Genomic DNA, 56,590 nt, shown 5'->3' on the forward strand with positions numbered 1-56,590 from the left:
GGCCAGGTAGTCGGGGTGATCGACGGGGTTGTGCCAGCCGGCGAGGTCCGGGCCCTGGAAGCCGTAGTCGGCGGCGGTGCGCCGGACGCCGCCGTGCCACTTGCCCAGGAGGCCCAGGTTGTAGCCCTCGCTGCGGAGTTGCCCGGCGAAGGTGAACTGGCCGTCGGCCAGGTCCTCCAAGTACCCCACGTTGCGCTCGTAGTTGGCGAGCAGCTTGTGCCGGAAGGGTGCCGCGCCGGTCAGCAGGCTGGCCCGGGCCGGAGTGCAGATGGCGGTCGGCGTGTAGCAGCTGTCGAAGCGGGTGCCCTGCGCGGCGAGGCGGTCCAGATTGGGGGTGCGCACGTGCGGGTTGCCGTAGGCACCGAGGGTGTCGACGCGGTGCTGGTCGGTCATCAGGAAGAGCATGTTGTGGCGCACGGCGGTGCCTTTCGAGTCGTACGGGCGTATCGAATTGCCGGGCGAGCAGTAAGGGCGCCGTCCCGCAGGACGCTTTCCCTGCCTACTGGCCCTGCGCCTTCTCGTAGAGCTCGCCCGCGTAGTACTCACCCGGATCGGGGTTCTCGTCCAGCTGCTTGTTGCGTACGAAGAAGTCGCCAAGTGTCTTCAGCCACTTGTCCACTTCACCGCTCTTCGTCTTGGCGACCAGGTCTGCGGTGGAGAGGGTCTGGACGTGGGAGGCGTCGGCCTTCGTCTGGGCTTCGGAGACCTCCAGCAGCTTCGCGGTGAGCGCGATGGTCTCCTCCGGGTGTTCCTGGCGCCAGTCGTTCGCCTGCTGCAGCACCTTGACCACCTTGCTGTTCTTGTCTTCCGGCACCTTGTTGCCGGCGACGAACGCGGTGGGAAAGGAATCCCCGTTGTCCTTGGTGCTGGCGACCTCCACCAGGTCCGGCACCTTCTTCTTGATGGTGTCGATGGCCGGATCCATGACGAGCCCAAGCACTCCGATAGTGATCAGCGATACGAAGATCGCGTCCATGTCGAACCAGGTGGCCGCCTTCTGCATCCGGTAGCCCAATCCCTCCTGCGCTCCGATGAGTTCGGCGGCGACCACGGTGGCCCAGGACGCGCCGAGGCCGATCCGCATACCGACGAGGATGAACGGGGTGGACGCCGGCACGACCACCTTGGCGAAGATGACGCGGTCCGGGGCGCCCAGCACCCGGGCGGCGTTGATCAGAGTCCTGTCCACGTCGACGACGCCCTGAAAGGAGGCCACGGCACAGGCCATGAACGAGGCCAGAGCGATCACGGCGATCTTCGGCACCTCACCGATGCCGAGCAGCACCACGGCCAGCGGGATCAGTGCCAGCGGCGGGATGGTGCGGAAGAACTGGATGTACGGCTCGACCACGGCGCGCACCACCGGGTACCAGCCCATGAGGAAGCCGACCGGGACCGCCACGACCACGCCGAGGGCGTAGCCGATGAAGACCCGGCGCAGGCTGGCGAACGTATCGGACGCCAGCGTGCCGTCGGCGATCATGGTGCCCGCCTTGCGCACCACTGCCGCCGGCGTGGGCAGGTTCTCGACCAGTCCAAGCGCGGCCACGACGGCCCACACGGCGGCACCCGCCGAGAGCGCCAGGCCGCCCAGGACAAGTGGTCGGACGGTACGACGCGGTTGCTGCTGCTGCCGCTGCGCAGCGGCAGCAGCGGTCTTGTCGAGAGGGGTGATCACAGCCATGGGTTCCTCACTGGTGGCCTCATGCGTTCTCCTCGGAGACGGGCTGCGGGTAGTGGGTGAGCAGGGGGGTTTCATGGAGTACGAGGGCGATGCCGCCCAGGGCGCTGCCGACCTCGCCGAGCGTGGCGCGCCGTACGTCCACGTGATCGCGGGCCAGCGGCATCAGGTGCTGCCGCAAAGCCCGTTCAACCGGTTCGAGCAGGGCGGCGCCGGCCTGCGCCAGCTCGCCGCCGACGACGATGACTCCCGGGCCGACGGCGTGACAGATCGCGGCCAGTACGCCGCCGACCTCACTGCCGACGCGGCCAAGGACCTCAAGGGCGGGTGGGTCGGCCGCCGTTGCAGCGTCCAGGAACTGTGCGGGGCTGTCCGCCCTGCCGCCCGCCGCCCGGTAGCGGCGCAGTACCGCATCGAGTGAGGCGAGGGTCTCCAGGCAGCCGGTCTTGCCGCACTCGCACCGCTCACCGGCCGGGTCCACGGTGATGTGCCCGAACTCGGCGGACAGTCCGTGCCTGCCCCGGTGCAGCGCGCCGCCCACGACCAGGCCGCCGCCCACACCGTGCGACAGCCTCAGGTAGAGCACGTCGCTGCTGTCCGCCGCCGCGCCCCACACCGCTTCGGCGAGCGCGGCGAGGCGGGTGTTGTTGTCGAGCAGCACCGGCACCCCGAACCGCTTGCGCAGCAGGTCCGGCAGACCGTCGATGCCCTGCGCGTGGGCGCTCTCGCTGCCGGGGTCGGTGGTCGGACCGACCACACCGACGCCGATCGCACGGAGCGCGCCGAGGTGGACGGCCTGTGCCCGCCCCGAGCCGTCGGCCCCCGATTCCCCAGGCGCACCGGTCGTCAGCGAGTCGAGCAGTCGTACGGCGATGTCCACCCGCTCGGGCCAGGACAGGTCCGCCGCATGCCCCTCGCTGGCCGAACCGACCACTTCATGGGCGAGGTTGACCGCGGCGACATGCACGGCACGGCGCGCGAAGTCGAGGCCCACGGCCTCCCCGGAGGCCGGGTTGAGGCTGAGCTTCTCCACCGGGCGCCCCCGCTTGCGCGCCTCGACGTACGGCGTGCCGACGACCACCGCACCACTGGTCACCAGGCCGGCGACTATGTCGTAGAGCGTGGTGCGGGACAGCCCGCTGCGGGTGCCCAACTCGGCACGGCTCAGCGGACCGTACTTGCGGAGCAACTCGAGAACGGAGTGCTCATGGCTGCGCCGGAGCCGTGTCAGCGGACCGTCGTGTGGGTGCATGCCGGACAGCATGTGAGCGCCGAATATTTTCGTCAATGAGTCGGATGAAATAACGTCGCGGCCCTCACCCTCCAGGGATGGCCGACCTGAACCACCGTGACCTGGGATTACTTGAAGGATCTACGCCGCCGCTCGGGGTTATAACGCTTCGGTGACGCGCGACCTTTGGTGTCGCCCCGGCCGAAACCGCTCCCCGGAACACCCGATCCGGATTAATTTTCCGGGTAGTTGACGAAATCCAGCGGCCGTTCGCATCCTGTGCGTTGTGCCGTCCCCCGGGGCGGCCCGACGAGGGAGGACATGGCTGATGACCAACAGCACGAACCGGCCGCCCATCGGCCGGCGAGCCCTGCTGGCAGGTGCCGGCACCCTGGGAGTGGCCGCGGCGCTGCCCACGACCTCCGTACAGGCGGACCCGGCGACGCGACGCGTACAAGCCGCGGCATACCCGGCGAACTGGCCCGACCCCGAACCGTACGGCCTCGCCGACACCCGCCCCGACCTCTGGCCGCGCGACGACAACTCCTTCGTCCTCCCGCTCGAACTGCGCCCCCAGGACAAGGAGCGCGGCGTGGTCTGGATGCGGGACACCTACGTCAACTGCTTCGTCGTCGGGGGCAGTCCGCTCTACGTCGCCACGGGCACCACCCGGGCGCCGGGCCTCGACGCGGCCGCCCCGTGGAACGACGGCATCTTCGTGTGGGTGGCCCGGTCGCTGCCCGGACCGTGGCGGCTGGCCGACACGACCAAAATCCGCCCGGGCGCCGCCAAGGGCAAGGTGTGGTCGCCCGAGTTCGTGGGCGAGAACCGGCCCGGGCGCACGGTCGTCGCCCCCTGGCAGCAATACTGGCACGACGACGAGTTCGGCAAGCGCGGCGAGGTGTGGGCACCGGAGGTGCACCACGTCCGGGGCCGCTGGTACATCGTCGCGTGCATGGGTGACCACTCCCGCAAGGTCGGCTCGTTCCTGCTGGTGAGCGAGGGCGGGGTCGCGGGCCCGTACCGGCTCGCCGAGGGCAACCTCGACAAGCCGTTCGGTGAATCGCTCACCGGCGGGCCGCCGTTCATCGAGCCCGGCGCGTACCACCACATCGACGGCAGCATCTACGCCGAGGGCCACGACGCCTGGCTCGTGCTGCACAACAACCTGTACGCCAAGTTCCGTGACGACATGGAGGACATCGTCCCCACCACGGACCTCCCGGAGTTCCGGCAGTCGCCCTACTCTCCGGAGCCGTACCTCGAAGGCGCGTACGTCTTCAAGCACGGCGGCAAGTATTACCTCCTCCACGCCGCGTGGAACCGCTCGTCCGTCGCCTCGGACGGCAGCACGCGCCACGCCTACGACCGGCCGGGCACCGGCCGCACGCAATGCCAGTACGACGCGGTCGTCGCCGTCGCCGACCGCTTCGAGGGCCCGTACTCCCGGAGGTGGACCGCGGGCGTCGGCGCGGGCCACAACAACTTCTTCGCCGACCACGCGGGTGGCCTCTGGGCCACGTTCTTCCGCAACCCGGCCGCCGGGTACTGGTCAAATCCGTCCCGCATCGCGAACGCCGCCGTCCCGGGCGTCGTCCGCCTGGAGTGGACGGGACCGAAGGGCGATCGCCTCTACGTCCGGCGCAGGCAGAACCAACCGGCCGACGGCTGACCGTGCGGCTCAAGACCTATGAGAATGGGGTGACATACGTGCTGGAACGAGATGTGCAGAACACCGAGGGCCGGGCGGATCGTCCGAGCCCCAGCCGCCGGAGGCTTCTCGGCCTCGCCGGCGGTGGCGCTCTGCTGCTCGCGGGGTGCCGATCGGATGGAGCCGGAGCCGGACCCGGCGGCTCCGGAGGCAGCGATGCCGGCGGTTCGGGCAGCCGCGCCGGGCACCGGACGCGTCCTGCGGCCCCGGACGGCGTGCTCGGCGCGAACTTCAACGAGGAGCCGCGCGGCATGACCGCCTCGGTGCTGAACGACCTGCGCACCAGGTGGGTGCGTGGCTTCGTCGCGATGCCCGAACTGGACTGTGTGGAGGCACCCCGGCAACCTGCGATCAGGGCCCTGTTGTCGTTCGCCGGCTCCGGCCATGGCACCGTACTGTCACTGAAGTTCCCCCACCGGACCACGCCTCTCCCGCGGCCGGGCACCAGCGCGATGGACAAGGAACTCGCCCGCGTCGACATGGCGCTGGGCGCCGTGCTGGACAAGGCCGACATCCTGGTCATCGGCAACGAGCCGTTCCTCGAAACGCGTGACGAGGATCGCGCCACCCTCCTGAACCCCTTCTACCGGGCCGTTGCGGCGCACGTGATCGCCGAGCGGAAGAAGCGCTGTGCGTCCGGATGCCGCACCCGCCTGTACATGGGCGCCCTCAACCGCCTCGAGGACCCCGCCTGGCGCACCCCTGCCGTCGACGCTTGGCTGGCACACGTCAAGGCCACTCCCGAGCTCGAGGGTGTGGACATTCACCCGCATGTCGCGGCCATCGAACAGGCCAGGGCGTATACGCGCTACGTGCTGCCGCGGATCCGCCCTGAACAGCGTTTCCTGGCCACCGAGTTCTCCCTGGTCCACTGGTGGAAGCAGCATTGGAGCGACTCGGTACCCGCTGCCTACGCCGACTGCTACGGGGTGCCGACCGACACCATGGTGTGGGAGGCAGTACGAGATGCTGTCGCGAGCCCCGTCTCGCAGCAGCGGTGGCGCGATCTGCTGATGAACAGCCCGTGGTTCACATCCCGCAAGGACTACCTGACCAACCAGGTGCGGCAGTTCCGCGCCACGGAACGGCTGGCCGTGGCGACCTACGGCGCGCTCCAGCAGCCCGCCATGGTCAGCGACATCAGGCCGACGAAGGCGCCGTGGCTTCTGAACAGCCTGTACGCCAACCTCGTCGCCCAGCCTTCCGCGAACGGCGACCTGGCGCACAACCCGGCGTTCTTCGACGCGTTCCGCGCCCTCCAGGGCACTTCCAGCGGGGCCTGAACACCCGGGGCCGCGGGGCGGCCAGATACGACTTCTCCCGTGACCGGCTGCCCGTCACGACCAGCCACTCCTCGGCACAATCCACGACCTCGACCATGGCCTCCAGCAGGTCCATCCAGCAGGTCCATCCAGCGGGTGAGAACCTTCACGACAACCGCCGTTCCCGACAACGGGGTTGGGTGCGGGTGCGCGGTGAGGGCTGGGCACGCTCCTGGACAAGATCGTCGAGGAGGCGTGATGCAAAGGATCAGAGCGTTTCGGCCGTTCACGGGGGCCGGTTGTGCGCTGGCCGTGTCGGTGCGCTGGTGCCGGTGGCCGCGGGTGGTCCCGCCCGGGCGTCGGACACGGACGAGATCACCACGGTGTTGAGAGTGATCGATAGGCCCAGTCGCGGCCTGACGGACCTGCCAGAGAGCGGGCTGGTCACCATCCTGGTCCGGGGTGCGGGCGGGGCCGGTGGCAGCGGTGGCGGAGGAGGAGGCGGGGGCGGAGGTGCCCGCCACTGCCCCGGGATGGCCGGTGGCGGGGGAGGGGGCGGAGCAGCCGGGCAGGCTGGCCAGGACGGAAGGGCTGGCTCGTCCGGAAAGGACGTGACCGGCGCGAAGTACCGTCCCAGCACCGGCTGGCGGGGCGATGCCGGCCACGGCGGCACCGCCATGGCCGGCGGGGCCGGGTTCTTGGCGTCGTACGACAAGGATGACGGCCAGGAAGTCGCCAAGCAGGCACGACTGCTGCAGGCCAGTAGGCTGGGCCACCGCAAAGGCGACAGCCTGTACGAGGCTTACGTTCCCGACGGCACACGCTTCGGGGGGCAATCACTGCCACCGATCCGCGGCCTGAGCCCACAGGCGAGCCGCCTCGCGAACCTTCTCCTCGGCCGCGGCAGCGGCATGCGCGTCCAGCAGATCGGGGTTCAGCGCAGGCGGCAGATTCACCCGACCGAGGGCGCTCATGGCGGCGTCGGGCGGACCTGTCTGAGGCGGTCACCGGGGCGGTGTTCTGCCGAAGCGTTCCGTCGAGCGGGGCGCAGTGGGCGATGCGTTGATCGCGAGGGCGGCGGGGCGCGATGTCGCCTGTGCTCGTAAGAATGGCGGTCGTGCGGGTGGTGGGGATCAGTGGGCCTTGTCAGCCAGCCGGTGGGGTGAGGCTGGTGCGGTCGAACGGGCCACCGTGCACGGCGGCGTACGTGATGGCGTCGTTGACCGCCTCGAGGCCGAACGACCGGACTCGTTCGGGGGCGAGATCCAGGGTGCCCGAAGCGAGGAGCCGGATGATGCCGACGTTGGCTGAGCGCGGGTACATCCACTGCCCGCGCACGGTGATCGAGTTACGCATGATCCATGGGTACGGGAGTGCGAGGTCGTCGCCACCGAGCATGCCGACGCCGCCCATGAGGACGACGCGGCCGTACTCGCGGACGGTCATGGCCGCCGCGCGCGACGCCGAGCTGGGTGCGCTCGGCGGGAGCAAGTCGATCACCATGTCGATCGGACCGTCGGCCGCCGCGGACATCGCCGCGCGGTCGGTGGCCTCGTCTCCGGTAAGCGGGACCGGGCGCAGACGCGGACCGAACCGGTCGGCGAGGAGGTCGAGCGCGGCCTGATTGCGGCCCGGGGCGACCACGCGGCCCGCTCCCATCGCGAGCGCAACCGCGACCGCGCTGCTGCCGAGATTGCCGGTGGCCCCGCTGACGAGCAGCGTCTCGCCGGCTGCGAGCTCGCCTGCCAGCAGCCCGCCGTAGGAGATGGCGTGCACGGTGAGTGCGGCCCAGCGGGCCGGATCGTCCCCTGCCACGGTGGGCAGCGGGAAGACGTTCTCCGTCGGGACCCGCATGAGCTCGGCGAACGAACCGTCGTGCACGTACCGGGCAAGCCGCGCGCCGCCCTCGCCGCGCGAGCTCCAGCCCTGGAGCGTGATGTCGGGCGTCAGGGCGTCGTCCCGCGAGCGCACCGTCGAGTCGCACCACACCAGGTCGCCGACGCGCAGCCGGGTGGCGTCCGGGCCGACGTGGATGATCCGCCCCACGCCGCCGACACCGGGCACGACAGGAGGGACAAGGGGGTAGTTCCGCTTGCCGCCGAAGACCTCAGCCGCGTACGGCGCCACGCTGGCGGCGAGGACCTCGACCACCACCTCACCACCCCGGGCCTCGGGATCGGGCACCTCCCGCACCGTGAGCGGGGCGCCGAACTGCGTCAGAACTGCTGCTCGCACGTGATGACCTCCGTGTTCGTCCGTGTTCGTGGGATCGACACTAGGAGCCGGGTGGGCATGCGGGAAGCGATGATCTGGCATTCATGGTATGCGTATGTCGCATGGACATCTCCAGCACGGGACTGCGGGTCCTGCGCCAGATCGCCGAGTCCGGCAGCTTCACCGCGGCAGCTGCCCGACTCGGCTACACGCAGTCGGCCGTCTCACGCCAGGCCGCAGCCCTCGAACGCAGCGTGGGCACCACCCTGTTCGAACGCCGCCCGGACGGGGTACGGCTCACCCCCTCCGGCTTGACCCTGCTGCGGCACGCCCACACGGTCCTGGCCTCACTCGCAGAGGCCGAGCGTGAGCTCACTGGCACCGCCCCGCGCACCGAACCGGTGCGGCTCGGAGTGCTCCTGAGCGCGGGCGCGGCGCTCCTGCCCGCCGCACTCGCACACCTCGCGGCGGCCGACCCGCAGATCACGGTCACCACCAGCGAGGGCACCACGCCCACTCTGATCCGGGCGCTGCGCGCCGGCTCACTCGACCTCGCCGTGCTGACGTCCCGCCCACCCCACCGGCCCTTCGACGGCGACTCGCCGCGCCTGCACGTCGAGACCGTCGCGGACACCGAACTGGTCGTGGCGGTGCCGTCGACCGGAGAGTTCGCCGGACGCACCACGGTGCACGTCGACGATCTGGTCGACACCGCGTGGATCGCCACCCCGTCATCGAGCTCCGAGCCGCTGCTCGGCGTCTGGCCCGGCCTGCCCGGACGGCCGCGCATCATCCACTCCGCGCGCGACTGGCTGACGAAGCTCCATCTGGTCGCCGGCGGCTTCGGCGTGACGACGGTGCCGTCCCGGCTCTCACCGGTGCTGCCGCCCGGGGTGAGCCTGCTGCGCGTCGACGGCGCACCCCCCGAGATCCGCCGGGTGCTCGTGGCGCGCCTCCCCGGCCACCCCACCCCGGCGATCACAGCCATCACCCGAGCGATCACTTCGACCGCCTGAACCGCCGCCAAGGCCGCGCACGATCGCGCGCACCGCTTTCCCCCTCACGGGTGGGCACCGCGGTCACCATCGGCCTGTTCTTCACGGTGCCGGCGATCGGCTTCGCCGTCGTCACGGCCCTGCACGTACTCCTCGCGCGCCCCGCGGCCGCGCAGAACGGCCGCCGGCAGATCGAGAGCGGCCGGATCGTAGCGCGCGGCGCCCACGACGAGCTCCTGGCGGCCGATGGCCGCTACACCGAGCTGTACCGGACACAGTTCGAGCAGCGGGAGAGCGAGGCGCCGGGGCCCGTCGCGGCCGCGGGGGAGATCGTGGCGTAGGGGAGAGCGGTCGTTTCGGAAGGTCCTTGCTCGCGGGGCGGGCCCACCGGGGGCGGTGCGGCCCGTGCCGTGCAGTGACCGGACCTGGCCCACCCCCTACCCGGGTATCACCGCGTCTTGGCTCCCTGGTGTGACGCCCCGGCGCCCACCGCGTCTCTACCTTCTCGTCTTCCCACGGACGAGACAGAGGGAGACGGATGGATGCGCCGCTTCAGGACGTTGCCGCTCACCGCCGTAGTGACCACGCGTGCCGGCAGCACACGGCGAAGCTCGCCTCCGCCGCACCCCGAGAACGCCACCGCGCGACAAGCCCCACCGGACGCGGGCAGTGAGTTCACGCCGCTGCTGCGTGACGTCAAGGGGCAGGGGCTGCTCGACCGGCGCCCCGGCTGGTACGCGCGTACCATCGCGACCAACGCGCTGGGACTTGCCGCCATCGTCACCGGCATGGCGCTCATCGGCGGCTCCTGGTGGGTCGTCGCGCTGGCCTCCGTCCTCGCCGTCCTGTGTGCCCGCACGGCGTTCATCGGCCACGACGCGGGCCATGCCCAGATCAGCGGCAACCGCGCCACCAACCGCCGTATCGGGCTCATCCACGGCAACCTGCTGCTCGGCATGAGCTACGCCTGGTGGAACGACAAGCACAACCGCCACCACGCGAACCCCAACCACCGGGACAAGGACCCCGACGTCGCCGCCGACGTCCTCGTCTTCACCAGCGAGCAGGCCGCCACCCGCACGGGGTTCCGCGGCTGGCTCACCCGCCACCAGGCATGGCTCTTCTTCCCCCTGACCCTCCTCGAAGGGCTGGCCCTTAAGCTCCACGGCTTCCAGGACCTGCGCCGTCAGACCGGCCGCGAACGACTGGTGGAGGGCACGCTCCTCGTCGCCCACGTCGCCGGGTACGTCACCCTCCTCCTGACGACCATGCCGCTCACGCACGCACTCGTCTTCGCGGCGCTCCACCAGGCCCTGTTCGGGCTGCACCTGGGCATGGCCTTCGCGCCCAACCACAAGGGGATGGACATGCCCGACCCCGACGGCGAGAAGTGGGGACACCTGCGGCTCCAGGTCCTCACGTCCCGCAACGTCAGGGGCAGCTTCCTCACCGACTGGTTCCTCGGGGGCCTCAACTACCAGATCGAGCACCACCTGTTCCCCAGCATGCCCCGCCCGCACCTGAGGCTCGCCCAGTCCATGGTGAAGGCCCGCTGCCGCGACCTCGGCATCCCCTACGCGGAGACCGACCTCGTCGACTCCTACCGTCAGGCCCTGCGGCACATGTACGAAGTGGGAGAACCGCTGCGTGCCGACATATGAGGAGCCGACGCCTTGCGCCACTCCGGACGCCGTCGCGGCGCACATAGGCTGGTGCGCATGACCTCAGTGGAGGAGGAACGCCCGCGCGCACTGCTCGCGGGGGCTTCGCGGCGATGGGTGCGGCTGCTGCCGTGGGCCGTGGCGTTCGTGCTGTGCGTCGCCCTGCTGCCCACGACCATCGTGGTCCTCACCGCCGACTACGGCCTGACCGGAGGCGTCGCTGGCGGGTTGGCCGTCGCGCAGGCCGCGCCGCTGCTGCTCGCCGTCGTACGGCCGCTGCAGGCCTGGTACGTGGTCTTCGTCGCGGATGTCGCCGGGGCGCTCGCCCTGCTCACCGTCGACTTCCAGGAGCGGCTGCTGTGGCCGTTCCCGCCCATGGAGATCGTCGGGTACGTCGGCCTCTGCCTCGCACTGGGGCTGCGCGAGCGGCGCCGGACACTGCTGCTGGTGTGGCTGGCCACGGCCGCCGCGAACGTAGCCCTGGGGTTCGTCCCGCCCCATGGCTCCGGCGCCATGGGCCTGCTGTTCACCATCCTCGGGGGCGTCGCGCTCCTGCTGGGCGGTGCGCTGCGCGAGCGGTCCGAGGTGCAGCGCAGGCTGGTCGAGCAGGAGACGATCAGCGAGGCCGAACGCGGCCGGCGGACGCTGCTGGAGGAGCGCGCCCGGATCGCCCGCGAGCTGCACGACGTGGTGGCACACCACATGTCCGTCATCACGGTGCAGGCGGACACCGCGGAGTACCGCCTCGACAGGCTGCCGCCGGACGTGCGGGAGGAGTTCACGTCCATCGCGGCGACCGCGCGCGAGTCGCTCGGCGAAATGCGACGGCTCCTCGGCGTGCTGCGCAACGAGGAAGCGCACGGCGAGCTCGTGCCCCAGCCGGGCCTGGCGCAGATCGGGCAGCTGGTGGAAGTGACGGCGAGGGCCCGCGGGCCGGTGGAGTTCACCCCCTGCGACGTCGAGGTGCCCGAGGCGGTCGGCCTGTCCGCGTACCGGATCGTCCAGGAGGCTCTCTCGAACGTCGTGCGGCACGCGCCGGGTGCCCGCACGCAGGTGTCGCTGTCGGTGACGGAGTCCGATCCGCAGGACGGTGCGCGGCTCACCGTCCTGGTCGTCAACGGACCGCCGCCCCAGCCGCCCGACGGGCCGCTCGAGGTGGGCGGCACCGGGCACGGCCTCGTCGGCATGCGCGAGCGGGTGCGGCTCGTCGGCGGCAGCCTCGACACGGGGCCGCTGCCGGACTGCGGCTTCCGGGTCGCCGCCCAACTTCCCCTGAACTTCCTTGACTGAAAAGGACTTCACGTGACGACGCGCGTCATCATCGTCGACGACCAGGCCATGGTGCGGGCCGGCTTCGCCGCCCTGCTGGCCGCACAGAGCGACATCGACGTGGTGGGCGAGGCCCCCGACGGCGCGCAGGGCGTCGAGCTGAGCCGGCGTACCCACCCGGACGTCGTGCTGATGGACGTGCGGATGCCCGAGATGGACGGGCTGGAGGCCGCACGCCGCCTCCTGGAGCCGGCACCCGGTGTGACACACCGGCCGCGCGTCCTGATGCTCACCACCTTCGACGTCGACGACTACGTCTACGAGGCGCTCCGGGCGGGCGCGAGCGGCTTCCTCCTCAAGGATGCGCCGCCGGCCGACCTCATCGCGGCGGTCCGCGTCGTGGCCTCGGGCGACGCGCTGCTCGCCCCTTCCGTGACGCGCCGCCTCATCGCGGACTTCGCCAAGCAGCGTCCCGCCGTCCGGGGCAAGCCCGCGCTGCGGCTCAAAGGGCTGACGGAACGCGAGACCGAGGTCCTCACGCTGGTGGCCCGCGGGCAGTCGAACGGGGAGATCGCGCAGACGCTGGTGCTGGCTGAGCAGACGGTGAAGACGCACGTCAGCCGCGTCCTGACCAAGCTTGACCTGCGCGACCGCGCCCAGGCGGTGGTCTTCGCCTACGAGTCGGGGCTGGTCGCTCCGGGCGAGTAGGACCGCCCCCGCCCCTCCTCCACCCCCTACCGCGGTAGCACCCCCACATTGGCTCCCCGGTATGACGCCCGGCGCTCAGCCGTCCCCGCACTCTTCACCCGTCACAGAAAGTGCACGTGAGAGGAGACGGGACATGAGGCTACGCAGGGGCAAGCGGCAGAAGGCGGACAAGCGGCCCGAGGTCCCGGCCGCCACGCCCGGTCTCGCCGTCGAACTGCGCGACGTCCGGCGGCAGTACGGCCGCGGGCCGGGCACCGTGCACGCTCTCGCGGGCATCGACCTCGCCCTGCCGCGCGGCACGTTCACCGCGGTCATGGGCCCGTCCGGGTCCGGCAAGTCCACCTTCCTGCAGTGCGCTGCCGGGCTCGACCGGCCGACGGCGGGATCCGTGCGCCTCGGCGGCACGGAGATCACCGGCATGAGCGAGAACGAGCTCACCGAGCTGCGCCGCAGCCGCCTCGGCTTCGTCTTCCAGGCGTTCAACCTGCTGCCGTCGCTGACCGTGGGGCAGAACGTGCTGCTGCCCATGCGCCTGGCCGGGCAGCGCCAGGACCGGCGCCAGGCGCAGGCGGTGCTCGCCCAGGTCGGACTCGCCGACAAGGCGAAGCGCCGGCCCGGAGAGCTCTCCGGCGGTCAGCAGCAACGCGTGGCCGTCGCCCGCGCCCTGGTCACCAGCCCCGACGTGATCTTCGCGGACGAACCCACCGGCGCCCTCGACACCGGCACCGCCGCCGAGGTCCTCGGCCTGCTGCGCAACGCGGTGGACGCTCTGGGCGCCACCGTTGTCATGGTCACCCACGACCCGGCCGCGGCCGCCTGGGCCGACCGTGTGCTGTTCCTCGCTGACGGCGCCTTCGCCGACCACCTCGAGCGCGGTTCGGCGGAGCAGATCGCGGCACGGATGGCCGTGCTCACCTCGCGCGCCTCCCGCTCCGGTGCGATGGCGGGGGTGGCGGCATGAGGCGCCCCAACGGACTCGCCCGTGAGGCCGTCCGCTTCAAGCCCGCGTCCTTCGCGGGGACCTTCCTCGCGCTGCTGATGTCCGCACTGATCGTCTCGGCCTGCGGAATCCTGCTCGAGACCAGCCTGCGCGCCTCCGTGCCGCCGGAACGGTACGCGAACGCGCCGGTCGTCGCGGCGGCGGACCAGAACAAGTACGTCGTGACCGGCAGCGGCGAGGACCGCGAGAAGGAGGCGACGCCCCTGCCGGACACGGCACGGATGGACGCCGGGCTGGCTGCGAAGGCCGCCGGGGCGCCGGGTGCGGCCACCGCCGTCGCGGACTTCACCTTCCCGGTGCGCGCGACGGACGCCGGCGCCCGTGCACTGGCTGTTCCGGGAGGTGTGCTCTCCGCGCACGGATGGGGCTCGCACACCTTCACCGGCACCTCGCTGACCACCGGCTCCGCACCCCGCGAGGGGGAAGTCGTCCTCGACGAGGGAACGGCCCGCGCCGCGCACGCCGCGGTCGGTGACACCGTCGTACTGGAGACCGCCGCCGGCCGGCAGGACTTCCGCGTCGCTGGCGTCGCCGAGGCCGGCCCCGCGGAGACCGCCCGCGGCTCCGGCGACGCGGGTGCCCTGACCTGGTTCGCCGACACCCAGGCCCCCATGCTCGCCGGGCATCCCGGCAAGGCCGACGCCGTCGTCGTGCTGGCGGGGGACGGCACCGACGCCGACGCCCTCGCCGACGCCGTGAAGCAGGCCCTGGCCGGCTCCGGCGTCCAGGTCCACACCGGCGACGACCGCGGTGCCGTCGAGGACCCGGGGCTCGGGTACGCCAAGGTGACGCTCTTCGGAATCGGCGGCTCCTTCGGCGGCATCGCCGCCATCGTCGCGGTCTTCACGGCCGCCGGAACCGTCGCGCTCTCGGTCGGCCAGCGGGCCCGCGAGTTCGCCCTGCTGCGCGCCGTCGGCGCCACCCCGCGGCAGGTCCGCCGCGCGGTCGCCTCCGAAGCGCTGCTCGTCGCGCCGCTCGCCGGGATCATCGGCTGCCTGCCCGGCATCGGGCTCGCCCACTGGTGGTTCGGGCAGCTCCAGGACCGGGGCGCCATCCCGCGCGCCGTGGACCTGCACGTCTCCGGGCTTCCGCTGCTCGCCGCCGTCGTCATGGGGCTACTCAGCGCGCTCGGCGCAGGCTGGATGGCCGGGCGCCGGCCCGCGAAGATCAAGCCCGTACAGGCGCTGTCGGACGCGTCGGTGGAGCGGCTGCGGCCCGGTCTGGTCCGTACCCTCCTCGGCGTCGGCGCCCTCGTCGGAGGCACGATCCTCACCGGCGTGTCCGCCCGCTCCGCCGGGGACGACGCGGCCGGCGCCGCCCTCGGCGTCGTCATGCTCTTCATGCTCGCCGTCGGGCTGCTCGGCCCGCTGGTGGCACGGCTGTGCGCCGGCCTGTTCGGCCTCCCGCTGCGCGGCGCGGGCCCGTCCGCCGAGCTCGCGGCCGCCAACTCCCGTACTAACGCCCGCCGCCTCGCCTCCGCGATCACCCCGATCGTGCTCGCCGTGGCCTTCTCCTCGACCCTCGTGTTCATGCACACGAGCGAGACCCACGTCGCCGACAAGCAGCTGCGCGCGGGCATCACCGCGGACCACGTGGTGACGGACCCGGCCGGGCTCCCGGTAGACGCGGCGGCACGCGCCGCCCGCGCGCCGGGCGTGGAGGCGGCCGTCGGTCTGCTGAACACGCAGGTGCTGGTGCCGACCGGCTCCGGCGAGTTCAAGTCGCTCCAGGGCGCGGCCACCCAGGGCGTCACCGGCTCTGGCGCCGAGCTGGCGAAGGTGCAGGACCTGGACGTACGCGACGGCAGCCTCGACCAGCTCGGCGAGGAGCGTATCGCCATCGACAAGACCCTGGCGACCTCGGCGGACGCCGGTGTCGGCGACCGGCTCCCGCTCTACCTCCCCGACGGGACGGAGGTCAGCCCCGAGATCGTCGCGGTCTACGGCCGCGGCCTCGGCCTGGCTACGGTGACCATGGACCGGGCGTCCCTGGCCGGGCACGTCACCTCGGGCTTCGACAGCACGCTCCTGGTACGGGGCGGCTCGGAGAAGTCGCTCACCGCCCTGGGCGAGGTCACCGACGCCTCCGGCTACGCCACCGAGCAGAACCGCGACGCGAAGCTGGGCGCCTGGATGAACAACACCATGGCCGCGGTCCTCGGCGGGTTCGCCGCCGTCGCCGCGGTCAACACCCTGGTGATGACGGTCCTGGACCGCCGCCGCGAGCTGGGCATGCTGCGACTCGTCGGCTCCACCCGGCGTCAGGTGATGACGATGCTCCGCTGGGAGGGCCTGCTGGTCGCCGTGGTGGGCCTGGTCCTCGGCTCCGCGATCGCCGCGGCCACGCTGATCCCGATGATGAGCGGCGTGACCGGTGACATGCCGTACGTGCCCCCGCTGGTGTACGGATGCTTCGCGGTCGCCGTCGGCGGCCTGGCCCTGCTGGCGGTCACGCTGCCGGCCCGGGCCGCGCTGCGCCGCTGGTCCTAGCCCATCCGGGGCGGCAGCGCCACATGCCGTGCGCGCCCCCCGTTGCCCCCTTCCTCACCCGGCAATGACGGAAAGGACACTCATGACCACAACCCTGGCTCCCCCGGTCCCCATCGGGAAGGCCGCTGTCGGAGCCCTCGGTTTACTGGCACTGTCCACCGGCGCTCTGGAGTCGGTGGTGTCACCGACGATCCCGCTCCTGGAACGCGAACTGGACATGAGCCAGTCCGAAGGGGCGCTGCTCAGCATCGTGCTCCTCATCACCGGGGCACTCATCACGCCATTGGCAGGCAAGTTCGGCGACCGCTACGGCGGGAAACGGGTCCTGATCCGGCTGATGGCGGTCGTCGCGGTCGGCGGCACGGTGTCCGCCCTGGCCCCGAACCTGCCCGTGCTGCTGCTCGGGCAGGTGCTGCAAGGGGCGATGGTGGGCGCGCTTCCCCTGTCGTTCATCGTCGTGCGCAAAAACCTGCCCCCGGGAGAGTCGAAGGTCGCCATCGGGGTGGTCAGCGGACTCTTCGTCGGGGGAGGGATGGTCGGCATGCTGTCGGCCGGGCCGGTGGCGGAAGAGCTCTCCCGGCACTGGATGTTCGCGCTGCCCACGATCGCGGTCATCGGGGCCACCCTGCTTGTGAATAGGCTCATGCCGTCCGACCAGCCGGGCGGGTCGGACGGCGCCGGCATCGACTGGCCCGGCCTGCTGCTCCTGAGCGGGATGCTGGTCACGCTCATGCTCGTACTCGCGCTGGCGCCCGAAGCGGCCTCGCAACCACTCGTGCTCGGCGCCCTCGTCGTGTTTCTGGCCGTCTTCGTCACCGGTTGGGTGTCCGTCGAACGGCGTGCGGCCTCTCCGATGATCGATCTGCACATGCTGGCACGGCCCGCGATCTGGAAGGCGTGTGCGCTGACATTCGTGATCTGCCTCGGCACCTCGATGGCGGTCTATCTCGTTCCGCAGCTGCTCGACGAGCGCGGCGACGGGTACGGATTCAGCGCCAGCGCCACCGAGATCGGCTTCTTCCTGCTGCCCGGCGCCGTGGCCGCGACGCTGGCCGGGCCGCTCGGCGGGATCGGGGACCGGCGTTTCGGCTCGCGTGCCGTGGTCAACACCGGGGTCGTCATGATGGCCGTCTCCCTGGTCGTCCTGGCGTCCGTGCACACCGAGGTCTGGCACGTCGTCGTCGGCAAGGCGCTGATCGCGCTGGCCAACGGCCTGTGCGTCACGGCGATGATGACCAGCACCGCCACGGCCGTCGATGCCAAGGACACCGGCATCGCCACAAGCCTGATCCTGGTGAGCCGCGTACTCGGCTACGCCGTGGGCGGGCAGCTCGGTGGTGCGCTCCTCACCGCCGCAACCCCTTCGGGGTCGAAGGTCGCGGCCGAATCGGCCTACGGCACCGGCTTCGTCATAGCCGGAGTCGTCACGTCGCTGGCCCTGTTCGTCACTCGCACCATGCCCAAAGGAGTCAAGGAATGACCCTCACCGATCAGCTGACGGATGTCCGTAGCACGCCGAGGCACAAGGTCCTGATATCCGGGGCTGGCATCGCGGGGCCCGCCCTCGCGTTCTGGCTGAACCGCTACGGATACGCGGTCACGGTCGTGGACAAGGCGCCCACCCTGCGTGGGGGTGGCTATCCCATCGACGTGCGCGGCACCGCACTGGAAGTCGTCCGGAGGATGGGGATCGTGCCGCGGCTGCGGGACGCGCACATCGACCTGCGGCGGCTGACCTTCCTCGACTCGGACGGCAGCGAGGTGACCTCCCTGCACCCGCATGCCGTCACCGGCGGCGTCGCGGGACGGGACCTGGAGGTACGGCGCGGGGATCTGACGGAAGCGCTGTACACGGCGGTCCGTGACGACGTGGAGTTCCTGTTCAACGACTCCATCGACACCCTCGACCAGAGCGACCACGGGGTCGACGTCACCTTCCGCGGGGGCGGCAGCCGTACGTTCGACATGGTGTTCGGTGCGGACGGCATGCACTCGCGCACCCGGGAGATGCTGTTCGGCCCCGAAGAGCAGTTCCACCGCTACCTCGGCTACTGCTTCGCTGTGTTCACCATGCGCAACACCTTCGGGCTCTCCCACGAGACCGTGATGTGGAACGCCCCGGGCAGGGCCGCGGCACTCTACGCCGTGGGGGACGACGACGAGGTGCACGCCTTCCTGAACTTCGCCCGGCCGGAGCCGCCCATGGACGCGTTCCGGGACCCGCAGGCCCAACGCGACCTGGTCGCCAAGGTCTTCGCCGACGCGGGATGGGAGGTCCCGGGCATGCTGGCGGCCCTGCGCGAGGCGGAGGACCTGTTCTTCGACGGGGTCAGCCAGATCCGCATGCCCCGCTGGTCCAGCGGCAGGGTCGCGCTGGTCGGCGACGCCGCGTACGCGCCCTCGTTCCTCACCGGACAGGGCACCAGCCTCGCGCTCGTCGGCGCGTACATGCTCGCCGGCTGCCTCGCGGACCGGGGTCACGGCGCGGGCTTCGCCGCCTACGAACGCGACACCCGGCAGTTCGTGACCGCGAACCAGGGGCTGGTCGGCCAGGGCGGCGCCACCCTCTTCCCCACCACCGCCCAGGCCCTGGAGCAGCGCAACGAACGACTGCGCAGCCTCAGCGCCATGCCCCCGGCGGAGGGAAAACTGGCTCATTCGGCGCTCACTCTGCTTGAGCCCCTGCGCCCGGCATGACCGCCGAGCCGGGTCGGGCCCTGCTGGCTGATGGAACTCCATCTGGAACAAGCCGAGCCGTTCCGTCACCGACCCGTGTCATGTCGTCAGCGCGGGTCGACGCGCGGCCGTAGCGGGCGATCGTCTTGTTCAGCTGTTTCTCGTCGGCAGCCTCGACGAGCTCGTTCTCCAGCTTCGTGGCGAGCGTGTAGCGCACCCGGTAACTCCGGGCGGCCCCGCCGCTGTCGTTCTCGCACCGGCCGTCACCGGGGAAGCTGGGCGGTCTTCGCCGGATGGGCCACGCCGACGTAGTGCATGGCGGTCTTCTCCGTGATGCCGAACAGGCGCATCAGCTTCAGCGGATCGCCCATGTCGAACGCTTCGTTGAGGATCCGGTCCTGCCGGGACCGAGTGTCCGCGTACTCCTTGAAGTGGCCCTGGCCCGCCCGAGTCTCAGAGGAACACGTGGGATGCCGCACAGTCAGAGGATCCTCACAGCCGGTCAACAAGGAGCGCGAGAAGTGCCTCGCACTCGAATGGTTCACCGTCCACGACTTGCCCGACGACATCATCGAGCACGCCTATGCATCTCTGCTGATCGCCGCGGGGGAGTCCGTTAAGGTCGTGTCGGAGCGACTGGGGCACACCAACGCTGCGATGACCCTGAACGTCTACAGTCACCTCTTCCCTGAGTCGGAGGACCGAACCAGGGCAGCGGTGGACACGGCGTTCGGTGCCCTCGCTGGCGAATGTGCCCCGGATGTGCCCTCTCAGCCCGAGGACTGAGAGAACGCGCAGGTCAGAGCCGATGTCATGGGGGCGCAGTGCGATTGCGAGTGGAGTTCACGACCGAGCCCTTCGATCTCGACGAGGCGCCCGCGCACGCGGTGGTCGCCCGTCAGGTCATCGAGGCGGCCGAGCTCGACGCGGTGGACGTCGGCCCGTTCGGCAACACGGCTGAGGGCGGCTCCGACGCCGTGCTCACCGCCGTGGACGCCCTGCTCCGCAAGACGCTGGAGGCCGGTGCCACCCGGGTCTCGCTGCAGGTGAACGTCGTCGGCGCCGACGGAGAGGGCGACGAGTGACCGGCACCGGGGACGAGCCGTTCATCACGGCCGTGAAGCCGCTGGTCGACGCCATGGGCGGCGAGATGCTCCCGCCCGACGAGGCCGGCCCCGACGACGTCGTGCTCTCCTGGCAGGGCGTCGACGCGGTCGCCGTACGCCTGCCCCAGCTCGCGGACTCCCTGGATCACATCCTGGCCGCGATGGAGCGCAAGCAGGGCAAGCCCCTGGCCGAGCTGGACCGCAAGGCCAAGCAGGAGGTCGTACGGATACTTGAGGCGCGCGGCGCCTTCTCCGTGCGGCACGGCGTGGAGACCGTCGCGGGCGCGCTCGGCGTCAGCCGCTTCACGGTCTACAACTACCTGAACCGCGACAAGGAAGGCTGAGGCCTTCAGGGTTTGGCCCCCAAATTTTCAACAAAGTGTTGACGGAGTGTTGCCGGAAGGCGTTAGCTGTCCGCAGCCCGTTCAGCACGAAGGCCGCCCTTCGCGGCCACGGAGGCTTCCGTGACTTCGACTTCCACGCCCCGGGGCCTGACCCGGTTCAACGCACTGGAGGATGATGCGGCCCTCGCCGCCCTCCACGAGGCGTGTGCCTCCACCGCCTGGGCGACGCGGCTGCTCGCGGCCCGTCCCTATGCCACCGCCGAGGACCTCTTCGCCGCCAGCGACGCCGCCATGGCCGAGCTGACCGGTGCGGACCTGGCGGAGGCGATGGCCGGGCACCCGCCGATCGGCCGCCCCAAGCCGGGGGATCCCACCTCGGCGCGGGAGCAGCGCGGCATGGCCGGCGCCTCCGAGGAGCTCAGGTCGGAGATGCTCGAACTGAACCTGGCCTACCAGGACGTGTTCGGCCATGTCTTCCTCATCTGCGCCACCGGCAGGACCGGTGAGCAGATGCGGGACGCGGTCAAGGAGCGGATCGGGAACTCGCCGGAGCAGGAGAGGGAGATCGTCCGCGCCGAGCTGGGCAAGATCAACCGTATCCGGCTCGCCCTGCTCGTCGAAGACGACTGAAGAGGACTGCGCAGCATGAGCACCAGCACCACCGCCTCGGTGTCCACGCACATCCTGGACACCAGCATCGGCCGCCCCGCCGAGGGAGTCGCCGTCCAGCTCGCGGCCCGCGCAGGCCGCTCCGCCCCTTTCGGGCACGGAGGGGACTGGCAGGCGCTCGGCGGGTCCGCGACGGATGCCGACGGCCGGTGCAAGGACCTTCCGGACCTGCCGGAGGGCACCACCCACGTACGGCTCGACTTCGCCGTCGAGGCGTATTTCCTGAAGTCCGAGAACAAGCAAGCCGATGCGCAGCAGGACGCCCCCGCGAACCGGGACAGCGGTGCCGTGTTCTTCCCCGAGGTGGCGATCACCTTCGCCGTGAAGCCCGGGGAGCACTACCACGTACCGCTGCTGCTCAACCCGTTCGGCTACTCCGTTTACCGAGGGAGCTAGCAGACATGGCAGTCAATTCCCGCCCAGCCCACCCTGTGATCCTGGGACAGAACCAGTACGGCAAGGCCGAGAACCGAGTCGTCAAGATCACGCGGGACGGCGCCACCCACCACATCAAGGACCTGAACGTGTCCGTCGCGCTGAGCGGCGACATGGACGAGGTCCACTACTCCGGCTCGAACGCCAACGTCCTGCCGACCGACACCACCAAGAACACGGTGTTCGCGTTCGCCAAGGAGCACGGCATCGAGTCGGCCGAGCAGTTCGGCATCCACCTGGCCCGGCACTTCGTGACCAGCCAGGAGCCGATCAAGACCGCCCGGATCCGCATCGAGGAGTACACCTGGGAGCGGATCGCGGCGTCCGACGCCAACTCGCAGTTCATCGGCGCGGACGAGGTCAAGCACTCGTTCGTCAGGAAGGGCCAGGAGACCCGGCTGACGCAGGTCACCTACGACGGCTCGTCGTGGGAGGTCGTCTCCGGACTCAAGGACCTGACGGTGATGAACTCGACCAACTCCGAGTTCTGGGGCTACGTCAAGGACAAGTACACGACGCTGCAGGAGGCGTACGACCGCATCCTGGCCACGTCGGTCTCGGCCCGCTGGCGGTTCAACTGGACCGACGACGAGCAGAAGATGCCCAACTGGGAGAAGTCCTACGAGCAGAGCAGGAAGCACATGCTCCAGGCCTTCGCCGAGACGTACTCGCTCTCGCTGCAGCAGACCCTGTACCAAATGGGTTCGCGCATCATCAACAATCGCAGTGAGATCGACGAGGTCCGCTTCTCGCTGCCGAACAAGCACCACTTCCTCGTCGACCTGGAGCCCTTCGGGCTGAAGAACGCCACCGAAGACGGTGCCGTGTACTTCGCCGCCGACCGCCCCTACGGACTGATCGAGGGGACCGTCCTGCGGGACGGCTGCGAGCCGAAGATCCCGGTGGACCTCACCAACCTCTGACCATCCCTTCCGCGGCACCCTCGGCCGGGGAGCCCGCCTCCCCGGCCGCGGCACTCAAAACTCCCAGGGTCCTGCCGTGCCCTCTCCGCAAAGTCCATTGAGCGAAAAGGACGACATCATGGCAGCAGCCCAGCGCATCGTCATCGAGAACTGTTCGATCGCGACGGTCGACGCAGACGACACCGAGTACGCGAGCGGGTACGTCGTCATCGCCGGCAACCGCATCGAGTCCCTCGGCGCGGGCGCGGCCCCCGAGGGCCTGGAGAACGTCGTACGCCGCATCGACGCCTCCGGCCATCTGGTGACCCCCGGCCTGGTCAACACCCACCACCACTTCTACCAGTGGATCACCCGGGGCCTGGCCACCGACCACAACCTCTTCGACTGGCTCGTCGCGCTGTACCCGACCTGGGCGCGCATCGACGAGCCGATGGTCTACGCCGCGGCACAGGGCTCGCTGGGCATGATGGCCCGCGGTGGTGTCACGACCGCGATGGACCACCACTACGTCTTCCCGAAGGACTCCGGCGACCTGTCCGGCGCGATCATCCGGGCCGCCCGCGAGATGGGCGTCCGCTTCACCCTCGCCCGCGGGTCCATGGACCGCAGCGAGAAGGACGGCGGCCTGCCCCCGGACTTCGCCGTCGAGACCCTCGAAGGCGCCCTCGCCGCGACCGAGGCCACCGTCAACGAGCACCACGACGCCTCCTTCGACGCGATGATCCAGGTGGCCGTGGCCCCCTGCTCGCCGTTCTCCGTCTCCACCGAACTCATGCGTGAAGGCGCCGAGTTGGCCCGCCGCCTCGGTGTGCGCCTGCACACCCACGGCTCGGAGACCGTCGAGGAGGAGCAGTTCTGCAAGGAACTGTTCGGCATGGGCCCGACCGACTACTTCGAGTCCACCGGCTGGCTCGGCGAGGACGTGTGGATGGCGCACTGCGTCCACATGAACGACTCCGACATCGCCGCCTTCGCCCGTACGAGGACGGGCGTAGCCCACTGCCCGTCCTCCAACGCCCGGCTGGCCGCGGGGATCGCACGGGTCCCCGACATGCTGGCGGCCGGCGTCCCGGTCGGCCTCGGTGTCGACGGCACCGCCTCCAACGAGTCCGGCGAACTGCACACCGAACTGCGCAACGCCCTGCTCATCAACCGCCTCGGTGCGCACCGGGAAGCGGCGCTCAACGCCCGCCAGGCGCTGCGCCTCGGCACCTACGGCGGCGCCCAGGTCCTGGGCCGCTCCGCCGAGATCGGCTCCCTGGAGCCGGGCAAGCTGGCCGACCTGGTGCTGTGGAAGCTGGACACCCTCGCCCACGCCTCCATCGCCGACCCGGTCACCGCGCTCGTCTTCGGCGCCGCCGCCCCGGTCACCGCGTCCTTCGTGAACGGCCGCCAGATCGTCGGGGCCGGCCGTCTGCTGCACGTCGACGAGGACGCCGTCGCCCGCTCCACACGGCACGAGGCCCGGCGTCTGGCGCAGCTCGCCGCGCAGTAACGCCCTTCTCCGCAGCGGCACTTGGTCTCCGGCCGGGAGGGACGGCTCCCGGTCGGTAGCTGTGGACCCCAGCAAGGGTCCACGGCGGCCGTCTCCGGGGCGCGCACCGATGTGCGCACCCCGGAACGGTCACCGTTCCCCTCCCCGTGAACGGCCCGTCCGGGTCCCGCACGACCACACGCACCACCTCCATGAAACCCACGTCAGAGCCGACGTGTCACCCGCCCGGAGGAGCCGCCGTGTCCGTTACCCACCCGCTCGACGAGACCCATCCCGTCGACGAGAGACTCCCCGCCCTCAAGATGGCGACCACCGGGCTGCAGCATGTGGCCGCCATGTACGCGGGAGTCGTCGCCCCGCCGCTGATCGTCGGGGCCGCCATCGGCCTCTCCGCCACCGACCTCACCTTCCTCACCGGCGCCTGCCTCTTCACCGCGGGCCTCGCCACCTTCCTGCAGACCCTCGGCATCTGGAAGATCGGCGCCCGGCTGCCCTTCGTCAACGGCGTCACCTTCGCCGGCGTCGCCCCCATGACCGCGGTCGTCGCCGCCACCAAGGACAAGTCCGACGCGCTGCCCATCATCTTCGGCGCCGTGATCGTCGCGGGACTGCTCGGCTTCCTCGCCGCGCCGTTCTTCAGCAAGGCGGTCCGCTTCTTCCCGCCGGTCGTCACCGGCAGCGTCATCACACTCATAGGTGTGTCCCTGCTGCCGGTCGCCTTCGGCTGGGCGCAGGGACCCGACCCGACGGCGCACGACTACGGTTCGGCGACCAGCCTGGGCCTGGCAGCCGCGACCCTCGTGCTCGTGCTGCTGCTTCGCCGCTTCACCCGCGGCTTCGTCAAACAGATCGCCGTCCTGCTCGGCCTGGTCGTCGGCACACTCGTCGCGATCCCCTTCGGCGCCACGGACTTCTCACCGGTGGCGGACGCGGACCTGATCGGCTTCCCGACACCGTTCCACTTCGGCGCACCGCAGTTCCAGCTCGCCGCGATCCTGTCGCTGTGCGTGGTGATGGTGGTCTCCATGACCGAATCGACCGCGGACATGCTCGCCCTCGGCGAGATCGTCGAACGCCCCGCCGACCAGAGGACCATCGCCGCGGGCCTGCGCGCCGACACCCTCGGCTCCGCCCTCAGCCCCCTCTTCAACGGCTTCATGTGCAGCGCCTTCGCCCAGAACATCGGCCTCGTCGCGATGACCCGCATCCGCAGCCGGTACGTCGTCGCCACCGGCGGTGGATTCCTCGTCCTGATGGGCCTGTGCCCGATGGCCGCCTCGCTCATCGCCGTCGTACCGCGCCCGGTGCTCGGCGGCGCGGGCGTGGTCCTCTTCGGCTCGGTCGCGGCCAGCGGCATCCAGACCCTCGTCAAGGCCGGCCTCGACAAGGACGACAACGTCCTGATCGTCGCCGTCTCACTGGCCGTCGGCCTCATCCCGATCACCGCGCCGGACCTCTACCACGCCTTCCCCCAGACGGCGAGGATCGTCCTGGACTCGGGCATCTCGACCGGCTGTGTGGCGGCGGTGGCACTCAACCTGCTCTTCCACCACCTCGGCAGGAGCAGCGACGCACAGGACGTCACCCACCCCATGGAGGCCGTCCCCTCTCATTCGAGCCCGTAACCGTCCCCGGACACCCCGACCCGGCTCACGTCACCGTGGGCCGGGGTGTCGTCTCCCGTGTGGGGGCGGGGGGCCGCGGATACTGTGAGCCGACGGGGAACACGGGGGAGAGTGTCATGAACGAGTCGGGGCGGGTCGAGGCCTTCAGCGACGGGGTGTTCGCCATCGCCATCACCCTGCTCATCCTGGAGATCAAGGTCCCGGAAGTGGGCGAACACGGCGGCCTGTGGCACGCGCTCGGCGCGCAATGGCCTTCGTACGCCGCCTATGTGGTGAGCTTTCTGGTCATCGGCATCATGTGGATCAACCACCACCAGCTCTTCAGCTACGTCGCCCATGTCGACCGTACGCTGATGTTCCTGAACCTGCTGGTCCTGATGGTGGTGGCCGCGGTGCCCTGGCCGACCGCGATGCTCGCGGAGTATCTGCGCGAGGACGCGGCCTCGCATGTGGCGGCGGCCGTCTACAGCCTGGTCATGGTCCTGATGGCGCTCACCTTCCAGGCCCTGTGGTGGCATCTGACCCGCACCGGCCACCTTTTCGACGGCCGCGTCGACGTCCCCGCCGCCAGGGCCACCCGCCTCCGCTTCGCCCTGGGCACCCTGGCGTACCCGGTCACGGTCGGCCTCGCCTTCGTCTCGGCCCCGCTCACCCTGGCCGCCCACGGCCTGCTCGCCCTGTACTACGGCTTCAACCAGGTACCCGTGCCGACCCGTCAGGACCCCGCCAGTTCATGAGGTTGGCGAGCAGTTCGGCCTGCTCGACCGCGTCGTCCAGGGCATGGTGCGCGTGCCGCCGCCGCGACAGCAGATGGTCCGCGCGAGCGGGCTGGAGTGGACGGTCCTGCGTCCTTCCGCCTTCGCCTCCAACACGCTGACCTGGGCCCAGGCCGTCCGGGAGGGCGCCCCCGCGCCCAACATGATGGGTGACGGGCGACAGGGCGTCGTCGACCCGCGGGATGTGTCCGAGACTGCCGTGGCCGCGCTGCTCGACCCGCGGCATGCGGGACACACGTACACCCTGACCGGGCCCGAGACCCTCAGCGCCCGCGAACAGGCCGCCGTCCTCGGTGAGATCCTCGGCCGGCCGGTCCCGCTGCGCGACCTCTCGCCTCAGGAGCGCCGCGCCCAGCTGCTCGCCGCCGGACTGAGCGAGACCTACGCGGACGGCCTCATGGTCACGGCCCGGTTCATCCACGAGGGCGGCAACGACGTCGTCACCGAGGACGCCCGGAAGGTGCTGGGGCGGCGGCCGCGGACGTACCGGGAGTGGGCCGAGGACCACAAGGGTGTGTTCGCCGGGGCCTGACGCCGGGGCGGCGGAGCCCGCAGCGCCGTGAACCGGAGCGCGCTCTCAGAAACCGAACAGGCTCGGCTCCGTCGCCAGCTCCGCGAAGTACTTGTGCGGTTCGGGGACCAGCCGGCGCTCCTTGAGGTCCATCAGGCCGCCGACCGCCGTGATCTCGGCCGCCACTGTGCCGTCGGTCTTGCGGATCGTCTGTTCCATGCGGAACGTCTTGCCCTGGCCCCAGGTGAAACCGCACGTCACCTCGACCTCGTCGCCCGCGATCAGCTCGCGCCGGTAGCGGATGGTGGTCTCCAGGGCCACGGGGCCGACGCCCTTGCCGATGAGCCCCGCCTGGCTGATCCCGGCGGCCCGCAGGAACGACCAGCGGGCGTGCTCCGCGTAGTTGAGGTACACGCTCTGGTTGAGGTGGCCCTGGACGTCCGTCTCGTACCCGCGGACGGTCACCGGAACGGAAAACGGTTCGCTCACTGCGTCCCCTTCTCGCACTCGATTTCTCGCACTCGATCGTTCGGGCGCGTATGCGATGCCTGGTCCGCCGATCTTGGCATGACCTTCATGCCCGTCGTGGGGATGCCAGCAGATAGCGCGCTCTCGTCCTCGGCTCGGTGTGCTCGCCGACCTGCCATCCCGCGTCGTGCAGCGTGGCCGCGCAGGCCCGCAGCGCCGCGGGGTCGGGCTCGTGCACGGCGACCGCCTCGGGCTGCGGCGTCCCGCGCACCCGGTAGCCCGCCGGATCCGGGCCGGCCGGACGGTGGCCGGCCGCCTCCAGGGCAAGCGCCGCGGCCGGCACCAGATGCGTGCGCTCCCAGCCGCACGGCCGGTCCGTGGCGCCGTCCGGATTGGTCATACGGCGCAGCTCCAGCAACCCCTGCCAGGCGCTGCGCACCTCGCGCGTGCGGGCGGGACCGGTGCCTGGCGGCTCCTGTTCACCGCCGACGCGCGCGGTGAACACACCGCCGCCGGCGGCCGGCGGTTCGGGCTCGGGCGGCGGCCCCGGCTCGGCGGCCTCCCGTATCCGGTGCCCGGCCGGCGTCAGGAAGTGGTCGTGCGGCGGCCGCGGATGCCGGAAGGCCAACCCCCACTTCACCAGCGCCGCCAGCTGCGTCTGCGTACCCCTCAGCCGCCCGCTGACGGGGTCGGCGGCATCGATCACACGCCGTTGGGCGGCGGTCGGCGGTCGCGTCACGGCATGCTCCTTCCGCCCTCGTGGCCTGTGGTCCCACCTGCTGGAAAGGCTACGACGCGGGTCTGACAACGCCGCCGGTGACTGCCAGGCCTGCCCAGGACTCAGGCGCCGGGCCGCACGTTCCAGCCCGCGATGACCGGCCGGCCGTGCTCGGTGCCCAGCCGGCACACCGTCCCCGTCGCCAGCTGGAACAGCGCCCCGCCCGACGGCGGCAGCCCCAGCCACCGGGCCGTCAGCACCCGCAGGACATGACCGTGCGCCACGAGCACCACGCTGCCCTCGGTGTTGGCGAACGCGGCGTCGACCTTGGCGAGGATGCGGTCCGCGCGTTCGCCGACCTGCTCGGGCGTCTCCCCGGGATGCTCCGGCGGCCCGGGCTCGACCCCGTCCCGGAACAGGAACCAGTCCGGGCGGGTGCGCTGGATCTCCACCGTCGTGATGCCCTCGTAGCCGCCGTAGTCCCACTCCCGCAGATCCGGGTCGAGCCGCACCTCGCGCAGCCCGATCAGCTCCGCCGTCTCGCGGGCCCGCTGCAACGGACTGACGAACGCGGCCCCGATCCGGTGCGAGCGGATCAGCGGCACCAGCTGCCGTGCCTCCTGGCGGCCGCGGTCGGTCAGCGGGATGTCGCTCCAGCCGGTGTGCCGACCGGACCGCGACCACTCGGTCTCACCGTGCCGGACGAGAAACAGGTCACTCATGCGTCAGAGGCTACGAGGCCGCGGCTCCGATCCGGCGCACTCACGCGCCCCCGGCCACGACGCAGCGTCCGCTCAGGCCACCTGGCGCCCCGGCGCGAGCTGTTGCTCCAGCGCGCGTTCGCACTCCGTCAGCGGCACGTCGGGGCGCAGGCGTTCGGGGTGCCAGGGCGGGACGTCCGCGGGCGTAGGGATCAGGTCGGCCGCCGGTATGCACACATACATGCGTCCCGCCGCGACCAGCGCGCCGTAGATCGCCTTCAGCACGCGCACGGTCCTCGTCGTCCTCATCGCTCCCGGCCCTTCACGAGGTCCCCGCCGCCGCCAGACGCGGGGCGGAGACGGTGGGCGTGTCCTGGCGGCCGACGTCCGCGGAGCCGCTCCACGTCCACAGGCCGGACAGCGCGACCAGGTCGGGGACGTGTCCCTCGGTCCACAGCCTGGCCGCCGCGGTGAGCACCGACTGACGGTCGGCCTCCGCCGTGCCCGGGCGGCCCGGGAGCAGCGGTATCGCGGCGCTGGCGCCCAGCCGGACCGCACGGTGCCGGCGGGCGAAGGCGGTGAGCGTCTGCCGCGGGCCCGCCTCGATCAGCAGCATGTCGTCCGCGGCGAGCAGCGACTCCAGGGCCTGCTTGAAATACACCGTGTCGGTGATCTGCCGGGCCCAGAAGCGGGGGCTGAGCGCCTCGTCGGGGCCCAGCAGTTCCCCCGTGTATCCGGAGTAGAGCGGCAGCGTCGGCTCCCGCAGCGGAATGTCGCGGTACGCGGCCTCCACGGCCTCGGACGCGGGTGCCATGGCGGGGGAGTGGAAGGGGCTGGTGGCCGGCACGGTGACAACGGTCAGACCGTCGGCCCGCAGCCGCTCGGCGATCTCGGCGAGCGGCTCGGCGGAACCCGCCAGCATGGTCTGCTGGTTGGCGTTCACCGCGGCGATCGCCACGTCGTCGCGGAGATAGGGGCGCAGCCGCCGTTCGTCCGCGGCGACCGCGAGCATGCCGCCCGCCGGGATCTTGACGGCCTGGCGGACACGTTCGAGGACCATGGCGACGGCATCGGGCAGGGCGACGGCACCGGCGATGGTCGCGGCGACCAGCTCACCCGCGCTGTGGCCCAGCACCGCGGCGGGTCGCACCCCCCAGCCGATGACCATGCGGCCGAGGGCGTAGTCGACCGCGAAGAGCAGCGGCTGCGCCCGGCGTACGTCGTCGACGGGGATCAGGGGGCGGCCCCGGGTGAGCCAGTCCGCGCGGATCCGCGGGCCTTCGTCGCCCATGTGGGACAGGGCCGCGTCGAAGGCTGCGGTGAAGACCGGCTCGCGCCGGTACAGTCCGGCTGCCATGGCGTGGTGCTGCGAGCCCTGCCCCGGGAAGAGCAGGGCGACCGACCTGGGATTGCGTACGGTGACCGGCTTGGCCTTGTGCACCGCGGAGGCTGACAGCGCGGCGACCGTGACGACGGCGCCGCGCACCGGGCCGGGTGCGGAGCCGCACGGCACCATGGTGGGCAGCGCCGGGAACCCCTCGTGGTGCAGGCCCGAGAGCAGCGGCAGCAGTTCGCCGCGCACCCGCTCTTCGTCCCGCTCGTCCCGGCCCGACCACAGCAGCAGCCGGTGATGTGCCGGATCGGTGGCGCGGTGACCGTGCCGCAGGGCCTTCAGCGGCGGTGACGCGTCGGGACCGGCCGGGCCGGCGAGATCGAGAACGCCGATCACGGTGTCGCCGTCGGCCACGGCCTCCGCGGCCCGCCTGAGCGCGTACACGGTGATGGTCCCGGGCTCGGGCTCGTCGAATCCGGCGACGAGCGCGAAGTCCGCGACGCCGCTCAGGAGTTCCTCGTGCGCGAGGCGCAGGGCGCGGCCCGGTGCCGACGCCGTCCGCACCGCGAAGCCCTCGTGTTCGGGGGCGAGCCCCGGGTCCGGGGCGTGCGCACCGACGTACACGACCGTCCGTACGGGCAGGTCCCGCGGGGCGCGGCCGAAGGCGCGCAGCACCGCGGAGACCGCGGCGGCCGACGCCGGCACCGGCGCCCTGTCCTCTCCGGCGGGCCCCGGACAGACCATCAGCCTCCGGATCACCGCGCTGTCAGCTGTCAGCGGCATGGATACCTCCTCGTGGGCCGCGAGCCGCGGCCGGTGGGGCCAGGTCCCGAAGGAACCAGGGGGAGTGGGGGGACCAGTGGGGGCAGGGAAGGGCACCGGCGGGCCGGGCGAAGAGGGCGGGCCGCCCCCGCGGCGGGGGATCCGGAAGTCGGGGCGGCCCGCCGGCCGGCTCAGGCCGCGGTGCCCTGGCCGGAGTTGATGAGCTCGAGCAGCGCGCGCGGCGTCTCGGCGTCGACGATCGCGTCGTCGGGGACGCTGATGCCGTAGGTGCGCTGTATCTCGCCGATGACCTGCAGCAGAGCGAGCGAGTCGTAGCCCAGTTCAAGGAAGGGGGTGTCGAGGACGTCGCCGTCCAGGTCGATGCCCTCCTCCTCGCCGGCACTCTCGCGCAGCATCCGGGTCAGGTCGGCCAGGGTGACGGTGGTGGTCGTGGTGGTGGTCACGGTGGGTCCTCCGTTGGGTGATGTGAGTGGTGCCTGACTCAGGTGGTGTGAGTGGTCGTCACACGGTGGTGATCACGCCGTCGTGATCACGCCGTGGTGGTCACGCGGCGCGGCGTACGACGAGCGCCGCGTTGAAGCCGCCGTGGCCCCGCGCGAGCACCAGGGCGCTGCGCAGGTCCGCCTCCCGGGGAGCCCCGGTGACCAGGTCGATCGCGTAGTCCGCGGCGGCCTCGACGACGTGGGCGGTGGGCGGGATCACCCCGTCGCGCAGGGCGAGCAGGGCGGTGGCCGCGTCGAGGGCGGCACCGCCGGCGAGCAGCCGCCCGGTCATCGACTTGGGGGCGGTCACCGGCACGGCGCGCGGACCGAACACGGCCGCCAGGGCCTCGGCCTCGGCCCGGTCCAGGTCCGGGACGCCGGCCGCGTCGGCGAAGACGACGTCGATGTCCGCGGGGGTGAGCCCCGCGTCGGCGACTGCGATGCGGGCGGCCCTGGCCAGGCCTGGCGGGCGGCCCGAACCGGGAGCCGGGTCGAGAGTGGCGGCGTACCCGGCGATCTCACCGTAGACATGGGCCGAGCCGCGCTCGCGGGCGGCCGCCAGGTCCTCGGCGACCAGGATCGCCCCGCCCTCGCCCGGCACGTATCCGCTCGCCTCGGTGGAGAAGGGCAGGAAGGCGCGGGCCGGGTCCGGCTCGGTGCTCATCAGGCCGGAGGCGAGCTGCGGCACCCAGCCCCAGGGGCAGATGCCCGCGTCGACACCTCCGGAGACCACCGCCTGGAAGCCACGGCGGACATGGCGGCGGGCCTGGCCGATCGCGTCGATGCCGCCGGCCTGCTCGGTGAGCAGCACACCGCTCGGACCGCGCAGCTTGTGCCGGATGGAGATCTGGCCGGTGTTGACGGCGTAGAACCAGGCGAAGGACTGATACGCGCTGACGTGCTCCTTGCCCTTGCTCCACAGGTTCTGCAGCTCGCGCTGGCCGAACTCGACGGCGCCGCCGGACGCCGAGGTGACCACGCCCATGCCGTACTCGGGCAGTTCGCCGGTGTCGAGGCCGGCGTCCTCCAGGGCCCATTCCGCGGCGGCCAGGGCGAGCCGGGTCATGTGGTCTGTCTGCGGCATGAGCCGGCTGGGGATGTGCTCCTCGGCGACGAATCCCGGCACCTCGCCGGCCAGCCGGGCCGGATACTGCGAGGCGTCGAAGCGGGTGACCGGGCCGATGCCCGACTCGCCGGCCAGTGTCGCCTTCCAGTAGTCCTCGGTGCCCAGGCCGTTGGGCGCGACGACGCCGAGTCCGGTCACCACGGTGGAGGTGGTCATGCGATGCTCCTCTCCGGTCGCGCGAGGACCATCGCGCTCTGGAAGCCGCCGAAGCCGCTTCCCACGCTGAGAACGACGTCCGGCCTCTTCTCCCGTGCCGTCAACGGGATGTAGTCGAGATCGAGTTCGGGATCCGGTTCGTGCAGGTTCGCGGTGGGCGGCAGCACACCGTGTTCCATGGCGAGGGCGCAGGCGACGATCTCCAGTGAGCCGATCGCGCCGAGCGAGTGCCCGATCATCGACTTGATGGAGCTGACCGGGGTCCGGTACGCGTGCTCCCCGAGGCTGCGCTTGAACGCACCCGTCTCGTGGCGGTCGTTCATCTTGGTGCCCGAGCCGTGCGCGTTGATGTAGCCGATCGTGGTCGGATCCAGCCGGGCCTCGGTGAGGGCGGCGTCGATGGCCTCCGACATCTCCCGGCCGTCCGGCTTCAGCCCGGTCATGTGGAACGCGTTGCAGCGCTGGGCGAAGCCCGCGATCTCGGCGTAGATGTGCGCGCCCCGGCGCCGCGCGCTCTCCAGCTCCTCCAGGACCAGGACGGCCGCGCCCTCACCGAGCACCAGACCGCTGCGGGTCCGGTCGAAGGGGCGGCAGGCGCTCTCCGGGATTTCGTTGCGCGGGGTGGTGGCGTGGATGGCGTCGAAGCAGGCGGAGGTGATCGGGGAGATCGGGGCCTCGGTCGCGCCGGCGATCATCACGTCGCAGGTGCCCTCGCGGATCAGTTCCACCGCGTGGCCGAGCGAGTCCAGGCCGGAGGTGCAGCCGGTGGAGACGACGGCGGCGGGCCCCTCCGCCCCCGCCGCCCGGCCCACTTCGGCGGCCATCGAACTGGGTACGAAGTGCCGGTACAGCTCGGGGACCGCGTACTCGTGGTCGACGAGCCACTTGCGGCCGCCGTCGCTGACCACCGCGTACTCGCGTTCCAGGCTGGTGGTGCAGCCGACCGCGCTGCCCAGGGAGGTGCCGATCCGGCCAGGGTCGAGGGCCGAGGCGTCCAGGCCGCTGTCGGCGAGCGCCTCACGGGTGGAGACCACCGCGAACTGGGCGGCCCGGTCGAGGCGTCGGGCCTCCTGCTGGGAGAGCCCGGCAGCCAGTGGGTCGAAGTCGCACTCGGCGGCGACCCGGGAGCGGAACTGGGAGGGGTCGTAGAAGGAGATGGTGCGGGTTGCGGTACGGCCCGCGGTGAGCAGGTCCCAGTACTCCTTGACGCCGATCCCGCCAGGGGCCACGGCGCCCAGTCCGGTGATGGCAACTCGACGCATCATCTACCTCGCCTTCGACGGGGCGGGGTGCTTCGCGCACTCCCTGCCGGATGGAACTGTGCGGGCCACTGTCGATCCCTTCGTCCGGAGCACTGGGGTGTTGCGGTGGCCGGGGCGCGCTGGGTTGGGTTCTCGCCCCGGCCGACCGGCCCGAACGGCCGCCCGCTCGTGACGGGCCGCCGTATCCGGTAATCCCATGGAACGTGCAGGTCCTCGACGGCCGCTCGGGTCCGCGTGGACCTGCGGCGACGGCCCGTCAGGTGGGGACGTTGCCATGCTTGCGAGCAGGTATTTCGGCCTTTTTTCCGCGCAGCATCGCCAGCGAGCGGATCAGCACGGAGCGGGTCTCGGCCGGCTCGATGACGTCGTCCACCAGGCCGCGTTCGGCGGCGTAGTAGGGGTGCATCAGCTCGGTGCGGTACTCCTTGATGCGTTGCGCGCGTACCGCTTCGGGATCGTCGGCCGCGTTGATCTCCCGGCGGAAGATGACGTTGGCGGCGCCCTCGGCGCCCATCACGGCGATCTCGTTGGTCGGCCAGGCGAAGGACAGGTCGCAGCCGATGGAGCGGGAGTCCATGACGATGTAGGCGCCGCCGTACGCCTTGCGCAGCACCACGGAGATCCGGGGCACGGTGGCGTTGCAGTACGCGTACAGCAGCTTCGCCCCGTGCCGGATGATCCCGTTGTGCTCCTGGTCGACGCCCGGCAGGAAGCCCGGAACGTCGACCAGGGTGACCAGCGGGATGTTGAACGCGTCGCAGGTCGACACGAAGCGGGCGGCCTTCTCGCTGGCGTGGATGTCGAGCACGCCGGCGAGCACGGCGGGCTGGTTGGCGACGATGCCCACGGGGTGCCCGTCGAGGCGGGCGAGCGCGCACACCACGTTGCGTGCCCACGCCTCGTGGACCTCGAAGTACTCGCCGTCGTCGACGACTTCCCCGATGACGTCGCGGATGTCGTACGAGCGCCCCGGCTCGGCCGGCACGAGGTCGCACAAAGCCTCCGTGCGCCGGTCCGCGGGGTCGCCGGACGGCGCCGCGGGCGGCAGCTCCCGGTTGTTGGACGGCAGCAGCGAGATCAGGAACCGTACGTCCTCAAGGCACTCGGTCTCGTCGTCGTACGCGAAGTGGCAGACACCGGAGACCGTCGAGTGCGGCTCGGCGCCGCCCAGGCCGTTGTGCGTGATCCTCTCGCCGGTGACCGCCTGCACCACGTCGGGCCCGGTGATGAACATCTGGGCGGTCTCGCGCACCATGAACACGAAGTCGGTGAGCGCGGGCGAGTAGGCGGCGCCCCCGGCGCACGGGCCGAGCATCACGCTGATCTGCGGGATGACCCCGGAGGCCGCCACGTTGCGGCAGAAGATGCCGCCGTAGCCGGCGAGCGCGGTGACGCCTTCCTGGATGCGGGCACCGGCGCCGTCGTTGAGCGACACCAGCGGCGCTCCGGCCGACTGCGCGAGGTCCATCACCTTGTGCACCTTGGCGGCGTGGGCCTCACCGAGCGCTCCCGCGAAGACCCGGAAGTCGTGGGCGTAGGCGAAGACGGTGCGGCCGTGGACCAGGCCCCAGCCGATGACCACGCCGTCGCCGTGCGGCTTCCTGTCCTCAAGGCCGAACCCGGTGGCGCGGTGCCTGCGCAGCGGTTCGATCTCGGTGAAGGTGCCCTCGTCGAAGAGGACCACCAGCCGTTCGTGGGCGGTGAGTTTGTTCTTCGCGTGCTGCCGCCGGGTGGCCTCGGGATCGGGGCCGCGGCCCGCTTCCTCTTTGATGCGGCGCAGTTCCGCGGCGGCTCGTCGCAGGTCAGGGGCGGCTGTGGGGACCGTGAGGTCGTCGAGGATCGTCATCGGCCGAACGTAGGACCGGCGACTCGAACGCGGGTCGAGACACCGCCGGGGCCGGCCGGTGGCCGGGTCAGCCGGCGGCGGAGGAGGGCACCTGGCGGTGCACCTCCAGGTCCAGCGCGGGGTCCGCGGCGAGGATCGACTGGTGCAGCCGCCGCAGCCGGGACGACGGTTCGATGCCGAGCTCCTCGACGAGCGAACCGCGCAGCCGCTGGTAGGCCTCCAGGGCCCGCCACGCGTTGTTGGAGCGGTGCAGCGCGGTCATCAGATGGGCGCAGAAGTTCTCGTGCATGGGGTGCCTGGCCACCAGGACGCGCAGTTCGGGCACGATCTCCGCGTGCCGGCCGAGATACAGGTCGGCCTCGATGCGCCGCTCCAGGGCCGCCATCCGGTCCTCCTCGAGCCGCAGGGACTCCAGTTCGAGCACACTGCCCAGGCGTACGTCCACCAGGGCGGGCCCCTGCCACAACGCCAGGGCCCTGCGCAGGAGTTCGGCGGCGGTGCGGTGGTCGCCCGCCTCGTGCGCGTCGCGCCCGGAGGCACACAGCTGCTCGAATTCCTGTACGTCGATCTGTCCCGGCTGCACCTCAAGGAGGTAGCCCCCGTGCTGGGTGACCAGGATGTCCTTGGGCCGGCGGGTCGCGTCGCCCTCCAGGGCGGCCGCGATTTTGCGCCGCAGCTGCAGGATGTACGTCTGCAGGGTGGTGGCGGCGCTGCGCGGTATGTCCTCGCCCCAGATCTCCTCCATCAGCGTCGGCACGGTGACGACGCGTCCGGTCTGCAGGGCGAGCAGGGCGAGAATCTGCCGCGGTTTCGCGGCGGTCGGCACGACCGACACTCCGTTCAGTTCGGCCGTGAGTCGCCCCAGTATCTTGATGTCCATGTGATCACTCTCCCGTCTCGCACGGGCGGTGCCGCCCCCGTGTCGCCTGGGCGGTGCCGTCGGCCGCGGGCCGCGGTCGTCGCCTCCCGAGCATGCCAAGAGCCTGGCAGGGGCCGGGTTCCAGCCACAGTGCGCGACTCATGAAGAGACCTATGAAAATGTCATAGCGCGATGGTGAGCCCGGCACTGTGCGCTTGAGAAGAGCGCCCTCCAGAATTCGGTGTCGCGGGATACGCCGAACGAATTCCCGATTCGCAGCGCCACTCAACACACTCAGGACTCTGGAGGGTTCCATGAGCACGTTGATCACGCCCGCCCCGGCCCGTCGGGCCCGTGCAACCTCACAGGACCACCGCATCGCACTCCTCACGGCCCGTGCGGGACTCGAACCGGAACTGGCCGCGCGTTACCTCGCCGACCCGGTGTCGGTCCTCGCGGAGTTCGGGGTCGTGGCGGCGGAGCCGGTGTACCTGGCGGCAGCCGGGGGGGAAACGTTTGTGCTTGAGGACCTGGACCGGCCGGACACATCCATCAGCTACGACAGCTGGTTCACCGGACAGGAGCACTCCGCCGCCGGCTCGGGGACTCCCGCCGCATGAGCGGATCCCCCATGCCCTCCGCGGCACGGCAGGTGGGGTTCAAGCCCCACCTGCGCGTCGAGGTCGTCGGTGGAGAGGCCGTGTATCTGCTGTCGGAGCGCGGTACGACCGCGCTGCACGGCCCGCACGTCGAGGCCCTCGCCCCGCTGCTCGACGGGACCCGGACCCTGGAGGCCGTCTTCCTGGAGGCCGCCGGCGTGGTCGACGCGTCGGCGGCGGGCCGGACGATCGCCGCGCTCGCGGAGGCCGAACTCATCGGCTACCGCGCCCCGTCGGCGGATGCCGCCGCGGAGGCCTACTGGGAACTCGCGGGCCTGAGCGGTACGGGCGCCCAGGCGGCCCTGGACAGCACTCCGGTGCAGGTCCTCGTGCTGGGCCGGACGGACCCCGGCCCCGTCCGCCAGGAGTGCCGCGCCTCCGGCCTGACCCTGGCCGACGAGGAGACGTCCGCCGCGTTCACGCTGGTCGTGTGCGAGGACTACCTCGACCCGGCACTGGCCGACGTGGACGCACAGCACCGGGCCGCGGGCCGGCCCTGGCTGCTCGCCAGGCCGTGTGGCGTAGAGGCCTGGGTGGGCCCCGTGTTCGGCACTCCTGAGCGGGCCTGCTGGTCCTGCCTGGCACACCGGCTGCGCGGGCACCGCGCCACGCAGGCGCCGGTGCAGCGGGTGCTCGGGCTGCCGGGTCCGGTGCCGCTGCCGCGCGCCTACCTGGCGTCCGTACGGGCGCTGGGGCTGCAGAGCGCCGTCCTGGAGGCGATGAAGTGGGTCGCCGGGATGCGCCAGGACGAGCAGAGCGCCCTGTGCACTCTGGACACCCGCACCCTGCGCACCCGCCACCACCCGGTGACCCGGCGCCCCCAGTGCCCCGAGTGCGGCGATCCCGGTCTGGTGGCGGCGAGCGTGCGGCGCCCGGTGACCTTCGCCTCCCGTCTGAAGTCGGCCACGGCCGGCGGCGGCGACAGGGCCCTGTCGCCCGACGCCGTGCTCTCCCGCTACCGGCATCTCGTCGATCCGCTCACCGGTGTGGTGCCCGAGGTACGGCCCGCCTCCGGCACCCCCGACGGCCTCAACCGCTATGTCTCAGGGCGCAATCACGCCCTGCGCGCCGACACGCTCGCCGGGCTGCGGCACGGGCTGCGCAGCCACAGCGGCGGCAAGGGGACCACCCCGGTCGAGGCCGAGGCCGGCGCCTTGTGCGAGGCGGTCGAGCGCTACAGCGCGACCCGGCACGGGGACGAGCCCGTCGTCGTCGGCACACTCGCCGGGCTGGGCGACAGCGCGCTGCACCCCAACTCCTGCCAGCTGTACGCCGACCGGCAGTTCGCTGAGCGGGAGCACTGGAACCGCTCGGCCGCCGCGTTCCAGCAGGTTCCGCCGCCTTTCGATCCGCACGCGCCCACGGAGTGGACCCCCGTGTGGTCGATGACGGCCGGCACCCACCGGCTGCTGCCCACCTCGATGCTCTACTTCGGCGCCGCCCCGGGCAGACGGCCGTCCGCGCCGTGGGCGGACTCCAACGGCAACGCGGCCGGCAGCAGTCTGGAGGACGCGGCGCTCCAGGGGTTCCTGGAGGTGGTCGAGCGCGACGCGGTCGCCCTGTGGTGGTACAACCGCAGCCGGCTGCCCGGCGTCGACCTGGACGCCTTCGACGAACCCTGGCTCGGTCAGGTCCGCGCCGCATACGGCAGGTTGCGCCGCGATCTGTGGGTGCTGGACCTGACCGCCGACTTCGGCATCCCCGTCATGGCGGCCGTCTCCTGCTGCAACGACGGGACGGCGCAGCAGATCTGCTTCGGGTTCGGCGCCCACTTCGACCCGCGTACGGCACTGCGCCGCGCGGTGACCGAGATGGCGCAGCTGCTCCCACCACCGGGCGTGGACACGCGGGCGGACGGTGAATTCGCCTCCCTCCACCCGGAGCTGGCCTCCTGGTGGTCCCTGGCGACCACCCGGAATCAGCCATATCTCGTCCCGGACCCTGCCGAGTCTCCCCGTACACCCGCAAGTTACGTGTGCGAACCGAGAAACGACCTGCTCAGCGACCTCATGGTGGCCCAGGACCTGGTGCGCGGCCGTGGCATGGAACTGCTCGTCCTCGATCAGACTCGGCCTGACGTGCGGCTTCCCGTGGTCAAGGTGATCGTCCCCGGGATGCGTCACTTCTGGGCCAGGTTCGCCCCCGGACGACTCTATGAGGTTCCTGTGACCCTCGGTCGCAAACCGCACGAGACAGGTCACCGCGACCTCAACCCCATTCCTTTGTTCGTGTGAATCCGGCCGATTACAGCCACCGGTGGCCCGATCCCGCTGTGAGCCCTACCATGCGATTCGCCATGTCCCCGGGGTAGGAGGTCACGATGCCGGACGCTTTCCGTGGAACGGAAAGTACCGAGGGTGCCGCGAGCTCCCCGCCGGCACCGATCCACCTGGCCATGGCCCCCCGCCTCGCCCGCACCATCGTTCTGCTCGTGCTGACCTGTTACTGCTTCATCGTCATCCTCAACGTGCTCAACACGGGCGGGGCGAGCGCCTCCAGGATGACCGTCTGCACCGGTGTCGTCCTGCTCGAGTTCGGGGTGCAGTTCGCCCTCGCCCTGCCCGCCGCACGCGCATGGCCGCTGCGGCGGCGGCTCGTCACCCTGGGCGTGCAGGCCGTGCTGACCTATCTGCCCGCCGCCTGGTTCGGACTCGACTGGGGCAGCATGCAGGGGCCGCTCGCCGCGACCATCCTGCTCACCCTGCCCAACCCCGTGGCCTGGCCGGTGTTCGGGGCCGTCGTGGCGGCCGCCCCGCTGTACCCGTTACTGAAGGGCTCGGGCGTCCTCTACAGCGGCTACGTGTTCATCTCCGTCACGCTGGCGGGCCTCGTCATCTACGGCCTGACCCGGCTGACCGACCTCGTCCGCGAACTGCACGACACCCGCGAGCGGTTGGCACGCATGGCCGTGACCCAGGAACGGCTGCGCTTCGCACGGGATCTGCACGACCTGCTCGGATACAGCCTGTCCACCGTCACGCTCAAGGGCGAGCTGGTCAGCCGGCTGATCCCCGTCCGCCCGGAACAGGCCGCCGAGGAGACCACGTCCCTGCTCCTCGTCGCCCGCCAGGCACTCGCCGACGTCCGTCTCGTCTCCCGTGGCTACCGGGACATGTCGCTGTGCGAGGAGGCGGAGTCCGCGGCGAAGGTCCTGGTGTCGGCCGAGGTCCGCGTCGAGGTCGACATGCGCGTCGAGCGGCTGCACCCGGTGGTCGACACGGTGCTCGCGACGGCCCTGCGGGAAGGAGTCACCAACATCCTCCGCCACAGCAAGGCCGAGGTATGTACCATCAGGGCCACCAGCGGGACGGAAACGGTTCTGCTCACGCTGGTCAACGACGGGGTCACCGACGGGGGGAAGGCTGACGCGCGTTCGTGTGGTGGGAGCGGTCTGGGCAACCTCCGGACCCGGCTCACCGAGATCGGCGGAGAACTGACGGCCGGCGTCGACGAGGACGGCCTGTTCCGCCTCGACGCACGGGCACCGCTCCAACCGCATCAGGGGGAGGCCGGCCACACCACGGCCGGCGCGCCCGGCACCGAGAGAGCCGCGGCCTGATCAGGCCCTGATCAGACGAGACACCGCTACCTGGGGGAGGTAACAGGTGCTGTCCATCAACATCCTTCTCGCCGAGGATGTGCACATGATTCGCGGCGCTCTGGTCGCGCTGCTGCAACTCGAGCCCGATCTGCGGGTCATCGCCTCCGTGGAACGGGGCGACACGATCGTCAGCACGGCACTCGAGGTCCGGCCCGACGTCGCGGTGATCGACGTCGACCTGCCGGGGATGGACGGTCTGACGGCCGCCGCCGAACTGCACGAACAGCTCCCCAGTTGCCGCTCCCTCATCCTCACCAGCCTGGGCAAGCCCGGCACCCTGCGCCGCGCCATGTCGGCCCATGTGTCGGGCTTCCTGCTGAAGGACTCCCCGCCCGACCAACTCGCCTCCGCCGTACGCTCGGTGGCGAGGGGTGGACGTGTCGTGGACCCCCAGCTCGCACTGACGGCCTGGGACTACCCCGACAATCCGCTCTCCCGCCGGGAGACTGAGGTGCTACGGCTCGCGGCCCGGGGTGCCGACGCCGCCGAGATCGCCGGATGCCTCTATCTGACCAAGGGAACCGTCCGCAACTACCTCACCTCGATCGTCGGCAAGCTCGGTGCCCGCAACCGCGTCGACGCCATCCGTATCGCCGAGGAGGCCGGCTGGATTCCCTGAGCCGGCCCGGCCGGGCCCGGCCCCCAGGAGCGCGTCCAGCAGGCCCTCGTCCAGCGTCGTACCCACCGAGACGTCCGCCAGCTCCCCGAACCCGGCGTCGTACACCGCCACGCTCACTACATGGCGGCCGCCCACGTCGAAGGTCCCGAACGTCCATCCGTCGTCCTCGGTGGCCGTGCCGTCGGGACGTACCAGACGGGCGCCGGACGACTCGTGCAGCGCGAAGCCGAACTCGGTGAAACGGAACCTGAGGCCCTGCCCGAGTGCCTTGCTGTAGGCCTCCTTGAGGGTCCACAGCCGCACCATCGTCTCGTTGCGGGCGCCCTCGCCGCCCCGGTCGAGATGCCTCTTCTCGAACGGAGTGCAGGCCTGTGCCTCGGAGCCGGTATGTGCCAGACGGCGGTCGGCGCGCTCCACGTCGACCCCGATCCGGCCCCTGCGGGTGACGCCGACGACCATCGTCTCGTCGGTGTGACTCAGGCTGATGTCGATCTGGTCCAGGCCGCGCACATAGGGGCGCCCACCCGGCTGATACGCCAGGTCCACCATCTGCGGCTGGGTGCGCAGGGCCGCCGCGGCGGTGTAGCGCACGAAGAGCCGGGAGGCGAGGAAGCGCTCCCGCATCCCGGCCCTGCCGAGTTTCTCGTAGCGGATCCAGTCACGGCCGAGGAGGGCGCGCAGCTGTTCCGCGCCGGCGTCCGGCTGCCAGCCGGGCATCCTGCCGTACACCAGGACGCTGCCGCTGCGCACGAGTTCGTCGCGCACCCGCTCCCAGGGGCCGTCCGGTCCCGGCGCCTCGATCGGACGGCTGATCGGTGTCATCGGGTTCACGCCCCGGCCAGCGCCGCCGCCAGCGGTCCGGCGTCGAGCGCGGAGATCACCCCGGCCAGGTCCACCGCGTCGCTCTCCGGACCGCGGCACACCGCCAGGCAGGTCGGCCCGTCGTTGCCGCCCATCCGGCGCAGGAACGGGGTGAGGACCACCCGTGGGCCGATCTCCACCACATGGGTCGGGGTCTGCTGCGCGAGCATCGCCCGGGCGGCGTCGGCGAAACGTACGGGGGAGGTGATCTGCTCGCTCCAGTACGGCCCGTACAGCGGTTCGGTGGTCAGCCTGCCGTACACGGTGGAGTAGAACGGCACCCGGGCCGGACCGCCGGCGACCCGGTGGGCGACCGCGTCGAACCTCGGCACCATGGGCGCCATCAGAGGCGAGTGGAAGGGGTGGGTCACCGTCAGATGGCGGCAGGCGATGCCCCGGCCCTCCAACTGCTCCTGGATGCGTTCGAGCCCCGCGCGGTCCCCGGAGAGCACGGTGGCCTTGGCGGCGTTGATGGCGCTGATGCCGACGCCGGGCTCGGCCGCGACCAGCTCGGCCGCCTCGAACGGGGCGGCGCAGGTGGCCATCATGCCGCCGCCGGAGGGCAGGTACTGCATGAAGGCGCCGCGCAGCGCGACCAGCTTGGCGGCGTCGGGCAGCGACAGGGCGCCGGCGACGGCGGCCGCCGCGAACTCCCCGATGCCATGGCCCAGTACGGCGACCGGGGTCACGCCCTCGTCCCGGAGGGTCTGCGCGAGGGCGTACTCGACGGCGAACAGCGCCGGCTGGGTGAACGCGGTCTGGTGGATGCGCGGGTCGTTGCCCAGGATCAGCTCCACCACGGACGTCCCGGTGTAGGGCAGCAACTCGGCGGCGGCCTCGGCGAGATGGGCGCGATAGCCGGTGCAGTCCCGGTAGAGCCCGGAGGTCATACCCGGGTGCTGGGAGCCCTGACCGGTGAACGCGAAGGCCGCCCTGACGAGGCCGCCGCCCGCCGGACGCGGGTCGCGGTGCGCCATGTACCGGGCCAGCTCGCGCACCGTGGGGTAGGCCGCGATGTCGGTGGGGTCGATCAGCGGCCCGAACTCCTCCTCGATGTCGCCGTACAGGCTGAGCGTGGCCACCGAGTCGAGTCCGTACTCGTGGAAGGGCACGCTCTCGTCCATCGGCACACCGAGATAGTGGGTGAGCCGCTCCGTGAGCCATTCGCGGTGGGCCACGTCGAACGAGTCGTCGTGCGCGTCGTCGTGCTGTGGTTCGGGCATGGTCGGTGCTCCATCTCGGGCGCGGGTGGATACCTCCGCCGGCGGGAAGGGGGTCCTCGTGGCGGCGCTACTCGGGCACTTGGCCGGTGCGGTGGGACAGCGTGCCGGGCGGCGTGGGGGCGTGCCCGGCCTTCCCCGGGGTCGCTCGGGCGAGTGCGGAGCCGTACAGGTCGTAGCTGCGGTGGTCGTGCAGACGGTCCAGGGCCTCCGCGAGCACGCGCTGTTCGCAGGCTGCGACCGAGTCGGGCAGGGACAGGCCGAGGCGGCGGCCCAGGCGGTGGAGCACCGCGGACGGCCAGGCCGGATCGGCCAGGAAGGTGTCGGTGCCGGCCAGCGCCTGTTCGCGCCAGACCCCCAGACAGCCGGCCGCCGCCAGGACCATGGTGTAGCGGTCGGCGAGCGCGAAGTTGCGCGGGCTGCCCAACGCCCCGCGGTCGCCGGGGTCGATCTCGCCGAACGCCTCGGCCAGATCGGCCAGTTCACCGGTGAAGGCCTGCGCCAGCGAGCGCAGCAGGGGCCAGTCCCCGCGCCCCGGGACGGTGAGGTCGGCCGACTCCAGCCACTCGGTGCACGCGATGAGGGTCGCGGCCAGCGGATCGCTGTCGCCGAGCAGGGACAGGCGCGGCAGATCGAGCGGCGGCAGATCCTCCTGAGGCCTGAACAGCGCGGCGGGCGCCTCCTCCTCGGCGAACCAGCTGTGCCGGGCGAAGTGCGGCAGCTGCGGCAGGATGCTGACCTGCCGGCCCGCGCTGCCGGCGTGGCCCAGCGAGGTGACGGGCAGGTCGCGCAGCTGCTTCTGGAACATGCCGTACGTCCCGCTCACCGCGAAGCTCTCCTCGCCGAGCACCGCCGACATCGCGTCCATCGACTCGGCGGCCAGCCGCGGCGCCAGATAGGCGGCCGACGCCGCGTACACGCTCATCTGCCGCGGCAGCAGATGCAGCGACCGGGTGGCGACCAGGGCGAGACAGTCGATGAGCAGCAGATCGAGGAATGCCCCCGTCAGCACGTCGCGCACATGCCGTACGTCGAGCGAGGAACGGCCGTCGTTCCGGGGCCGGGTGGCGAAGGTGGCCACGGTCCGCAGCGCGGTGTCGACGCCCGCGAGCACGATCGACGGGATGAGACCGCGGATCATCAGGGAGGACCGCAGCGACAGTTCGTAGCCGTCGCCGACCCCGCCGACCACGGCGCTGTCGGGCACGATGCAGTCGGTGAACGCCAGACCGCCGAACTCGGCGCTGCGCATACCGGTGGTGGAGTGCCGTTCGAGGTCGGTGATCCGGTCGGCGGGCAGGGCGGCGCGGTCGAGCACCAGCACCGAGTGGCTGCGGCCCCCGCCCGGGGCGTCCGACGTACGGGCGAAGACGACCAGGCCCCGGGAGCGCGCCGCGTTGGCGATCGCCGTCTTGCTGCCGTTCACGGACAGGCCCCCGGCGACGGGACGGGCGGTCAGCTCGTCGCGGACGAAGTCGTTGCCGTGCGCCACCTCGTGTCGTGCGACGGCGACCCGGTCGCCGCCCAGCAGCAGCCCGGCGACGAAGCGCTGCTGCTCGACGGTGCCCGCGGTCCACACCGGTACTGCGGCGAAGAAGCAGCTGAGGCCGTGGCCGAAGGCGACGGAGGCGTCCCGGCGGAACAGCGGGCGCAGCAGGCGGCCGAGGACGTCCATGCGCCGTAGGCGGCCGCCGAGTTCCTCCGGTACGAACTCGGAGTTGAAGGCGAACGCGTCCAGGACCTGTTCGGCGCCGGCGAGCTGTTCGCCTGCGGCGTCGGCGGCGAGGAGGGCCGCGCCGCCCAGGGGGTTCTCGGGGTCGTCGAGAGGGCCGAAGGAGGCTTCCAGGGCGTCGATGCGGGAGCGCTCCGCGGGGGGTGCCGCGGTGGGGCGTCGGGCGTCCGCGCCTTCGCCGGGGCTGGTCGCGCCCCGCGGCGGAGCCGCATATCGATACAGCCCCGCGCCGCTTTGGGGCGCTGTCATCGCAGTCCCCTTTCCGGCGCAGGCCGCCCTACGAGTCGGGCGACCTCCGGGTCGACCCACTGGTGCAGGGCGGTGAGTTCGCCGTTGAGGAACATGCGGCGCATGGCGGCGCGTTCGAGCTTGCCGCTGGTGGTGCGGCGGACCGTGCCGGGGCGTACCAGAAGCACCCCGCCCGCGGACACGTCGTACTGGTCGTGGAGCCGGCGCTGGACGCTGGAGGTGAGTGCGGCCAGATCGACGCCGTAGCGGCTGCGCGCCCGCAACTCCTGTACGACGACGACGCGTTCGCGTTCGCCGGGCACCCCGAACGCGGTGCCGGAGCCGAACAGGGCGCTGACCTCGCGCACCGTGCGCTCCAGGTCCTGCGGGTAGAGGTTGCGGCCCGCCACCACGATCATGTCCTTGATCCGGCCGGTCACACAGAGCCGCCCGTCGACGAGGGTGCCGAGGTCCCCGGTGCGCAGATAGCCGCCCTCGCCGTCCTTGATCCGCCCGCCGAAGGCGTCGGCGCTCTCCCTGGGCCTCGCCCAGTAGCCGCGGGAGACCGTCTCGCCGCGCACCCAGATCTCCCCGACCAGGCCGTCGTCGAGCGGCTCCTGGGTGTCCGGATCGACGATCCGCACCTCGGCACCGGTGGCCCGGCCGCAGGACACGACCTCGGCCACCGCCCCCGCGGCCCCCGGCGGCACGGGCAGCTTGTGGGTGTCGAACCCCCGGGCGGAGCGGTCGCCGCAGACCAGCAGCGTCGCCTCGGCCAGGCCGTAGCAGGGCACGAGCGCCTCGGGGCGCAGTCCCGCGGGGGCGAAGCGTTCACGAAAGGCCCGCAGGGTGGCGGCGTTCACGGGTTCGCCGCCACTGACGGCGACCTGCCAGCCGGACAGGTCGAGGCCGGCGAGCTGGCTGTCGTTGACACGGCGCACGCACAGGTCGTACGCGAAGTCGGGGGCGCCGCTGACGGTGAGTCCGTAGCGCGAGATGGTCTCCAGCCAGTGTGCCGGGCGCTTGACGAAGGCGACGGGGGAGAGCAGGACGGCGGTGCCGCCGAGCCACAGGGCGTGCAGCAACTGCCCGACCAGGCCCATGTCGTGGTGCAGCGGCAGCCAGCCGCCGATCCTGGCGCCCGGTACGGTGCCGAGCGCCTCGTGGATCGCGCGGTGGTTGGCGAGCAGCGCCCGGTGCGTCACGATCACGCCGCGCGGCTCGCGCGTCGAGCCCGAGGTGTACTGCAGGAACGCCACGTCGTCGGGTTCCTGCCGCGGCGGCTGCCACGGTTCGCCGTCGTCCGCGACGTCGGCGTCCATGACGTCGGCGTCGGTGGGGACGCACGTGATGTCCCCGTGTCCGGTGCGCGCCATCAGCTGGGTGACGTCGGGGGCTTCGGCGAGCGAGGTCAGCACACAGCCGGCGGCGGCGTCCTTGGCGATGCCCGCGATGCGCTCGTCGTGCCGGCCCAGGTCGCCGGGCGGCGCGGCGGGCACCGCGATCACGCCCGCGTACAGACAGGCCAGAAACGCGATGCCGAACAGTTTGCGCGAGGTGTGCAGGATCAGTACGCGCTCGCCCGGTGCCGCGTGACGCCCGATCCGGACGGCCACGATGCGCGCCGCCCGGTCGAGTTCGGCGTAGGAGAGAGTCTCGGGCCGCAGTGCTCCGTCCCACTCGGTGAGGAGGATCAGCGCCTCACGGTCGGGTGACTCGGCGACCCTGCCGCGCACGATGTCGGTGAATGTCCGATGGCCGGTCAACGCCCTCCCCTTTCGCTGTCGGGTTCCGCTGTCGGGTTCTGCTGTCGGATTCCGGTGTCGATTCCGCTGTTGTTGTCGGTTGTGTGTCGGTGACATGTGGTCCTGGTCCCGCGGTCATCTCCCCGGCCGGGGTGGCGAGAGATGGCTCGCGTTCTTGACGGTCCAGTCCGCGTACGCCGCCTTCGTCTCCGTCTCCGGTTCCGGCCCACGGCGCGAGAGGGCGAGCAACACGGCGGTCACGGCGGCCAGTTCGGCCGCGTCGGGCCGGCCGCGCACCACGGTGATGTGCGTCTCGTCGGTCATGGAAACAGCGTGCATGCCACACCTTGAGCGGCCCTCGCGCCCCGAACGCGACCGAGCCGAGGACCAGAGGTCCTCGGCTCGGCTCTCGCTCGGGCAGAGCCCTCAGCGGTCGTCTCAGTCGATCACGCGCTCGTAGGCCACATGCCGGGTCCGCTCGACGACGACCTCGGCGCCCACGCCCAGTTCGTGCTGGGCCGCCAGGGCCGGTGCGCTGCTCAGGGCCCGTTCCAGGGACCCGGGTTCCCGCCACCACAGCACGCCCGTGTAGTGGGTGGGGCGCAGCAGGGAGCGCAGCAGGTCGCTGCCGCCGAAGCCGCCCGCCTCGGCGAGGGCGTCGGTGAGCGCGGCGAACCGCCGCTCGAAGGCGCGCCAGTCCCCGCCGACCCGGGCGCGCAGCAGGGCCACGCTCTCCGTGCCGACGACAGCGTTGTCCCTCAGCACCCGGGACACGCTCACGGCCTGGTCGACCTCCGTCTCGACGAGTGGTTCCAGACGCTCGACGTGCACCAGGAAGGTGTCGTCGTGCACCGTGTCGAGGAAGGCGCGCAGGGTGCGCCAGTGTCCCAGGTGGACGTACACGTGCGGCCGTTCGGCCAGGCGCAGGGTCACCAGGAAGTCGAAGTCGCTGCGGCGGCGCAGGAACTGGGAGTGTTCGCGAAACAGCCGCTCGAACCTGTCGGTGTCACCCTTGACCTCGAAGCGGTTGATGACCGTGACGGGGCCCGATAGTTCACGTCCGGGCATGCACTTCCTCCGCGAATTGCTTGGCATGGCGCAACGTGGTGGAGCTGTTGGTGCCCAGGGCCTTGCGGACCAGAGACCTCGCCTCGGCGAGCGTGGCCTCGGGACCCAGTGCGCTGCGCACGCCCTCCGGGTCGAGCACCACAGTGTGCCAGGAGGTGACGGTGAGGGTCTCGCCGTCACCGGACGGTTCGATGGTCCAGCGTCCTGTGTGCACCCGCATCGCCACCGGCACCCGCAGTTGCTTGTACACGATCTCCCCACGGTCCTCGAAGCACACCCGGACCGAGGTGGTGTTGTGCAGGGAGCCGTCAGGACTGCGGGTGTCCATGTCCATGTGCTGGATGCCGGGTTCGTCCTCGGTCAGGGCGAGCCGCGCCACGTGCGGGAGCCGCTCGGGCCAGAGATCGGCACGGTCGAGGAAGGCGTACACGTCGCCGGCCGCTCCGGCGACCGTCACCGAGTCGCTGAAGGTGAAGCGGAGTTCCCCGGCCGCCTCGCCGAGTTCCGCCGCGTTCTTCAGGGCGGCGAGCTCGGCGACGCTGTTGCGGTCGACGGCGCGCTCGATCAGTTTCCCGGCCTCCGGGTCATCGCCGACCGCACGGTAGTCGTGCAGGAGCACCACCCGCGTCGCGCCGTCCTCCAGGGGCTCGATGCGCCAGGTGCCGCCCATCGAGGCGACGGGAGCCGCCGAGACCACCTGGCGGAAGGTGACGACACGGGCCCGCGGATCGAGGGTGCGTCGCGAAGTCCAGGTACGCACCTGCTCGTTGGCGATCGCCCAGATGCGCAGCAACTGCTCGCCGGTGCCGGTGCCGGTGCCGGTCGCTTCCCGGGCCCGGCTTTCTTCGAGCACCTCGACGTGCACGGTGGGCCCGAACACCTGGGGCCAGGCGGCGACATCGGCCACCAGCGCGTAGACGGCGTCCGGCGGAGCCGCCACGGTCACGGAGTGCTCGGTGACGTGAGTGCCGGTGACGGGGGCGGAGTCCGGTATGTCGCTCGTAACGGTCGTCGCCACGGCGGTCCTTCCTTCGGTCGTGCCGTCCAGGACGGCGATCAGCAGATTGGCACAGGTACCTTGAGCCCACCTCGACGGCGGGTGGAGAGCGGCTGGATCACATCGGGCGCCGGGCCGGGGCCGCGGCTGCGGTCAGGCCCAGCAGGGCCGTTCGGTGATCTCGACGACGGCGCAGCCCCAGCTGTAGCCCGCGCCGACACTGATCAGTACGCAGCGGTCGCCGGGTTCAGCCTTGCCGGAGACCAGCAGGTGATCGAGGCTCGCGAACTGGTCGCCCGCGCCGAGATGGCCGACGGTCCGGCTGAACTCCCAGGTGGTGCGGGCCGGTTCGATGCCGAATGGCTTGTAGTAGATGGACTGCAGCCGACGGCGCCCGAAGTGCGGGAGCACCACCCAGCGTGCGTCGCCGAGGTCCATTCCGGCGTCGGCGAGCGCCTGCTTGAGCACGGTCTGCTGCCCGTTGTACGCCCGGGTGATGGCGTACGACATGCCCACCCGGCCGACGAAGGCACGCTTCGCCTCCTCGAAGTCCACCGGCATCCGGCTGCCGAACGGCGCAGGCGTGAACGGCTCGTCGCCGCGGTGCAGGGGCTCCAGCGACGGATCGGCGTGCAGCGCGAGGGAGACCAGCCGAGCGAAGCCGCCGCGCCGGGAGAGGACAAGGGCGGAGGCGCCGTCGGCGTAGGGCGTGCCGGGATCGGTCTGCCAGCGGTCGATGCCCGGCGGGCAGAAGCGGTCGGCGCAGGTGAGCAGCGCGTCGCCGTGTCCGTGGCCGGCGGTGAGATAGGCGGCGGCGAGGTCCAGGGCGGCGAGGCCCCCGTTGGACATCTGCCGGATCTCCAGCGCCGGGCAGTTGTTGCCGAGGGCTTCTCGCTGGATGTACGAGCCCACGGGCCACAGGTCCTGGCCCTGGTGGTAGGTGTCCGCGTGCAGCAGCAGATCCACGTCGGCGGGGTCGCTGCCCGCGCGGGTCAGCGCCGTCCTGGCGGCGTGCGCCGCCATCTCGGCCGCCGACTCGTCCGGCGAGTACGACACCGACACGGCGCCGGTGGCAGTGGCGAGGCCCGGCGGGCAGTCGCCCGCGGCCACGGCGTCGTCGATGCGTAGACGGGACGGGAGACGTACGGACGTCGCCCGCAGGTGGATGTCTTCCACGCGCACAGCCGCTCCAGAGGGTTCGAGAGGGTCAGCCGGCCGGTGCGGCCACCAGGGCCTCGGCGTCGTGCCGCCGGCCCGGACGGTCGGACAGGACGTAGTGGACGGCGTCGAGCAGCGCCCCCAGGGCCGCCGCCGTCGCGTGCCGGTCCACGGCGACGGTGCCCCACTGCTGTTTTCCGCACCGGAACGACAACAGGACCCGTGTGGAGGGCGGTCCGTCCGGCTCGTCGGCGCCGAGTTCCCTGACCCGGTGCTCCACCAGGCGCAGCCCGGCCAGTTCGGGGAAGACCGGGTCGAGTGCCTGGTGCACGGCGGCGTCCAGGGCGTGCACGGGCTCCCTGCCCAGGCCGGTGGCGGTGCGCGAGGTTCCCTCGACACGCAGCCGCAGCGAGGCCCTCGCGCCGCCGCTCTCCCCGTCCAGGGCCACCTGCCAGCCCTCGACACCGAACGGCGGCCGTGGGTCCTGCTCCAGCAGTTCCGCCCGCAGCAGCAGTGCGAAGGAAGCGTCGGCGGACTCGAAGCTGTAGCCGCGGCTCTCCAGTTCCTTGACCCGGGCCGCTGCCCGGCCCACCGCCTCGGAGCCGGCGCTGACGTCGTAGCCCAGTTCGCGCGCCTTCAGCTCGACGGAGGAGCGGCCGCCCATGTCGGAGACCAGGACGCGCATGGCGTTGCCGACCCGGCCCGGGTCGATGTGCTGGTACAGGCCCGGGTCCACGCGCAGCGCCGAGGCGTGCAGCCCCGCCTTGTGGGTGAAGGCCGCCGCACCGACGTACGGCGCGGCCGGAGCCTCGGGGATGCCGGTCACCTCGGCGACGGCCCGACCGGTGGACGCCAGGTCAGCCAGTCGCTCCAGGGGAATCACCTCGCGGCCCCGCTTGAGGACGAGGTTCGCCATGACGGTGAACAGGTTGGCGTTGCCACAGCGTTCGCCGTAGCCGTGCGCGGTGCCCTGGGCGTGCACGGCGCCCGCGTCGACGGCCGCCATGGTGTTGGCGACCGCGCAGCCGGTGTCGTCGTGGCAGTGGATGCCGATGGTCGCGCCCGTCATGGCGATGGTGTCGGCGACGACGGCCTTCACCTCCTCGGGCAGCGAACCGCCGTTGGTGTCGCACAGCACCACCGTCTCGGCGCCGGCCTCCGCGGCGGTGCGCACCACCTCCAGGGCGTACTCGCGGTTGGCGACGTATCCGTCGAAGTAGTGCTCGGCATCCAGGAAGACGCGGCGTCCGGCCAGCACCAGATGCCGCACGGTGGACCGGATCATGGCGAGGTTCTCGGCGAGCGTGGTGCGCAGGGCCCGGTCCACGTGCGCGGTGTGGCTCTTGGCGACGAGCGTCACCACGGGCGTCTCCGCCGCGAGCAGCGCCCGCACCTGCGGGTCCTGCGACACGGGGACGTCGGGCCTGCGGGTAGCGCCGAAGGCCGTCAGAAGGGCGGCCCTGAGGTCGAGTTCGGTGCGTGCCCTGCGGAAGAACTCGGTGTCCTTCGGAATCGCGCCGGGCCAGCCTCCCTCGATGAATCCCACGCCGAGGGCGTCCAGGCTGCGCGCAAGGGCGAGCTTGTCGTCGACGGTGAGCGCGAGGCCCTCCATCTGGGTTCCGTCGCGCAGGGTCGTGTCGTAGAGCTGGAAGCTCTGGTCCGCCATCGCCCCTCCTTCCTGTCGGCCTGCGCAGTTCGCTGCGCGGCTTGTGCCAAGGGTCGGGGCGGTGCCTTGACGGGAGCCGGAGCCGGGCTTGAACGCTCTGCGTGCGTGCCGGGAATGGCCGTCGGGCGTCTGCGGGTTGGTGGGGGCCGGTCGCGCGGTTCCCCGCGCCCCTGAAAGAGGCGCCGTTCCCCGCACTCCTGAAAACCGCCGGTCCCCGTGTCCCTGCGGAAAAGGGTGCTGTTGCTCGGGCATGGCTGTAGGGCCGGGCGGCTGGTGTGCCGTCCGGCCCTACAGGATGCGGGTTTCAGGAGGCCGGGGTGGGCTCCGGCTCCTGCGCCGGGTCCTCCTGGCGGAGGCGCTTGGGGAGGGCGAACATCAGGAGGAACACCGCGGCGGCGATCCCGATGAACGTGGTGAGCAGGGTCTTGAAGCTGTCGGCGAAGGAGTCACCGACCTGGTCCTTGCCGTACGCGGCGAGGACCGCGGCGGTCTTCGGGTCCTGCAGCGGTTCGGCGGTGCAGCTCGCCGGCACGACGGAGGCGTCCTTCTCCTTCGCCCGGTCCACTGCGCAGGTGCGGTAGGCCGTGGCGATCTGGCCCGCCGCGCCCGGGGTCACCTGAGCGCTGGCCACCAACTCCTGGCGCAGCTGCGGCAGTTGGGCGTCGACGTTGGCGGTGGTGTTGCCGACCATGCCGCCGAAGAAGACCACGCTGACCAGGGCGCCGCCGATGGCGAAGCCGAGCTGGGTGTTGGTGTTGACCACACCGGAGGCCGAACCGGCGTGCTCGTGCGGCACGTCGGAGGTGACGATCAGCGGCAGCGGGGTGGCCACGGTGCCGAAGCCGAGGCCGACCAGGAACAGCGGGATCGCGATCTTCCAGGAGGTGACGTCGCTGCCGTACTTGCCCGCCACGTAGACGTACGAGCCCAGACCGGCCATCAGCACCAGGGCACCGATCTGCATCGCCTTGCGGCCGAACTTGGGCACCAGGATCATCACGGACGAGGTGGCGGTGAGGAAGGCGCCGACGCAGAACGGGAGGCTGGTGAGGCCGGCCCGCATCGGGGACCAGCCCTGGCCGACCTGCATGTAGAGCGTCCATCCGATGGTGAACATGCCCATCCCCGCGTAGAAGATCAGGTTCACGGCGAGGCCGGCCGAGTAGCTGCGGGTGCGGAAGAGACCGAGCTCGACCAGGGGCGAGCCGTCACGGCGGGTCCGTGCGCGCTGCCAGGCGACGAAGCCGGCCAGCACGAGCAGCGAAGCTGCCATGGAGACGTAGCCCCATGCCGGCCAGCCCAGCTCCCGGCCCTGCAGCAGCGGGAAGACCAGCATCACGAAGCCGATGGTCAGCAGGACCGCGCCGCGGATGTCCAGCTTGAGCGCCTGCGGCGCCTTCGACTCGGTGATGACCTTGGTGCCGTACACCAGCCCGACCAGCCCGAACGGCACGTTGACCAGGAAGACCAGGCGCCAGTCGAGGCCGAACAGGTTCCACTGGACCAGCAGACCGCCCAGTGCCAGGCCGAGCGTCGCGGCGAGGCCGCCGACCAGGCCGTGCAGGGCGAAGGCGGTGCCGCGTTCCTTGTCGGAGAAGGTGACGTGGATGATCGACAGCACCTGCGGCACCATGACGCCGGACGAGGCGCCCTGGATCACCCGCGCGAGCACCAGCTGCCAGGGCTCCTGGGAGAGGCCGGCCGCGAGCGAGGAGAGGGTGAATCCGGCGACGCCGACGAGGAACACCTTCTTGCGGCCGTGGATGTCACCGAGCCGCCCCCCGAGGATCAGGGTCAGGGCGAAGGCGAGCTGGTAGCCCACCAGAACCCACTGGATGGCCGAGTACCCGGCTCCGAGATCCCGCTGCATGGAGGGCGCCGACACGTTGGCGATCGTGCCGTCCAGCAGATCCAGGAAGGCGGAGACGAGCAGCACCAGCAGCGCCGCCCAGCGCTTGGGATCCAGCGGCTTGTCCCCCGCCGTCGGATCCGCGCCCGTCTTCCTGCTGTGCACCTCCGTCTCGACGGACGGAGCCTGTTCGGAGGAAATAGCCATGATGTGGCCTCTTTCAATACTTGGGGGGTTGGACTTGCCGGGGCCGTGCGGGGGATGAACTCGTGGGCAGGGGCGGGGTGTGGACGGGTGAACCCGTCGCCCACCCCGCAGGATGACGGCAGTCAGTGGAGTTCCGCTTGAGTCCTGCTGAAGCGCGGAGCGGGGGCCGCGGGCCCGCTGCCTCTGGCCTGGTGGTGGGGGTGCGCCGCCGCTTCCGCGACACTGAGGACCGGTGTCACACACGCCTCCGTTTCCTCGAAGCGACGGGCCCATTCGTCCCGGCTGCGCGTGCGGATGCGATGGGCGAACACCCGGCGCAGGGAAGGCCAGTTGACGGGATCGCTGCGGTCGGGCAGCCGCTCGGGATCGAGTTCCAGGCCGTCGAGCAGAGCCCGGTAGAACCGCTCCTCCAGCGCTCCGACGGCGACATGACCGCCGTCCGCGCAGGCGTAACAGGTGTAGAAGGGCGCGCCCCCGTCCAGAAGGTTGACCCCGCGTTCGTGACGCCACTGGCCGCTTCGGGCCATCGAGGTCAGCATGCCGAGCATCGCCCCGGCCCCGTCCACGATCGCGGCGTCCACGATCTGACCCCGACCGGAGGCCTGCCGCTCGAACAGCGCCGCCAGCACCCCGGCGACCAGGAACATCGCACCGCCCGCGAAGTCGCCGAGCAGGTTTACCGGCGGCACCGGGGGCCCGCCGGCCTCACCGATGGCGTGCAACGCACCCGTGAGCGCAAGGTAGTTGATGTCGTGGCCCGGGGTCATGGCCAGCGGCCCCTCCTGGCCCCAGCCGGTCATCCGGCCGTACACCAGGCGGGGGTTGCGTCCCAGGCAGACGTCCGGGCCGATGCCGAGCCGCTCTGCCACGCCGGGTCTGAACCCCTCCACCAGGACGTCCGACTGCTCCAGCTGCCGCAGCAGCCAGTCCACGTCACCCGGGTCCTTGAGATCCAGTTCCATGGAGCGGCGCCCACGGTCGAGTTCGCCGTGCCAGTCCGCGAACGAGCGGGCGCCGTCGGCCCGGTCGATCCGCACCACATCGGCCCCCAGGTCAGCGAAGATCATGCAGGCGAACGGGGCGGGCCCGATCGCCGCGAGCTCCACGACCCGCAGGCCGTGCAGCGGTCCTGTGCCTGTCGCCATCTGCGGCTCCTTCGTCGTCGGCGGCACGCTGCAAGCCCGTCCTGGAACCCGGGCACAGGCACACTCGCGCCGCACTCGAACCCGCCGGTCGGTGCATCCTCCAGTCGTGTTCGAGGCCGCGTCCCTAATCTCCGCGGGACACCAAGGACGTAGGCGATCCGGGAGGACCAGCGATGAGCAGGGGCGTCACGCCGTTCCGTGTGGCATTCGACGAGGCGGATCTCGCCGATCTCAAGGACCGCCTGGCCCGGACCCGCTGGCCCGAGGCGGAGACCGTGGACGACTGGTCCCAGGGGGTGCCGCTGGCGTATCTGAAGGAGCTGGCCGAACACTGGCGGACCGTCTACGACTGGCGGGCCACCGAGGCACGGCTGAACGAGCTTCCGCAGTTCCGCACCGAGATCGACGGCCTGGGCGTGCACTTCCTGCATGTGCGCTCGCCCCACCCGGGCGCCCTGCCGCTGCTCGTCAGCCACGGCTGGCCGGGCTCGGTCGTCGAGTTCCTCGATCTGGTACGTCCGTTGACGCACCCCGAGAACCCTGCCGACGCCTTCCACGTGGTCTGCCCGTCGCTGCCCGGCTTCGCCTTCAGCGACAAGCCCGCCACCACCGGCTGGACGGTGGAGCGGACGGCCGCGGCCTGGGCGGAGCTGATGGCGCGGCTCGGCTACGACAGCTACGCGGCCCACGGGGTCGACTGGGGGTCGTTCCTCACCGGCGTGCTCGGCGAGACGGACGGCGCGCATCTGGTGGGCATCCATCTGGCCATGCCGTTCGCCAGGCCCCCGCAGGAACAAGTCCCCCTGGACGAACGGGACGTGGCGGGACTCGCCGCGCTCAAGGAGTTCCAGCAGAACGAAGGCGGCTACTCGGTGATCCAGGCGACCCGGCCGCAGACCCTCGGATACGGGCTCACCGACTCTCCTGTCGCCCAACTGGCCTGGATGGCCGAGAAGTACTGGGCCTGGACCGACCACGGCGGCGACCTGGAGAAGGTGATCCCGCGCGAGCGGCTGCTGGACTGCGTGACGCTGGCGTGGCTGTGCCGCACCGGTGCCTCCTCGGCGCGCATCTACTGGGAGAGCCACAACAAGATGGCCCTCGCGCCCGTGTCCGTGCCGGCCGCGCTCGCCGTGTTCCCCAAGGACGCCCGGATGCCGCGCGCCTGGTGCGAGGCGCGCTTCACGGATCTGCGGCGGTGGACCGACCACGCCGCTGGGGGGCACTTTCCGGCGCTGGAACAGCCCGGGCTGCTGGTGGACGAACTGCGGTCCTTTTTCCGTGCGTTGCGGTGACATCCCGCTGACCGCCGCGGCAGCG

At 71.4% G+C, this 56,590-nt stretch carries 51 protein-coding genes and 3 pseudogenes (1 of these 54 running past the window's edge); 27 read left to right on the top strand and 27 right to left on the bottom strand.

All coding sequences use genetic code 11. The features are described from left to right. The 3 genes and pseudogenes from OOK07_RS34775 to OOK07_RS34785 form a co-directional block, all read right to left on the bottom strand. Nucleotides 1-405 carry the 5' portion of a sulfatase family protein gene (locus OOK07_RS34775; protein ID WP_266802127.1) on the bottom strand. It extends 1,131 nt beyond the left edge of the window, so 405 of the gene's 1,536 nt are visible here — the first part of the coding sequence; its start codon is at nt 403-405; the stop codon falls past the left edge of the window. Nucleotides 406-919: 514 nt separating this feature from the next. Beyond that, a pseudogene (locus tag OOK07_RS34780) lies at nt 920-1,684 on the bottom strand (ABC transporter permease); the annotation flags it as partial. Nucleotides 1,685-1,703: 19 nt separating this feature from the next. Then, entirely contained in the window at nt 1,704-2,945 is a 1,242-nt protein-coding gene (locus OOK07_RS34785; RefSeq protein ID WP_266800430.1) for an ROK family transcriptional regulator, read from the bottom strand. Between the two features lie 295 nt (nt 2,946-3,240). On the opposite strand from OOK07_RS34785, the gene OOK07_RS34790 reads away from it, so the two are divergent. The 3 genes from OOK07_RS34790 (at nt 3,241) to OOK07_RS34800 (ending at nt 6,991) form a co-directional block, all read left to right on the top strand. Further along, entirely contained in the window at nt 3,241-4,584 is a 1,344-nt protein-coding gene (locus OOK07_RS34790) for a family 43 glycosylhydrolase (RefSeq protein WP_266800432.1), read from the top strand. Nucleotides 4,585-4,622: 38 nt separating this feature from the next. Further along, a complete protein-coding gene (locus OOK07_RS34795) occupies nt 4,623-5,906 on the top strand; it encodes a hypothetical protein (RefSeq protein WP_266800434.1) in 1,284 nt (427 codons plus the stop codon). A gap of 590 nt (nt 5,907-6,496) precedes the next feature. Next, nucleotides 6,497-6,991, top strand: a complete 495-nt coding sequence (locus tag OOK07_RS34800; RefSeq protein WP_266800436.1) for a hypothetical protein — start codon at nt 6,497-6,499, stop codon at nt 6,989-6,991. Nucleotides 6,992-7,031: 40 nt separating this feature from the next. On the opposite strand, the gene OOK07_RS34805 is transcribed toward OOK07_RS34800, so the two are convergent. After that, the gene (locus OOK07_RS34805) at nt 7,032-8,120 is read right to left on the bottom strand and encodes an alcohol dehydrogenase catalytic domain-containing protein (RefSeq protein ID WP_266800437.1); all 1,089 of its coding nucleotides are present in this window, start codon (nt 8,118-8,120) and stop codon (nt 7,032-7,034) included. A gap of 101 nt (nt 8,121-8,221) precedes the next feature. Between OOK07_RS34805 and OOK07_RS34810 the strand changes: the two genes are divergently transcribed. The 9 genes from OOK07_RS34810 to OOK07_RS34850 all read left to right on the top strand — a co-directional run bounded on the left by OOK07_RS34810 (nt 8,222) and on the right by OOK07_RS34850 (nt 18,918). Continuing rightward, a complete protein-coding gene (locus tag OOK07_RS34810) occupies nt 8,222-9,115 on the top strand; it encodes a LysR family transcriptional regulator (RefSeq protein WP_266800439.1) in 894 nt (297 codons plus the stop codon). 50 nt (nt 9,116-9,165) lie between these two features. Continuing rightward, nucleotides 9,166-9,435 carry a hypothetical protein gene (locus OOK07_RS34815; RefSeq protein ID WP_266802344.1) on the top strand — a complete coding sequence of 90 codons (270 nt, stop codon included), beginning with the start codon at nt 9,166-9,168 and terminating at the stop codon, nt 9,433-9,435. 201 nt (nt 9,436-9,636) lie between these two features. Then, nucleotides 9,637-10,755: a fatty acid desaturase family protein gene (locus tag OOK07_RS34820; RefSeq protein ID WP_266800441.1), complete on the top strand. Its 1,119-nt coding sequence runs from the start codon at nt 9,637-9,639 to the stop codon at nt 10,753-10,755. Nucleotides 10,756-10,812: 57 nt separating this feature from the next. Continuing rightward, the gene (locus tag OOK07_RS34825) at nt 10,813-12,045 is read left to right on the top strand and encodes a sensor histidine kinase (RefSeq protein ID WP_266800443.1); all 1,233 of its coding nucleotides are present in this window, start codon (nt 10,813-10,815) and stop codon (nt 12,043-12,045) included. Nucleotides 12,046-12,057: 12 nt separating this feature from the next. Beyond that, nucleotides 12,058-12,732 (top strand): response regulator, encoded by a 675-nt coding sequence (locus OOK07_RS34830; RefSeq protein ID WP_266800444.1) that lies wholly within the window; start codon nt 12,058-12,060, stop codon nt 12,730-12,732. Between the two features lie 133 nt (nt 12,733-12,865). Continuing rightward, on the top strand, nt 12,866-13,693 hold the full coding sequence (locus tag OOK07_RS34835) for an ABC transporter ATP-binding protein (protein ID WP_266800446.1): 828 nt from the start codon (nt 12,866-12,868) through the stop codon (nt 13,691-13,693). Next, the gene (locus OOK07_RS34840) at nt 13,690-16,221 is read left to right on the top strand and encodes an FtsX-like permease family protein (RefSeq protein ID WP_266800447.1); all 2,532 of its coding nucleotides are present in this window, start codon (nt 13,690-13,692) and stop codon (nt 16,219-16,221) included. The genes OOK07_RS34835 and OOK07_RS34840 overlap by 4 nt, the downstream gene beginning before the upstream one ends. Nucleotides 16,222-16,303: 82 nt before the next feature. Then, nucleotides 16,304-17,701, top strand: coding sequence for an MFS transporter (locus tag OOK07_RS34845; RefSeq protein WP_266800449.1), 1,398 nt, complete (start codon nt 16,304-16,306; stop codon nt 17,699-17,701). Beyond that, on the top strand, nt 17,698-18,918 hold the full coding sequence (locus OOK07_RS34850) for an FAD-dependent monooxygenase (protein ID WP_266800451.1): 1,221 nt from the start codon (nt 17,698-17,700) through the stop codon (nt 18,916-18,918). The genes OOK07_RS34845 and OOK07_RS34850 overlap by 4 nt, the downstream gene beginning before the upstream one ends. Before the next feature lie 103 nt (nt 18,919-19,021). On the opposite strand, the pseudogene OOK07_RS34855 reads toward OOK07_RS34850, so the two are convergent. Both OOK07_RS34855 and OOK07_RS34860 read right to left on the bottom strand, forming a co-directional pair. Then, nucleotides 19,022-19,132 (bottom strand): annotated as a pseudogene (locus OOK07_RS34855) (IS21-like element helper ATPase IstB); the annotation flags it as partial. Between the two features lie 28 nt (nt 19,133-19,160). Beyond that, on the bottom strand, nt 19,161-19,376 hold the full coding sequence (locus OOK07_RS34860) for a hypothetical protein (RefSeq protein ID WP_266800453.1): 216 nt from the start codon (nt 19,374-19,376) through the stop codon (nt 19,161-19,163). Between OOK07_RS34860 and OOK07_RS34865 the strand changes: the two genes are divergently transcribed. The 10 genes from OOK07_RS34865 (at nt 19,363) to OOK07_RS34910 (ending at nt 26,802) form a co-directional block, all read left to right on the top strand. Further along, nucleotides 19,363-19,683 (top strand): site-specific integrase, encoded by a 321-nt coding sequence (locus OOK07_RS34865; protein WP_266800455.1) that lies wholly within the window; start codon nt 19,363-19,365, stop codon nt 19,681-19,683. The two genes, OOK07_RS34860 and OOK07_RS34865, sit on opposite strands and share 14 nt — an antisense overlap. 38 nt (nt 19,684-19,721) lie before the next feature. After that, nucleotides 19,722-19,982: a YkoF family thiamine-binding protein gene (locus OOK07_RS34870; RefSeq protein ID WP_266685784.1), complete on the top strand. Its 261-nt coding sequence runs from the start codon at nt 19,722-19,724 to the stop codon at nt 19,980-19,982. Then, nucleotides 19,979-20,347, top strand: a complete 369-nt coding sequence (locus OOK07_RS34875) for a helix-turn-helix domain-containing protein (RefSeq protein ID WP_266685785.1) — start codon at nt 19,979-19,981, stop codon at nt 20,345-20,347. Before OOK07_RS34870 ends, OOK07_RS34875 begins: the two co-directional genes overlap by 4 nt. Nucleotides 20,348-20,467: 120 nt before the next feature. Continuing rightward, a complete protein-coding gene (uraD, locus tag OOK07_RS34880; protein WP_266800456.1) occupies nt 20,468-20,977 on the top strand; it encodes a 2-oxo-4-hydroxy-4-carboxy-5-ureidoimidazoline decarboxylase in 510 nt (169 codons plus the stop codon). Nucleotides 20,978-20,992: 15 nt separating this feature from the next. Further along, entirely contained in the window at nt 20,993-21,412 is a 420-nt protein-coding gene (gene uraH / locus OOK07_RS34885) for a hydroxyisourate hydrolase (protein ID WP_266685787.1), read from the top strand. 5 nt (nt 21,413-21,417) lie between these two features. Beyond that, nucleotides 21,418-22,374, top strand: a complete 957-nt coding sequence (gene pucL / locus OOK07_RS34890; RefSeq protein ID WP_266800457.1) for a factor-independent urate hydroxylase — start codon at nt 21,418-21,420, stop codon at nt 22,372-22,374. A gap of 118 nt (nt 22,375-22,492) precedes the next feature. Further along, entirely contained in the window at nt 22,493-23,869 is a 1,377-nt protein-coding gene (locus OOK07_RS34895; protein ID WP_266685789.1) for an 8-oxoguanine deaminase, read from the top strand. Nucleotides 23,870-24,060: 191 nt separating this feature from the next. After that, entirely contained in the window at nt 24,061-25,494 is a 1,434-nt protein-coding gene (locus OOK07_RS34900) for a nucleobase:cation symporter-2 family protein (RefSeq protein ID WP_266800458.1), read from the top strand. Between the two features lie 116 nt (nt 25,495-25,610). Further along, on the top strand, nt 25,611-26,231 hold the full coding sequence (locus OOK07_RS34905; protein WP_266685791.1) for a TMEM175 family protein: 621 nt from the start codon (nt 25,611-25,613) through the stop codon (nt 26,229-26,231). Nucleotides 26,232-26,274: 43 nt separating this feature from the next. Then, nucleotides 26,275-26,802 (top strand): Rossmann-fold NAD(P)-binding domain-containing protein, encoded by a 528-nt coding sequence (locus OOK07_RS34910; protein ID WP_323178143.1) that lies wholly within the window; start codon nt 26,275-26,277, stop codon nt 26,800-26,802. Nucleotides 26,803-26,847: 45 nt separating this feature from the next. Here OOK07_RS34910 and OOK07_RS34915 read toward each other — a convergent pair whose 3' ends face one another. The 10 genes from OOK07_RS34915 to OOK07_RS34960 all read right to left on the bottom strand — a co-directional run bounded on the left by OOK07_RS34915 (nt 26,848) and on the right by OOK07_RS34960 (nt 36,536). Further along, complete coding sequence (locus tag OOK07_RS34915) at nt 26,848-27,270, bottom strand: acyl-CoA thioesterase (RefSeq protein WP_266685793.1); 423 nt, start codon at nt 27,268-27,270, stop codon at nt 26,848-26,850. A gap of 85 nt (nt 27,271-27,355) precedes the next feature. Beyond that, on the bottom strand, nt 27,356-27,988 hold the full coding sequence (locus tag OOK07_RS34920) for a hypothetical protein (RefSeq protein ID WP_266685794.1): 633 nt from the start codon (nt 27,986-27,988) through the stop codon (nt 27,356-27,358). 101 nt (nt 27,989-28,089) lie between these two features. After that, on the bottom strand, nt 28,090-28,689 hold the full coding sequence (locus OOK07_RS34925; RefSeq protein ID WP_266685796.1) for a histidine phosphatase family protein: 600 nt from the start codon (nt 28,687-28,689) through the stop codon (nt 28,090-28,092). A gap of 72 nt (nt 28,690-28,761) precedes the next feature. Continuing rightward, nucleotides 28,762-28,977, bottom strand: a complete 216-nt coding sequence (locus OOK07_RS34930) for a DUF6059 family protein (RefSeq protein ID WP_266685797.1) — start codon at nt 28,975-28,977, stop codon at nt 28,762-28,764. Between the two features lie 13 nt (nt 28,978-28,990). Next, a complete protein-coding gene (locus OOK07_RS34935) occupies nt 28,991-30,784 on the bottom strand; it encodes an acyltransferase domain-containing protein (RefSeq protein ID WP_266800462.1) in 1,794 nt (597 codons plus the stop codon). A gap of 170 nt (nt 30,785-30,954) precedes the next feature. Beyond that, entirely contained in the window at nt 30,955-31,179 is a 225-nt protein-coding gene (locus OOK07_RS34940) for an acyl carrier protein (protein ID WP_266531677.1), read from the bottom strand. 148 nt (nt 31,180-31,327) lie between these two features. Further along, nucleotides 31,328-32,548, bottom strand: a complete 1,221-nt coding sequence (locus OOK07_RS34945) for a ketosynthase chain-length factor (RefSeq protein WP_266800464.1) — start codon at nt 32,546-32,548, stop codon at nt 31,328-31,330. Next, on the bottom strand, nt 32,545-33,810 hold the full coding sequence (locus OOK07_RS34950; RefSeq protein ID WP_323183047.1) for a beta-ketoacyl-[acyl-carrier-protein] synthase family protein: 1,266 nt from the start codon (nt 33,808-33,810) through the stop codon (nt 32,545-32,547). The genes OOK07_RS34945 and OOK07_RS34950 overlap by 4 nt, the downstream gene beginning before the upstream one ends. Before the next feature lie 256 nt (nt 33,811-34,066). Then, on the bottom strand, nt 34,067-35,656 hold the full coding sequence (locus OOK07_RS34955; protein ID WP_266685802.1) for an acyl-CoA carboxylase subunit beta: 1,590 nt from the start codon (nt 35,654-35,656) through the stop codon (nt 34,067-34,069). A gap of 67 nt (nt 35,657-35,723) precedes the next feature. Beyond that, nucleotides 35,724-36,536, bottom strand: a complete 813-nt coding sequence (locus tag OOK07_RS34960) for an AfsR/SARP family transcriptional regulator (RefSeq protein ID WP_266685803.1) — start codon at nt 36,534-36,536, stop codon at nt 35,724-35,726. 293 nt (nt 36,537-36,829) lie between these two features. Here OOK07_RS34960 and OOK07_RS34965 point away from each other — a divergent pair, with 293 nt between their 5' ends. The 4 genes and pseudogenes from OOK07_RS34965 to OOK07_RS34980 all read left to right on the top strand — a co-directional run. Next, entirely contained in the window at nt 36,830-37,135 is a 306-nt protein-coding gene (locus OOK07_RS34965) for a hypothetical protein (protein WP_266685804.1), read from the top strand. After that, complete coding sequence (locus tag OOK07_RS34970; protein WP_266685806.1) at nt 37,132-39,408, top strand: TOMM precursor leader peptide-binding protein; 2,277 nt, start codon at nt 37,132-37,134, stop codon at nt 39,406-39,408. Before OOK07_RS34965 ends, OOK07_RS34970 begins: the two co-directional genes overlap by 4 nt. 161 nt (nt 39,409-39,569) lie before the next feature. Further along, the gene (locus tag OOK07_RS34975; RefSeq protein WP_266685807.1) at nt 39,570-40,733 is read left to right on the top strand and encodes a sensor histidine kinase; all 1,164 of its coding nucleotides are present in this window, start codon (nt 39,570-39,572) and stop codon (nt 40,731-40,733) included. A gap of 46 nt (nt 40,734-40,779) precedes the next feature. Beyond that, nucleotides 40,780-41,310: pseudogene (locus tag OOK07_RS34980) on the top strand (response regulator); the annotation flags it as partial. On the opposite strand, the gene OOK07_RS43330 reads toward OOK07_RS34980, so the two are convergent. The 11 genes from OOK07_RS43330 to OOK07_RS35035 form a co-directional block, all read right to left on the bottom strand. Beyond that, entirely contained in the window at nt 41,230-42,216 is a 987-nt protein-coding gene (locus OOK07_RS43330; RefSeq protein ID WP_524540329.1) for a 4'-phosphopantetheinyl transferase family protein, read from the bottom strand. The pseudogene OOK07_RS34980 and the gene OOK07_RS43330 sit on opposite strands and share 81 nt — an antisense overlap. 5 nt (nt 42,217-42,221) lie before the next feature. Then, nucleotides 42,222-43,478, bottom strand: a complete 1,257-nt coding sequence (locus tag OOK07_RS34990; RefSeq protein WP_266800469.1) for an acyltransferase domain-containing protein — start codon at nt 43,476-43,478, stop codon at nt 42,222-42,224. A 67-nt stretch (nt 43,479-43,545) separates the two neighbouring features. Beyond that, nucleotides 43,546-45,456, bottom strand: a complete 1,911-nt coding sequence (locus tag OOK07_RS34995) for an acyl-CoA dehydrogenase family protein (RefSeq protein ID WP_266800471.1) — start codon at nt 45,454-45,456, stop codon at nt 43,546-43,548. Next, nucleotides 45,453-47,201 (bottom strand): fatty acyl-AMP ligase, encoded by a 1,749-nt coding sequence (locus tag OOK07_RS35000; RefSeq protein ID WP_266800473.1) that lies wholly within the window; start codon nt 47,199-47,201, stop codon nt 45,453-45,455. The genes OOK07_RS34995 and OOK07_RS35000 overlap by 4 nt, the downstream gene beginning before the upstream one ends. 114 nt (nt 47,202-47,315) lie before the next feature. Beyond that, a complete protein-coding gene (locus OOK07_RS35005) occupies nt 47,316-47,504 on the bottom strand; it encodes an acyl-CoA carboxylase subunit epsilon (protein ID WP_266685812.1) in 189 nt (62 codons plus the stop codon). 114 nt (nt 47,505-47,618) lie between these two features. Further along, entirely contained in the window at nt 47,619-48,248 is a 630-nt protein-coding gene (locus tag OOK07_RS35010) for an antibiotic biosynthesis monooxygenase family protein (protein WP_266685813.1), read from the bottom strand. Beyond that, nucleotides 48,235-49,266: an aromatase/cyclase gene (locus OOK07_RS35015; RefSeq protein ID WP_323183008.1), complete on the bottom strand. Its 1,032-nt coding sequence runs from the start codon at nt 49,264-49,266 to the stop codon at nt 48,235-48,237. Before OOK07_RS35015 ends, OOK07_RS35010 begins: the two co-directional genes overlap by 14 nt. A 132-nt stretch (nt 49,267-49,398) precedes the next feature. Beyond that, entirely contained in the window at nt 49,399-50,421 is a 1,023-nt protein-coding gene (locus OOK07_RS35020) for a ketoacyl-ACP synthase III family protein (protein WP_323178145.1), read from the bottom strand. Between the two features lie 31 nt (nt 50,422-50,452). After that, nucleotides 50,453-52,069: a citramalate synthase gene (gene cimA, locus OOK07_RS35025; protein ID WP_266685815.1), complete on the bottom strand. Its 1,617-nt coding sequence runs from the start codon at nt 52,067-52,069 to the stop codon at nt 50,453-50,455. A gap of 304 nt (nt 52,070-52,373) precedes the next feature. Beyond that, the gene (locus OOK07_RS35030; RefSeq protein ID WP_266685816.1) at nt 52,374-54,125 is read right to left on the bottom strand and encodes an MFS transporter; all 1,752 of its coding nucleotides are present in this window, start codon (nt 54,123-54,125) and stop codon (nt 52,374-52,376) included. Nucleotides 54,126-54,247: 122 nt separating this feature from the next. Then, on the bottom strand, nt 54,248-55,270 hold the full coding sequence (locus tag OOK07_RS35035) for a CaiB/BaiF CoA transferase family protein (RefSeq protein WP_266531630.1): 1,023 nt from the start codon (nt 55,268-55,270) through the stop codon (nt 54,248-54,250). Between the two features lie 173 nt (nt 55,271-55,443). Between OOK07_RS35035 and OOK07_RS35040 the strand changes: the two genes are divergently transcribed. Continuing rightward, complete coding sequence (locus OOK07_RS35040) at nt 55,444-56,565, top strand: epoxide hydrolase family protein (protein ID WP_266800478.1); 1,122 nt, start codon at nt 55,444-55,446, stop codon at nt 56,563-56,565. Nucleotides 56,566-56,590: the final 25 nt, after the last annotated feature.

The organism is Streptomyces sp. NBC_00078, assembly GCF_026343335.1.
GTDB lineage: Bacteria > Actinomycetota > Actinomycetes > Streptomycetales > Streptomycetaceae > Streptomyces.

Bases quoted from the DNA above. Each gene is read 5' to 3' on its own strand.
- OOK07_RS34785 (WP_266800430.1), bottom strand. From the start codon at position 2,945: ATGCTGTCCGGCATGCACCCACACGACGGTCCGCTGACACGGCTCCGG.
- OOK07_RS34790 (WP_266800432.1), top strand. From the start codon at position 3,241: ATGACCAACAGCACGAACCGGCCGCCCATCGGCCGGCGAGCCCTGCTG.
- OOK07_RS34810 (WP_266800439.1), top strand. From the start codon at position 8,222: ATGGACATCTCCAGCACGGGACTGCGGGTCCTGCGCCAGATCGCCGAG.
- OOK07_RS34820 (WP_266800441.1), top strand. From the start codon at position 9,637: ATGCGCCGCTTCAGGACGTTGCCGCTCACCGCCGTAGTGACCACGCGT.
- OOK07_RS34825 (WP_266800443.1), top strand. From the start codon at position 10,813: ATGACCTCAGTGGAGGAGGAACGCCCGCGCGCACTGCTCGCGGGGGCT.
- OOK07_RS34835 (WP_266800446.1), top strand. From the start codon at position 12,866: ATGAGGCTACGCAGGGGCAAGCGGCAGAAGGCGGACAAGCGGCCCGAG.
- OOK07_RS34840 (WP_266800447.1), top strand. From the start codon at position 13,690: ATGAGGCGCCCCAACGGACTCGCCCGTGAGGCCGTCCGCTTCAAGCCC.
- OOK07_RS34845 (WP_266800449.1), top strand. From the start codon at position 16,304: ATGACCACAACCCTGGCTCCCCCGGTCCCCATCGGGAAGGCCGCTGTC.
- OOK07_RS34850 (WP_266800451.1), top strand. From the start codon at position 17,698: ATGACCCTCACCGATCAGCTGACGGATGTCCGTAGCACGCCGAGGCAC.
- uraH (WP_266685787.1), top strand. From the start codon at position 20,993: ATGAGCACCAGCACCACCGCCTCGGTGTCCACGCACATCCTGGACACC.
- pucL (WP_266800457.1), top strand. From the start codon at position 21,418: ATGGCAGTCAATTCCCGCCCAGCCCACCCTGTGATCCTGGGACAGAAC.
- OOK07_RS34895 (WP_266685789.1), top strand. From the start codon at position 22,493: ATGGCAGCAGCCCAGCGCATCGTCATCGAGAACTGTTCGATCGCGACG.
- OOK07_RS34900 (WP_266800458.1), top strand. From the start codon at position 24,061: ATGAAACCCACGTCAGAGCCGACGTGTCACCCGCCCGGAGGAGCCGCC.
- OOK07_RS34905 (WP_266685791.1), top strand. From the start codon at position 25,611: ATGAACGAGTCGGGGCGGGTCGAGGCCTTCAGCGACGGGGTGTTCGCC.
- OOK07_RS34910 (WP_323178143.1), top strand. From the start codon at position 26,275: ATGGTGCGCGTGCCGCCGCCGCGACAGCAGATGGTCCGCGCGAGCGGG.
- OOK07_RS34925 (WP_266685796.1), bottom strand. From the start codon at position 28,689: ATGAGTGACCTGTTTCTCGTCCGGCACGGTGAGACCGAGTGGTCGCGG.
- OOK07_RS34930 (WP_266685797.1), bottom strand. From the start codon at position 28,977: ATGAGGACGACGAGGACCGTGCGCGTGCTGAAGGCGATCTACGGCGCG.
- OOK07_RS34935 (WP_266800462.1), bottom strand. From the start codon at position 30,784: ATGCCGCTGACAGCTGACAGCGCGGTGATCCGGAGGCTGATGGTCTGT.
- OOK07_RS34940 (WP_266531677.1), bottom strand. From the start codon at position 31,179: ATGCTGCGCGAGAGTGCCGGCGAGGAGGAGGGCATCGACCTGGACGGC.
- OOK07_RS34945 (WP_266800464.1), bottom strand. From the start codon at position 32,548: ATGACCACCTCCACCGTGGTGACCGGACTCGGCGTCGTCGCGCCCAAC.
- OOK07_RS34950 (WP_323183047.1), bottom strand. From the start codon at position 33,810: ATGCGTCGAGTTGCCATCACCGGACTGGGCGCCGTGGCCCCTGGCGGG.
- OOK07_RS34955 (WP_266685802.1), bottom strand. From the start codon at position 35,656: ATGACGATCCTCGACGACCTCACGGTCCCCACAGCCGCCCCTGACCTG.
- OOK07_RS34960 (WP_266685803.1), bottom strand. From the start codon at position 36,536: ATGGACATCAAGATACTGGGGCGACTCACGGCCGAACTGAACGGAGTG.
- OOK07_RS34965 (WP_266685804.1), top strand. From the start codon at position 36,830: ATGAGCACGTTGATCACGCCCGCCCCGGCCCGTCGGGCCCGTGCAACC.
- OOK07_RS34970 (WP_266685806.1), top strand. From the start codon at position 37,132: ATGAGCGGATCCCCCATGCCCTCCGCGGCACGGCAGGTGGGGTTCAAG.
- OOK07_RS34975 (WP_266685807.1), top strand. From the start codon at position 39,570: ATGGCCCCCCGCCTCGCCCGCACCATCGTTCTGCTCGTGCTGACCTGT.
- OOK07_RS43330 (WP_524540329.1), bottom strand. From the start codon at position 42,216: ATGACACCGATCAGCCGTCCGATCGAGGCGCCGGGACCGGACGGCCCC.
- OOK07_RS34990 (WP_266800469.1), bottom strand. From the start codon at position 43,478: ATGCCCGAACCACAGCACGACGACGCGCACGACGACTCGTTCGACGTG.
- OOK07_RS34995 (WP_266800471.1), bottom strand. From the start codon at position 45,456: ATGACAGCGCCCCAAAGCGGCGCGGGGCTGTATCGATATGCGGCTCCG.
- OOK07_RS35005 (WP_266685812.1), bottom strand. From the start codon at position 47,504: ATGACCGACGAGACGCACATCACCGTGGTGCGCGGCCGGCCCGACGCG.
- OOK07_RS35010 (WP_266685813.1), bottom strand. From the start codon at position 48,248: ATGCCCGGACGTGAACTATCGGGCCCCGTCACGGTCATCAACCGCTTC.
- cimA (WP_266685815.1), bottom strand. From the start codon at position 52,069: ATGGCGGACCAGAGCTTCCAGCTCTACGACACGACCCTGCGCGACGGA.
- OOK07_RS35030 (WP_266685816.1), bottom strand. From the start codon at position 54,125: ATGGCTATTTCCTCCGAACAGGCTCCGTCCGTCGAGACGGAGGTGCAC.
- OOK07_RS35035 (WP_266531630.1), bottom strand. From the start codon at position 55,270: ATGGCGACAGGCACAGGACCGCTGCACGGCCTGCGGGTCGTGGAGCTC.
- OOK07_RS35040 (WP_266800478.1), top strand. From the start codon at position 55,444: ATGAGCAGGGGCGTCACGCCGTTCCGTGTGGCATTCGACGAGGCGGAT.